Origin of the sequence: Sphaerospermopsis torques-reginae ITEP-024, from assembly GCF_019598945.1 — a bacterium.
GTDB lineage: Bacteria > Cyanobacteriota > Cyanobacteriia > Cyanobacteriales > Nostocaceae > Sphaerospermopsis.
In genome coordinates this window covers 1-57671 of record NZ_CP080598.1, presented here as the reverse complement: position 1 = coordinate 57671, position 57671 = coordinate 1, and the positions used below count along the sequence as shown (strand labels likewise).

General features: G+C 37.5%; 43 protein-coding genes and 2 pseudogenes (1 of these 45 running past the window's edge). 27 read left to right on the top strand and 18 right to left on the bottom strand.

The features are described 5' to 3' along the window. The 7 genes from K2F26_RS00215 to K2F26_RS00185 all read left to right on the top strand — a co-directional run. Window positions 1-7778, top strand: partial view of a non-ribosomal peptide synthetase gene (locus K2F26_RS00215; RefSeq protein WP_220609893.1) — the 3' portion only. It extends 4708 nt beyond the left edge of the window; 7778 of the gene's 12486 nt are visible here — the last part of the coding sequence; its start codon lies off the left edge, out of view; it ends in the stop codon at window positions 7776-7778. 74 nt (window positions 7779-7852) lie between these two features. Further along, window positions 7853-8647, top strand: a complete 795-nt coding sequence (locus tag K2F26_RS00210) for a 2OG-Fe(II)-dependent halogenase WelO5 family protein (protein WP_220609892.1) — start codon at window positions 7853-7855, stop codon at window positions 8645-8647. Window positions 8648-8785: 138 nt separating this feature from the next. Then, window positions 8786-9889: a zinc-binding dehydrogenase gene (locus K2F26_RS00205; RefSeq protein WP_220609891.1), complete on the top strand. Its 1104-nt coding sequence runs from the start codon at window positions 8786-8788 to the stop codon at window positions 9887-9889. Between the two features lie 132 nt (window positions 9890-10021). After that, window positions 10022-10636 carry an acyltransferase gene (locus K2F26_RS00200; RefSeq protein WP_246605480.1) on the top strand — a complete coding sequence of 205 codons (615 nt, stop codon included), beginning with the start codon at window positions 10022-10024 and terminating at the stop codon, window positions 10634-10636. Between the two features lie 76 nt (window positions 10637-10712). Continuing rightward, the gene (locus K2F26_RS25090; protein ID WP_302850035.1) at window positions 10713-10856 is read left to right on the top strand and encodes a type II toxin-antitoxin system PemK/MazF family toxin; all 144 of its coding nucleotides are present in this window, start codon (window positions 10713-10715) and stop codon (window positions 10854-10856) included. Window positions 10857-10903: 47 nt separating this feature from the next. Continuing rightward, window positions 10904-11725, top strand: coding sequence for a pyrroline-5-carboxylate reductase (gene proC / locus K2F26_RS00190; RefSeq protein ID WP_220609890.1), 822 nt, complete (start codon window positions 10904-10906; stop codon window positions 11723-11725). 212 nt (window positions 11726-11937) lie between these two features. Then, entirely contained in the window at window positions 11938-13989 is a 2052-nt protein-coding gene (locus K2F26_RS00185; RefSeq protein WP_220611714.1) for an ABC transporter ATP-binding protein/permease, read from the top strand. Between the two features lie 146 nt (window positions 13990-14135). Here K2F26_RS00185 and K2F26_RS00180 read toward each other — a convergent pair whose 3' ends face one another. Beyond that, on the bottom strand, window positions 14136-14546 hold the full coding sequence (locus tag K2F26_RS00180; protein ID WP_194058051.1) for a hypothetical protein: 411 nt from the start codon (window positions 14544-14546) through the stop codon (window positions 14136-14138). A gap of 642 nt (window positions 14547-15188) precedes the next feature. Here K2F26_RS00180 and K2F26_RS00175 point away from each other — a divergent pair. Continuing rightward, entirely contained in the window at window positions 15189-16016 is an 828-nt protein-coding gene (locus K2F26_RS00175) for a sulfite exporter TauE/SafE family protein (RefSeq protein ID WP_220609889.1), read from the top strand. Between the two features lie 237 nt (window positions 16017-16253). After that, on the top strand, window positions 16254-17465 hold the full coding sequence (locus tag K2F26_RS00170) for a bifunctional sterol desaturase/short chain dehydrogenase (protein WP_220611713.1): 1212 nt from the start codon (window positions 16254-16256) through the stop codon (window positions 17463-17465). A 272-nt stretch (window positions 17466-17737) separates the two neighbouring features. Here the strand turns inward: K2F26_RS00170 and K2F26_RS00165 are convergent, their stop codons facing one another. Both K2F26_RS00165 and dapF read right to left on the bottom strand, forming a co-directional pair. Next, the gene (locus K2F26_RS00165) at window positions 17738-18379 is read right to left on the bottom strand and encodes a Uma2 family endonuclease (protein ID WP_220609888.1); all 642 of its coding nucleotides are present in this window, start codon (window positions 18377-18379) and stop codon (window positions 17738-17740) included. A 153-nt stretch (window positions 18380-18532) separates the two neighbouring features. Then, window positions 18533-19372 (bottom strand): diaminopimelate epimerase, encoded by an 840-nt coding sequence (gene dapF / locus K2F26_RS00160; RefSeq protein WP_220609887.1) that lies wholly within the window; start codon window positions 19370-19372, stop codon window positions 18533-18535. 161 nt (window positions 19373-19533) lie between these two features. Between dapF and K2F26_RS00155 the strand changes: the two genes are divergently transcribed. Next, complete coding sequence (locus K2F26_RS00155; RefSeq protein WP_220609886.1) at window positions 19534-19818, top strand: Hfq-related RNA-binding protein; 285 nt, start codon at window positions 19534-19536, stop codon at window positions 19816-19818. Window positions 19819-19937: 119 nt separating this feature from the next. Here K2F26_RS00155 and K2F26_RS00150 read toward each other — a convergent pair whose 3' ends face one another. The 3 genes from K2F26_RS00150 to K2F26_RS00140 form a co-directional block, all read right to left on the bottom strand. Beyond that, window positions 19938-22244: a cation:proton antiporter domain-containing protein gene (locus K2F26_RS00150; protein WP_220609885.1), complete on the bottom strand. Its 2307-nt coding sequence runs from the start codon at window positions 22242-22244 to the stop codon at window positions 19938-19940. A 349-nt stretch (window positions 22245-22593) separates the two neighbouring features. Beyond that, window positions 22594-23052: a tRNA (adenosine(37)-N6)-threonylcarbamoyltransferase complex ATPase subunit type 1 TsaE gene (gene tsaE / locus K2F26_RS00145; RefSeq protein WP_220611712.1), complete on the bottom strand. Its 459-nt coding sequence runs from the start codon at window positions 23050-23052 to the stop codon at window positions 22594-22596. Between the two features lie 137 nt (window positions 23053-23189). Beyond that, the gene (locus K2F26_RS00140; RefSeq protein ID WP_220609884.1) at window positions 23190-24563 is read right to left on the bottom strand and encodes a gluconeogenesis factor YvcK family protein; all 1374 of its coding nucleotides are present in this window, start codon (window positions 24561-24563) and stop codon (window positions 23190-23192) included. A 303-nt stretch (window positions 24564-24866) separates the two neighbouring features. Here K2F26_RS00140 and ruvC point away from each other — a divergent pair, with 303 nt between their 5' ends. The 3 genes from ruvC to K2F26_RS00125 all read left to right on the top strand — a co-directional run bounded on the left by ruvC (window position 24867) and on the right by K2F26_RS00125 (window position 26813). After that, window positions 24867-25358 (top strand): crossover junction endodeoxyribonuclease RuvC, encoded by a 492-nt coding sequence (gene ruvC / locus K2F26_RS00135; protein ID WP_220609883.1) that lies wholly within the window; start codon window positions 24867-24869, stop codon window positions 25356-25358. A 43-nt stretch (window positions 25359-25401) separates the two neighbouring features. Further along, a complete protein-coding gene (locus tag K2F26_RS00130; RefSeq protein WP_220609882.1) occupies window positions 25402-25995 on the top strand; it encodes a cytochrome b/b6 domain-containing protein in 594 nt (197 codons plus the stop codon). 77 nt (window positions 25996-26072) lie between these two features. After that, window positions 26073-26813 carry a molybdopterin-dependent oxidoreductase gene (locus K2F26_RS00125; protein WP_220609881.1) on the top strand — a complete coding sequence of 247 codons (741 nt, stop codon included), beginning with the start codon at window positions 26073-26075 and terminating at the stop codon, window positions 26811-26813. A gap of 117 nt (window positions 26814-26930) precedes the next feature. Here K2F26_RS00125 and K2F26_RS00120 read toward each other — a convergent pair whose 3' ends face one another. Continuing rightward, the gene (locus K2F26_RS00120) at window positions 26931-27755 is read right to left on the bottom strand and encodes an Rpn family recombination-promoting nuclease/putative transposase (RefSeq protein WP_220609880.1); all 825 of its coding nucleotides are present in this window, start codon (window positions 27753-27755) and stop codon (window positions 26931-26933) included. Window positions 27756-27957: 202 nt separating this feature from the next. Between K2F26_RS00120 and K2F26_RS00115 the strand changes: the two genes are divergently transcribed. From K2F26_RS00115 to K2F26_RS00105, 3 genes are all read left to right on the top strand, one after another. After that, a complete protein-coding gene (locus K2F26_RS00115; protein ID WP_194058138.1) occupies window positions 27958-28119 on the top strand; it encodes a hypothetical protein in 162 nt (53 codons plus the stop codon). Between the two features lie 118 nt (window positions 28120-28237). Beyond that, window positions 28238-29668 (top strand): bifunctional orotidine-5'-phosphate decarboxylase/orotate phosphoribosyltransferase, encoded by a 1431-nt coding sequence (locus tag K2F26_RS00110; RefSeq protein WP_220609879.1) that lies wholly within the window; start codon window positions 28238-28240, stop codon window positions 29666-29668. Between the two features lie 454 nt (window positions 29669-30122). Continuing rightward, on the top strand, window positions 30123-30380 hold the full coding sequence (locus tag K2F26_RS00105; protein WP_220609878.1) for a hypothetical protein: 258 nt from the start codon (window positions 30123-30125) through the stop codon (window positions 30378-30380). 151 nt (window positions 30381-30531) lie between these two features. Here the strand turns inward: K2F26_RS00105 and ggt are convergent, their stop codons facing one another. Then, window positions 30532-32250, bottom strand: coding sequence for a gamma-glutamyltransferase (ggt, locus tag K2F26_RS00100; RefSeq protein ID WP_220609877.1), 1719 nt, complete (start codon window positions 32248-32250; stop codon window positions 30532-30534). Window positions 32251-32418: 168 nt separating this feature from the next. On the opposite strand from ggt, the gene K2F26_RS00095 reads away from it, so the two are divergent. From K2F26_RS00095 to modB, 5 genes and pseudogenes are all read left to right on the top strand, one after another. Next, complete coding sequence (locus K2F26_RS00095; protein ID WP_194058088.1) at window positions 32419-32730, top strand: type II toxin-antitoxin system TacA family antitoxin; 312 nt, start codon at window positions 32419-32421, stop codon at window positions 32728-32730. After that, window positions 32731-33261: a GNAT family N-acetyltransferase gene (locus K2F26_RS00090; protein ID WP_220609876.1), complete on the top strand. Its 531-nt coding sequence runs from the start codon at window positions 32731-32733 to the stop codon at window positions 33259-33261. A gap of 206 nt (window positions 33262-33467) precedes the next feature. After that, on the top strand, window positions 33468-34619 hold the full coding sequence (locus K2F26_RS00085) for an AAA family ATPase (RefSeq protein WP_220609875.1): 1152 nt from the start codon (window positions 33468-33470) through the stop codon (window positions 34617-34619). Beyond that, window positions 34616-35218: pseudogene (locus K2F26_RS00080) on the top strand (DUF4276 family protein). Before K2F26_RS00085 ends, K2F26_RS00080 begins: the two are co-directional and overlap by 4 nt. 186 nt (window positions 35219-35404) lie before the next feature. Continuing rightward, window positions 35405-37213, top strand: a complete 1809-nt coding sequence (gene modB, locus K2F26_RS00075) for a molybdate ABC transporter permease subunit (RefSeq protein WP_220609874.1) — start codon at window positions 35405-35407, stop codon at window positions 37211-37213. 220 nt (window positions 37214-37433) lie between these two features. On the opposite strand, the gene mltA is transcribed toward modB, so the two are convergent. Together mltA and K2F26_RS00065 are read right to left on the bottom strand one after the other, a co-directional pair. After that, window positions 37434-38690 carry a murein transglycosylase A gene (gene mltA, locus K2F26_RS00070; protein ID WP_220609873.1) on the bottom strand — a complete coding sequence of 419 codons (1257 nt, stop codon included), beginning with the start codon at window positions 38688-38690 and terminating at the stop codon, window positions 37434-37436. A 146-nt stretch (window positions 38691-38836) separates the two neighbouring features. Further along, the gene (locus K2F26_RS00065; protein ID WP_194058098.1) at window positions 38837-40162 is read right to left on the bottom strand and encodes a proton extrusion protein PcxA; all 1326 of its coding nucleotides are present in this window, start codon (window positions 40160-40162) and stop codon (window positions 38837-38839) included. 76 nt (window positions 40163-40238) lie between these two features. Here K2F26_RS00065 and K2F26_RS00060 point away from each other — a divergent pair, with 76 nt between their 5' ends. Continuing rightward, complete coding sequence (locus K2F26_RS00060; protein ID WP_220609872.1) at window positions 40239-42407, top strand: recombinase family protein; 2169 nt, start codon at window positions 40239-40241, stop codon at window positions 42405-42407. Window positions 42408-42715: 308 nt separating this feature from the next. Next, a complete protein-coding gene (msrA, locus tag K2F26_RS00055) occupies window positions 42716-43381 on the top strand; it encodes a peptide-methionine (S)-S-oxide reductase MsrA (protein WP_194058101.1) in 666 nt (221 codons plus the stop codon). 554 nt (window positions 43382-43935) lie between these two features. Here the strand turns inward: msrA and K2F26_RS00050 are convergent. The 5 genes from K2F26_RS00050 to K2F26_RS25085 all read right to left on the bottom strand — a co-directional run bounded on the left by K2F26_RS00050 (window position 43936) and on the right by K2F26_RS25085 (window position 48921). Continuing rightward, window positions 43936-45168: a serine/threonine protein kinase gene (locus K2F26_RS00050; RefSeq protein ID WP_220609871.1), complete on the bottom strand. Its 1233-nt coding sequence runs from the start codon at window positions 45166-45168 to the stop codon at window positions 43936-43938. Between the two features lie 216 nt (window positions 45169-45384). Beyond that, entirely contained in the window at window positions 45385-48069 is a 2685-nt protein-coding gene (locus K2F26_RS00045; RefSeq protein WP_220609870.1) for a hybrid sensor histidine kinase/response regulator, read from the bottom strand. Between the two features lie 223 nt (window positions 48070-48292). Beyond that, window positions 48293-48469 (bottom strand): adenylate/guanylate cyclase domain-containing protein, encoded by a 177-nt coding sequence (locus K2F26_RS24490; RefSeq protein ID WP_246605629.1) that lies wholly within the window; start codon window positions 48467-48469, stop codon window positions 48293-48295. A gap of 23 nt (window positions 48470-48492) precedes the next feature. Next, complete coding sequence (locus tag K2F26_RS24485) at window positions 48493-48681, bottom strand: hypothetical protein (protein WP_246605479.1); 189 nt, start codon at window positions 48679-48681, stop codon at window positions 48493-48495. A gap of 108 nt (window positions 48682-48789) precedes the next feature. Next, window positions 48790-48921 carry a hypothetical protein gene (locus K2F26_RS25085; protein WP_302850034.1) on the bottom strand — a complete coding sequence of 44 codons (132 nt, stop codon included), beginning with the start codon at window positions 48919-48921 and terminating at the stop codon, window positions 48790-48792. A 180-nt stretch (window positions 48922-49101) separates the two neighbouring features. Between K2F26_RS25085 and K2F26_RS00035 the strand changes: the two genes are divergently transcribed. Both K2F26_RS00035 and K2F26_RS00030 read left to right on the top strand, forming a co-directional pair. Beyond that, complete coding sequence (locus K2F26_RS00035; protein WP_220609869.1) at window positions 49102-50742, top strand: DEAD/DEAH box helicase family protein; 1641 nt, start codon at window positions 49102-49104, stop codon at window positions 50740-50742. Beyond that, on the top strand, window positions 50672-51892 hold the full coding sequence (locus K2F26_RS00030; RefSeq protein WP_220609868.1) for a DUF790 family protein: 1221 nt from the start codon (window positions 50672-50674) through the stop codon (window positions 51890-51892). Before K2F26_RS00035 ends, K2F26_RS00030 begins: the two co-directional genes overlap by 71 nt. Before the next feature lie 102 nt (window positions 51893-51994). Here the strand turns inward: K2F26_RS00030 and K2F26_RS00025 are convergent, their stop codons facing one another. Next, a complete protein-coding gene (locus tag K2F26_RS00025) occupies window positions 51995-53005 on the bottom strand; it encodes an RpnC/YadD family protein (RefSeq protein WP_220609867.1) in 1011 nt (336 codons plus the stop codon). Window positions 53006-53045: 40 nt separating this feature from the next. Then, window positions 53046-53783: a Uma2 family endonuclease gene (locus K2F26_RS00020; RefSeq protein ID WP_220609866.1), complete on the bottom strand. Its 738-nt coding sequence runs from the start codon at window positions 53781-53783 to the stop codon at window positions 53046-53048. A gap of 227 nt (window positions 53784-54010) precedes the next feature. Here K2F26_RS00020 and K2F26_RS00015 point away from each other — a divergent pair, with 227 nt between their 5' ends. Beyond that, window positions 54011-54355 (top strand): hypothetical protein, encoded by a 345-nt coding sequence (locus tag K2F26_RS00015; protein ID WP_220609865.1) that lies wholly within the window; start codon window positions 54011-54013, stop codon window positions 54353-54355. A gap of 49 nt (window positions 54356-54404) precedes the next feature. Here K2F26_RS00015 and K2F26_RS00010 read toward each other — a convergent pair whose 3' ends face one another. Then, a complete protein-coding gene (locus K2F26_RS00010; protein WP_220609864.1) occupies window positions 54405-57317 on the bottom strand; it encodes a leucine-rich repeat domain-containing protein in 2913 nt (970 codons plus the stop codon). Between the two features lie 232 nt (window positions 57318-57549). Between K2F26_RS00010 and K2F26_RS25080 the strand changes: the two are divergent. Next, a pseudogene (locus K2F26_RS25080) lies at window positions 57550-57654 on the top strand (helix-turn-helix domain-containing protein); the annotation flags it as partial. Between the last annotated feature and the right edge of the window lie 17 nt (window positions 57655-57671).

Genomic DNA, 57671 nt, shown 5'->3' with positions numbered 1-57671 from the left:
CATCTGGTGAAAATGGAGGTCATACACCTTCAGATTTCCCATTAGTGAACCTCAACCAGTTAGAAATAGACCAACTATTGGCAAGTTTAGGGAAAAATAACTGGCGTAATATTGAAGATATTTATTCACTCTCCCCCATGCAAGAGGGGATACTGTTTGAAAGTTTGTATACTCCTGATTCTCAAGCATATTTTGAGCAGTTAATTTACACTTTAAATGGCAATTTGAACCTGTCAGCCTTTGAGCAAGCTTGGCAGCAAGTGGTAGCCAGACATTCGGTTTTGCGGACTGCTTTTGTGTGGGAAGAATTAGACAAACCACTGCAATTAGTGTATCGAAAAGTAGATGTTAAAGTACAAACTTATGATTGGCGTTTGCTATCTCCACAACAGCAACAACAAAAACTAGAATCTTTATTGCAGTCACAGAGACAAAAGGGTTTCCAACTTTCTGTTGCATCATTGATGAACTTGAGCCTTATTCAATTAAGTGCAGATAGATATCAATTGGTTTGGAATTTCCATCATTTGTTACTTGATGGTTGGTCAGGTCCATTAATTTTCCAAGATTTATTGTATTTTTATCAAGCAATTTCTCAAGGTGAAACTAAGACACTACCACCAGCTATAGGCTACCGTAACTATATTAGTTGGTTACAACAACAAGACTTTAACCAAGCTCAAGAATTTTGGCGACAAAAACTCCAAGGTTTTAGCGCACCCACGCCTTTAACAGTTGATAAATTATCCTCAAACCGCAAACAGTTAGATTCTAGTTACAAAGAACAAAAAATCCAACTTACAGCGCAGCAAACAGAGGCTTTACAGACTTTTGCCCGACAGCATCAACTAACGATGAATAATTTGGTGCAGGGAACTTGGGCTTTATTGCTATCTCGCTACAGTCAAGAAACAGATATAGTTTTTGGTGCTACTGTATCCGGTCGGCCACCATCTTTGATGGGTGTAGAATCAATGGTAGGACTATTTATCAACACCTTACCAGTACGAGTTCAAACTTTGCCTGAAACTGAAGTTTTGGCTTTGTTGAAAGATTTACAAACACAGCAAGTAGAGTCTGAGCAATATTCCTATAGCTCATTGGTAGATATTCAAGGATTGAGTGATGTTCCTAGAGGAATGTCTTTATTTGAAAGTCTTGTTGTTTTTGATAATTATCCAATTGATGAAGCAGCGCAACAAAATAATTATGGGTTCTCAATAGATAATCTTCAGGCTATCGAGCAAACTAATTATCCTTTAACAGTGATGGTGATTCCTGATCAGGAATTACTGGTAAGAATTAGCTATGATATTAGCCGATTTGATGATTTGTCGATCGCTCGTTTGTTAGGACATTTCCAAACATTACTATCTGGAATTGCTGTTAACCCCAAAGCGCAAATTTCCCACTTACCATTACTTACAGAAGTTGAAAAATACCAGCTATTAATTGAATGGAATAATAATCAAACTGAATATTCCCTTGATAAGTGTATCCACCAGTTATTTGAGGAACAAGCAGAGCGTACACCTCATGCTATAGCTGTGGAGTGTGGTAATCAACAACTGACCTACAATGAATTAAATAGCCGTGCTAACCAGTTAGCGCATTACCTCAAATCTTTGGGTGTGAAACCTGATGTTTTAGTAGGTATTTGTGTTGAGCGTTCTTTAGAAATGGTTGTAGGAATATTGGGTATTCTCAAATCCGGTGGTGCTTATGTGCCACTTGATCCAGAATATCCTACTGAGCGTTTGGCTTTCATGTTAGAAGATGCCCAAGTTTCAGTGTTGTTAACCCAGCAGTCACTTCTCAACCGACTACCGCAGCATCAAGCAAATCTTGTCTGTTTAGATACTGACACTCAAGTAATTTCCCAATTAAATCAAGAAAATCCTGTCTCTGCGGTAAAAACCCATAACTTAGCCTATGTAATTTATACCTCTGGTTCTACAGGAAAACCCAAGGGTGTAGCCATGAATCATTTACCATTGTGTAATCTGATTCTCTGGCAATTGCAAAATACCACAGTCGCACAGGACGCAAAAACCCTGCAATTTGCTCCTATTAGCTTTGATGTTTCCTTCCAAGAAATCTTCTCTACTTGGTGTTCTGGGGGTACATTAGTGTTAATTACAGAGGAATTGCGCCGGGATGCCTTGGCTTTATTAGGTTTTCTGGAAGAAAAAGCTGTTGCTAGATTGTTTGTTCCCTTTGTTGCCTTACAACAACTCGCGGAAGTAGCCGTTGATAGTGAAAAATTTGCAACTCACCTGAAAGAAATTATTACTGCTGGTGAACAATTGCAGATTACTCCGGCAATTTCTCAATGGTTCAGTAAGCTGGGTAATTGTACTCTGCACAATCATTATGGACCATCGGAAAGTCATGCAGTTACAGCCTTTACACTTTCTCCTCCAGTAGAAACTTGGCCACTATTGCCTCCCATTGGTAAGGCGATCGCTAATACGGAGATTTATCTTTTAGATCAAAATTTACAGCCTGTACCTATTGGTATTCCCGGAGAGTTGTACATTGGTGGTATCACTTTAGCTAGAGGCTACCTCAACCGTCCAGATTTAACCAATGAGAAATTTATCCCTAATCCATTTAATAATCCAAAATCCAAAATCCAAAATCCAAAATTGTATAAAACTGGGGATTTAGCACGTTATTTACCAGATGGCAATATTGAATACTTAGGACGCATTGACACTCAAGTAAAAATACGTGGTTTCCGCATTGAGTTGGGTGAAGTGGAAGCAGCACTCAGCCAGTTTGAGGATGTGGAAGGATGTTGTGTTATCGCCCGTGAAGATACCCCTGGTAATAAACGTTTAGTTGCTTATGTAGTCGCACATCAGAACTGTACACCCACAGTTAGCGCATTGCGGCAATTGATGAAAGCAAAACTGCCAGATTACATGATACCCAGTGCTTTTGTAATCTTGCAGTCCTTCCCCTTAACTCCCAGTGGTAAGGTAGACAGACGTGCATTACCCGCACCAGACTTAGAAAGCACACTGCTGGAAAAATATGTTGCCCCCCGTACTCCCATTGAAGAACTGTTAACCCAAATTTGGGCGCAAGTGCTAAAAGTTGAGCAAGTAGGTATTGATGATAACTTCTTTGAACTGGGTGGACACTCCCTACTAGCAACACAATTAGTTTCACGTATCCGCAACATTTTTAAAGTGGAACTACCTTTGTATGAGTTGTTTGCTACCCCTACAGTTGGTGAGTTAGCGCATATTATTGGGCAGTTACAGCAAGAAAAGTTAGAAATATCAGCACCACCGCTTTTACCCAGAGCAAAAAATTCCGACTTACCAATGTCTTTTGCTCAACAGCGTTTGTGGTTCTTAGAGCAATTTGATCAAAAGAGTGTTTTATACAACATACCCACTGCTTTACGTTTGCTGGGAAATCTGCAAATTGCAGTCTTAGAACAAAGTTTACAAACAATTATTCATCGTCACGAAGCTTTACGTACTAATTTCATTACCGTTGATGGACAACCAACTCAAGTTATTAGGGAACAGGAAACAGGAAGCAGCGAACAGGGAATAATATCAGTAATTGATGTTAAACATTTACCGATCACAGAACAGGAAATAGCGGTACAACAATTAGCGCAACAACAAATTCTTGAACCATTTGATTTGAAAACAGAAGCGTTAATTAGAGTGCAGTTAATATTGTTGAACGAGACAGAGCAAGTATTGTTAGTGTGTATGCACCACATTGTTTCTGATGGTTGGTCAATGGGTGTTTTTGTGCAAGAACTCACACAACTATATAATGCTTATTCTCAAGGTCAACCGTCAGCTTTAACACCTCTGTCAATTCAGTATGCAGATTTTGCGATTTGGCAAAGACAATGGTTGCAAGGAGATGTCCTGCAAAGTCAACTTTCTTACTGGGAACGGCAACTAAAAGACGCACCAGTTGTATTATCATTACCGACTGATCGCCCCAGACCGGCTGTACAAACTGTAGTTGGTGCAACTCATGAATTTGCCTTGTCAGTTGAGTTAACTGATAAATTGATCAAACTCAGTCAAAATCAAGGTTGTACCCTATTTATGACCTTGTTGGCTGCTTATGACACCTTGCTTTATCGCTACACAGGACAATCAGATATTTTAGTAGGTTCACCTATTGCTAACCGCGATCGCTCGGAAATAGAAGGGTTAATTGGCTTTTTTGTCAATACTTTGGTGATGCGTACCAACTTGGCAGGTAATCCCAGTTTTAGTGAGTTGTTAACTCGTGTGCGGGAAATGTCCTTGGGTGCTTATGCTCATCAGCATTTTCCCTTTGAAATGCTAGTGGAAGCATTGCAACCAGAACGGGATTTATCCCATACACCACTATTCCAAGTCATGTTTAACCTGCAAAATGCTCCTGTGTCTGAGTTGGAGTTAAACGGGTTAACCGTTAGTTCAGTACCATTTAAAGGTGTGACTGCTGCATTTGATATGACCTTATTCATGCAGAACACTGATAACGGACTGGTGGGAGTGTGGGAATACAACACTGATATGTTTGACCATAGCACCATCGAGCGCATGATTGGTCATTTTGTGACTTTGTTGGAAGCAGTGGTAAATAATCCCCAAGAACGCATTGACCAGTTGCCAATATTAACAGCAGTTGAACGACAAAAGTTACTGGTTGAGTGGAATGATACTCAAGCTGATTATCCTGTAGGTAAATGTCTCCATCAATTATTTGAGGAACAGGTAGAATTAACACCGGATGCTGTAGCAGTGGTGTTTGATGATCAACAGTTGACTTATCAACAGTTAAACACCCAAGCGAATCAATTAGCACACTATTTACAATCTCTGGGTGTGGGTGCAGAGGTTTTGGTGGGAATTTATTTAGAGCGATCGCTTTCGATGACTGTAGCATTGTTAGCAGTCCTCAAAGCTGGTGGTGGTTATGTTCCCCTAGATGTTGATTATCCCCAACAGCGATTAACTTACATCTCCCAAGATTCACAAATTTCTGTACTGATCACACAAGAAAGTTTACTCAATTCCTTGCCAGTGGAAGGGGTGAAAGTCATTGTCTTAGATCAAGAATGTGCGGTTTTCAATTCTCACAGTCCAGAAAATCCGGTCAGTGAAGTAGTAGCGGAAAACTTGGCTTGTGTATTGTATACTTCTGGTTCTACTGGCAATCCCAAAGGTGTGATGTTAACTCATGGAGCTTTGGTAAATCATAGCAGTGCCATTAGTGAAGCATTTGGTTTGACAAATAGCGACCGTGTTTTACAATTTGCAGCTTTTGGTTTTGATGTAGCACTGGAAGAAATGTTCCCCACTTGGTTTAAAGGCGGAACAGTAGTATTAAGACCAACACAATTGTTTTCTTCCTTTGCTAATTTTGCCCAGTTTATAGAACAACAACAACTGAGCGTTTTAACTTTGACTTCCGCTTATTGGCATGAATGGATGGTAGCAGTATCTCAATCCTATGCCACTGTACCCCAAAGTTTACGTTTATTGACCGTAGGTGGAGATACAGTTTTACCGGAAACAGTGGCAATGTGGCAGCAATTCGTAGGGGATAGAATCACTTGTTTAAATGCCTACGGTCCCACAGAAGCCTCAGTGACAGCGATCGTCTATGACGTGCAAAATTACCAACCAGAAAAAACCAATACAGTCCTTATTGGTCGTCCTGTTGCTAATACAGAAATTTACATTCTTGACTCTAATCTGCAACCAGTCCCAATTGGAGTAAAAGGTGAATTGTACATTGGTGGTGAGCGTTTAGCACGGGGTTATCTCAACCGTCCAGAATTAACACAAGAGAAATTTATTGCTCATCCCTTTAATCATCCAAAATCTCAAATCCAAAATCCAAAATTATATAAAACAGGGGATTTAGCACGTTATTTACCCGACGGTAACATTGAGTTTATCGGACGTATTGATGATGTAGTGAAAATCAGAGGTTTTCGTGTTGCACTGGGAGAAATCGAAAGTCTATTAGTTCAACATCCTGATGTGATTTGCCAGGTGGTAATGCTCAGAGAAGATCAACCAGGACATAAACAATTGGTTGCTTATGTTGTCTCTGATAATCCATCCTTAACCCAAAATGAATTACAAAGCTTCTTGAAACAAAAGCTGCCAAATTATATGATTCCTACGGCTTTTGTCATGATGGAAGCACTGCCAGTCACAACTAATGGGAAAGTGGACCGTCGCGCCCTACCTGCACCCAGTCAGGAGATTGACTTAAATAACTTTGTTTTACCCACTACTTCCATACAAAAACTGATAGCAGATATTTGGAGCAGTGTATTAGGTACAACACATTTAGGCATTCATAACAACTTTTTTGACATGGGGGGCAATTCTTTACGCGCTATGCAAGTGATGTCTCTGTTAAGAGAGACTTTGCACATAGATTTACCCCTACGTTATTTGTTTGAAAACCCCACAGTCGCAGAACTCGCAGCCGGGTTAGTAGAGACGTTGTATACAACGTCTCTAGCAACAAGCCAGACGAATACCATTACCACCTCTAACCTAGATTTAAAAGCAGAAGCAGTTTTAGATCCCAGCATTCAAATCCGTAAAGACCTTATATATAACGTCTCTACAGAGTACAACAACAAACCTCAAGGAATCTTTTTAACAGGAGTGACGGGTTTTCTGGGTAGTCATTTACTTTATGAACTCCTGCAACAAACTGAGTCTGATATTTATTGTTTGATTCGTGCTACTGATATTGAACAGGCACGACAAAAGCTACAAAATCAACTCAAATTCTACAAACTCTGGTCAGGAGTTGACAAAGAACGCATTATTCCTGTAGTTGGAGATTTAGGGAAAAAATATTTAGGTCTTTCCACATCAGAGTTTCAAAAGTTAGCTGGTCAGATAGATATTATCTATCATTGTGGTGCTTGGATTAATGTTATTTATCCCTACTCTGTTTTAAAACCTGCTAATGTTTTGGGAACTCAAGAAATCATTCGGTTAGCCTGTGAGATCAAAGTTAAACCTTTACACTTTATTTCCACCACATCTGTTTTATCTGCATCTTCTCCCAATGAGGCGGGATTAATTTTAGAATCCGATCCTCTTGAGCAATATCAAACTCTTGATAATGGCTATATCCAAAGTAAGTGGGTAGCAGAGAAATTAGTGATGCAAGCCCGTGATCTAGGACTTCCTGTGGCTATTTATCGCGCATCAAGAATTACAGGAAACACCCAAACAGGAATTAGTAATACAGATGATTTATTTTGCAGATTAGTCAAAGGTTGTTTAGAAATGAGAATAGTTCCTGATATAAATATGGAAGATAATTTGACTCCTGTAGACTATGTGAGCAAGATGATTGTTCATCTATCAGGACAAAAGGAATCTTTAGGAAAAGCATTTCACCTAGTTAATCCTGAATCTACTAAAATCAAGGATCTATTTCACTTAATTCGCTCTTTAGGATACCCTGTACAGATTATTCCTGTAGAACAATGGCATTCAGAAATTTTACTTCAGAGTCAAATTTCTGATGCAGATAATTTAAGATTTTTGTCTCATATTATTCCCAAAAATGAGGTAGACAAAAGCCACGAATCACAGATTGATTATGAAAACACTATCAATGGACTAGGAAATACTAATCTTATGTATCCCGTACTAGACCAAAAATTGCTCAAAACTTATATTTCTTACTTCATCGGTAGCGGTTTTATTGATGAACAATTGGTAACAGAGCCAATGGTATTTGGTAATAGGACTAACTAACTATCTCAATATCATTCATCTGCAATGAAATCACATTAATAAAATCACATTTTTTTTAACCCAGGCACAAAACCATGATTACTGAAAACCAGATTAAAAGCAAAGTTTGGGAAAGTAAACAAGAATATTCCCTAACGAAAGAATCATTAAAGATGCTATGGGAAAACCGCATTCCTTTAATTCGCATCAAAGATTTTGCGACAGAGCAAGAGTGTGATAGTTTAGTGGCTCAGGCTCAATTGTTTAACTTTGATTCTTATCAAAATGTGTATCCTAAAATTGAGCGAATTGGCATCACCGTATTTGAATATAATCGCATTAGTAAAGCAGCTTATTTTCAAGCAGTAGAACGCACAACAAAATTAAGAGACTCCATCATGGCAGCCTCTTTTAATCCCTTAGAACGATTAATGGATAAAATCCGTGATTGTACAGGAGCAAATGTGCGGATTGCTTCAGAACCATTATATGGTAGTTATTATGCAGGATTGATTAGAAAAATAGAGCAAGGTACTCAACTGCATATTGATTATGCTCCCTCAGAACAATCTGAATGGGAAGTTGGTACAGTAATTTATCAACTTTCTTGGAATTTATACTTGAAATTCTCCGCTAATAATTACGGTAAAACCCGTATTTACGATCGCCAGTGGCAACCAGGCAATGACGAATATAAACTCGATTCCTACGGCTACCGTGATACAGTGATTGCAGATGCAGATATGATTACCTTCCAGCCTTATGTGGGGGATGTGTTTATTTTCAATACCCGCAATTTTCACGCTGTTGAGCCAATGGATGGACAGCGTATAACTTTCACCTCAGCAATTGGTTTACTTCCTAACGGTGAAATTATTTTGTGGTCTTGATAGAAGGCAGAAGGCAGAAGGTAGAAGAAATGAAAATTGTAACTTTTGCTTTTTCCTTTTCCCTGTTCCCTGTTCCCTATTCCCTCTCCCAACTATAAAATTTATTTTGCACGACTACTTACAGTGAGGAAATAATTCATGCCTTTAGCAGCTGTGATGAGCGCACCTAAGCAACCAGTAGAGGTGCAACAACTACCAGACCCGATTTTGGAAACAGGTGGAATCATTATTGAAACCCTATATTCTGAAGTCTGTGGTACTGATGTACATTTACTGCATGGGCGGTTAGAAGGAGTACCTTATCCCATTATTCCTGGACACTTTTCTGTAGGTCGTGTGGTGGAAACAGGGGGACAGGTTCGTGATGTTAATGGTAAATTAATTCGTCCTGGAGCGATCGCCACTTTTCTTGATGTCCATGAAACCTGTTACAACTGCTGGTATTGTTTAGTCGCTAAATCTTCCACTCGCTGTCCACAACGCAAGGTTTATGGTGTCACCTACTCAGCTAAAGATGGGTTACTAGGTGGTTGGTCACAATTGATTTACCTCAAACCAGGAGTTAAGGTAATCACTTTACCCGCAGAAGTTTCACCAAAACAATTCATTGCTGGAGGGTGTGCTTTACCCACTGCAATACACGCTATAGACAGAGCGCAAATTCAAATTGGTGATAATGTCGTAGTTCAAGGTTCTGGTCCTGTGGGGTTGAGTGCAGCAATTCTCGCTATGTTATCCGGTGCTGGTAAAGTGATTGTCATTGATAAATTTGAGAGTCGCTTAAAAGTTGCTCAATCCTTTGGGGTAGATGCAAGCCTAACAATTGAAACTGATAATCCCCGACAACATATTGAGCAGGTTTTGGAATTAACCAACGGACACGGTGCTGATGTGACTATTGAAGCTACAGGTGTGCCGATTGCTGTTAAAGAGGGTTTGGCGATGACGAGAAATGGAGGTCGTTATGTGATTGTTGGACATTACACCAATACAGGCGAAATTCTCATCAATCCACACCTAGAAATTAATTTAAAACATATTGATATTCGCGGGACTTGGGGAATTGATTTTAGCCATTTTTACCGCATGATTGAATTACTAAAACGGCACAGTAATTCTAGAGAAAATATTGCTTGGGAAAATCTAATTAGTCGTTCCTATACACTAGAAGAAATTAATCAAGCACTGGCGGATGTAGAACATGGTTCTGTATTAAAAGCTGTGATTCAGCCTAATTCTTGATGAGACGGTAATTGAAAGGCCGAGTTCGATTATTGTGTAGTTATTGCGAAGGTCAGGTAAAATCACTGAGATGGGGGATATTAATTGAATGGAAACATCAATGTTAATTGTTCAGCTAACTGGGAGGTCTGAATGTTAAATCTAACCCACCAATTATATTTACTAATTTCAAATTTTTTGGAGAAGCATCAACAACTAGAAAAATTCAAACAATTATCCAATAGTGCAACTTTTGATAGTTCTGTGAAATTTCTAGGAACTTGTGATAATTGGATGAATGATAAAAGCTTAATTACGATAGGTAAAAATGGACTAATTTTGGGTGAATTGGCTGTATTTTCTTATGGTGGCAAAATAGAAATAGGTGAAGATTGCTATATTGGTGAGGGAACGCGAATTAGATCAGCTAACTCTATCAAAATTGGTAATCAAGTGGCAATCTCAGATAATGTTACCATTTATGATACAGATGCCCATTCATTAAACCATATTTTAAGACACAAAGAATTTGTTGAAGTTGTCATTATAAATAATCTGATTAAAGATGCTAAAGAGCTAGACGTAAAATCAGCACCAGTGATCATAGAAGATCATGTTTGGATTGGATTTAATGCAGCTATTCTCAAGGGAGTAACTATCGGAAAAGGAGCTATTATTGGTGCTAGTTCTGTTGTCACTAAAGATGTGGAAGCCTTCACCATAGTTGCGGGTAATCCGGCTAAAGTTATTAAGAAATTACCCAATTAAAAATGATTCAGAATAGCGATCTTCTATTGAATTTAGATGATAGTAACACCACAGAATGGAATGCTAAAGAATAGCAATGCTAGTGAATATATTTGATATTTTTCTAGTCAATCTTAATCCTACCATCGGTAGTGAAATTCAAAAAACATACCCTTGTCTAATCATCTCACCAAAAGAGATGCAATACTCTTCGGTTAAGGAAAAGGAAGGCTCAGGGTAGGGGCTTTCTTACTTTTCAGATATCCTCTAAGATAATAAAGAAAATATATGCTTACAGATTTACAAATTGCCTTTATCGGCGGTGGCACGATGGGCGAAATTATCATTAGTAGATTATTAGCAACAAAAACTGTTGACAAACCAGAGCTAATTATAGTTGGTGAACCAGTTGCTGCACGATGCCTGGATTTAGAAAAGAAATATGGAATACGTACTACAAGCTCCAATTTAGAAGCAGTACAAGGCGCAGCCATTGTCATATTAGCGGTGAAACCCCAAGTTTTAGCTTCTGTGATGACTACGCTCAAGGATAAAATTGCACCAGAAGCTTTAGTCATTAGTATAGTAGCTGGAGCAAGCATTCCATCTTTGTGCCAAGGGTTAAATCATGCTGCTATTGTGCGTACAATGCCTAATCTTCCAGTAGAGATTGGTCATGGAACTACCGTATGGAGCGCATCAGAGAATGTAACAGAAATACAGCGATCGCTTACTCAAGTTATTTTACAAGCACTAGGTCAGGAATTTGCTACTCAAAGTGAAAATTACCTGGATATGGCAACGGCGTTAAGTAGTGCCGGCACTGGATTTGTGTTTCTGTACATCGAAGCAATGATTGATGCTGGTGTGCAAATAGGTTTAACTCGCACACAAGCCCAAGAACTGGTATTGTATACAATTGCTGGCAGTGTGGAAATGATGTTGCAAACCCATGAACATCCAGCAGTATTACGTAACAAAGTTACCAGTCCTGGAGGAATAACTGCTGCTGGCCTTTACGAGTTAGAGAAAGGGGGTTTACGAACTGTTGTTTCTAATGCAGTGCTGACTGCTTTAACCCGCACTCAAAAATTAAGTAATATGAGTTAAACAAGCAGTTCGCTCAGTGTTATTTTGATAAGTATTACAGCTATTTTCAGGTAAATAAACCACATTTTGATTTATGTAGGGGCGAAGCATTCGGACAATTAATTATCGGTTTTACGCCAGACTATCATCCGAATGCTTCGCCCTTACTGTGGTCTAAAAACATGAAAACTGCTGTAAATTTAATTCTCAGAAACTTAATTTATTGCTCAAATATGCCAACTCAAGTTATTCAATCTCAACCTTCGACAAATCCTTTTTCAGCTTTGAGTCAATTTTGGGAAAATGTCAAAGCGATCACTGAACCTTACTGGTATCCAAGTAAGTCAGGGGGAAGAGCATTTTCAGATGTGATGCGTTCCTGGGGAATGCTCATTCTCTTATTATTATTAATAATTGCGCTGGTGAGTCTCAATGTATTTACTAACTTCCTCAATCGCTACTTAGTAGATGTTATCATTGTTGAAAGGAATGTTGATAGTTTTTTTAAAGCTATATTTGTTTATAGTGTAGCTCTTGTATTCGTAACATTTTTGGTAGGTTTTTCTAAATTAGTCAGAAAACAAATTGCTCTTGATTGGTATCAATGGCTAAATAATCATACATTATCAAAATATTTTAGCAATCAAGCTTATTATAAACTTAATTTCAAAGCTGATCTTGATAATCCAGATCAGCGCATAGCTCAAGAAATTGAACCAATTACCAGGAATGCTTTAACTTTTTCAGCTACTTTTCTGGAAAAAATACTGGAGCTTATAGCTTTTTTAATCATCCTGTGGACTATCTCTCAGAAAGTGGCGATTATTTTGTTTGTTTACACAATTGTCGGGAATGTAATCAGCACGTACTTGACAGGAGAGTTAAATAAAATTAATCAGGAAGAAATACAATCAAAGGGTGATTATAGTTATGCTCTAACTCATGTTCGTAATCATTCTGAATCAATAGCTTTTTTTAGAGGAGAGAAACAAGAATCAAATATTATTGGGAAAAGATTTAATAATTTTATCCAAATTTTTCAACGGAAAATTAATTGGGAAAGAAACATAGATATTTTTAATAGAGGATATCAGGCTGTAATTGAAGTTTTTCCCTTTTTAATTCTTGGACCTTTATATCTAAGAGGTGAACTAGGGTTTGGAGAAATTAGCCAAGCTTCTTTAACAGCTTATCTGTTTTCTCTTTCTCTATCAGAATTAATCAATGAGTTTGGCATTTCAGGACAGTTTTCTAGTTATGTGGAACGGTTGTCTGAGTTTTCCTCTGCTTTGGAAAAAGTCGCTAAACAACCAGAAAATGCCAGTACCATCAAAACAGTAGAAGATAATCATATCACTTTTGAGAGTGTGACTTTACAAACTCCCAATTATGAAAGGGTAATTGTGGAAGATTTATCACTTTCTGTACAACCAGGAGAAGGTTTATTAATTGTTGGTCCGAGTGGTAGGGGTAAAAGTTCTTTGTTGAGGGCGATCGCAGGTTTGTGGAACTCAGGAACAGGTCGTTTAGTCCGTCCTTCTTTAGAAGAAGTGTTGTTTTTACCTCAACGTCCTTACATTATTTTAGGAACTTTGCGGGAACAGTTACTTTATCCACACACAGAACGAATAGTCAGCGATCGCGCACTCAAAGAAGTTTTAAAACAAGTTAATCTGGATAGTTTATTGAGTCGAGTAGATGGTTTTGACACTGAAGTTCCTTGGGAAAATATATTATCTTTAGGAGAACAACAACGTTTAGCATTTGCCAGATTGTTAGTTACTCAACCGGGTTTCACTATCTTAGATGAAGCTACCAGTGCTTTAGATTTAAAGAATGAAGGTAATTTATATCAACAATTACGACAAGCAAAAACAACATTTATCAGTGTCGGACATCGAGAAAGCTTATTTGATTATCATCAATGGGTTTTAGAACTTTCTCAAGATTCTAGTTGGCAACTTTTAACTGTGCAGGATTATCAACGTCAGAAATTACAATCTGCTGTTATCAATGTGGCTGAAAAAGCTGAAATTACAATAGATAATTTTGCCTATAATCAATCTCCTAATCAGTCAGAAATAGCAACACCAAAAATAGCCAACCTAGCAAACCAAGTAATTGTTATTACCGGACTTTCTCATCAAGAAATGCAGAAATTAACAGATTATTCACTGGGGACTGTGAGAACTAAAGCCAGTAAAGGTCAAACTATTACAACTCAAGATGGTTCTACCTACAGCTATAATAAAGACCCCAATGTTTTGAAATGGGTGAAAGTTTAGGGTGAGACAAGTTATATCAAGTCCGGGTAATCACTGATGAATAAGTTGTTGGTTTTTGGTTAATAATTGCCTTTTCCCAATTACCAATTACCCATTACCAATTACCAGCCCCAACAGATATGATAAGTATTCAACAGGACATGATATTACAATGTTTTTGTTTTTGGGTTGTAGATTTTGTGAGGATACTTATTTTCAAAATAGGTAATAGCAACTTCACCCAATGCTTTAACTGCGGCCGCTCCTATTGCGGGTTGAATCACTGAGCCAATACCAGGAATCAACCCTGCTATAATACTGCCCATATTAAACAAAAATTGTCCCCCACCCACGCCTATAATTGCTGCGGCCATTGCTCCAGCACCACTAGCAGGTATCAAATTCACATCATAAATTTGAGCAATTCTAGTAACTACAGCATACTGTACACCAGCTAAACTGGTTTGAAAGGCGATCGCACCAAGAGGAGAAATTCCTCCAGTGAGTCCTGCTGTTGCACCTGCTCCCATCATTAACCAAAGTTCATCTCTAGCTTGATCACGACAATATTTCTTCATAGGATCGGCAATTTCATCAAAAATATTTCTTGGATCATTAGGTTTTCAAACCTTTTATTGATGATATTCAGAATTTTTTAAACAAAATCTATCCCAGGGTATTGATGGAAAGCTATTAAATTCCACGTAAGTATTCAGTAATCAGTAATCAGCTATTTTCTAGACAAAGACTGAATTACAGCGATTTTAAGGTAAATGAACCACATTTTTTAATCTCACGCAAAGACGCAAAGGCGCAAAGGAAGAAAGGAAGATAACAAGAAAGATGTGGTACAAATACATGAAAACTGCTGTAATAAGGATGCTCCCGTTTTGTCAAATTACACATTATTTTTTCCTCTTGTGAGAAATCCGGGTTTAGCTGTATAATGTTTAAAAATGGTGATTAGTGATTAGTGATTGGGTAAAAATAACTAATAACTACTAACTAATGGGTAGCATTCCAATTTTGCAAAAATAACCGCAGCAACACCAAAAACTCTCTTCTTCCTTCTTACCTTCGTGTCCTTCGCTCCTACCCTTCGGGAACACCTTCGGTGAACGTGGTTCGTTCATTTCACGTCTTGAACTCCAACAAAAAATAAACTTACACATTTGGGATGCTCCTAACTAATATCTAATATCTAATATCTAATATCTAAAATGACACCGATTGAATTATTAATTTTAGCATTTGCAGGAATTATAGCTGGGATTTTGGCAGGTTTTTTAGGAATTGGTGGAGGTACAGTTTTAGTACCTTTATTAATTAGCTTAGGAAACGAATCTATCCAAGCAGTAGCTACCAGTAGTTTATCAATTGTCATTACCGCATCTGCTGGAAGTATTCAGAATTGGCGCATGGGTTATCTGGATATCAACAATGTTTTAAGTATGGCTTTACCAGCCTTAATAACTGCTCAAATCGGTGTTTTCTTCGCTAATTTATTTCCTGAATATTTGTTATTATTTACCTTTGGATTACTCTTAATTTCCAACATTTATTTAGTTGAGCTTAGAAAAAAAATAGTTGCTATAAAAAATCAAGAAGAGGAAGCGAATCAAAATCAGGAATTTGTAGAAGAAAATAACGAAACTAACGAAACTAATGTTTATAAAATTCAAGATTTATGGCATAGAATCTTAACAGGAGGTGCAGGTGGTTTATTAGCAGGTTTATTTGGAGTTGGTGGGGGGATAATTATGGTCCCTTTGCAAATTGTCTTATTAAATGAAAATATTAAAAAAGCTATTCAAACGAGTTTAGGAGTCATAGTCATTACCGCTATTTCTGCAACTGCTGGCCATGCTTATTCAGGTAATGTTTTGTGGTTAACTGGCGCAATTTTAGGATTTGGTGGTTTATTAGGAGTACAATTTAGTACCCGGTTTTTACCAAAATTACCCGATAAAGTAGTGAGTTTAGCTTTTAGAAGTTTGTTGGCTATTTTATCTATTTATATATTTTGGAAAGCTTGGCAAAGTTACTAACTTTGATGTAAGCATTTAGCCGTCAGCTATCAGCTTTCAAGACTAAAATACACACAATGATCACAAATGCACAGAGTGTAAACCTGAAAAGCTTTTAGCACTGTCACCTGTTACCTGTCACCTAATATACTTAAAAATGCCAAAATTTCAGCTTCAGGACAAATGTTACCGATTGCTACTACACTAATTATGGAATATGAAGAATAATTAAGAGAAAATAGTGTTAGCAAAAATATGATGATTTTGGCTCAAAGTTTAACAATTGATTGGATTTTAGTAAATAACTGCGTCAAGTTCCTTCTTTGGGGTGTTTTCTCCATCTTACTTGCGGAAATAATTAGAGATAGTTATCATGCTTTGTGTCATCAAGTCACCTGGTTGGCAAAATGGCATAATAAACATCATGCCGCTTACCGTCGAGATTTAACATTAGTTTCTCAACAAGCTTACTTAGATTCCCAGTTGTATCACGACATAGTTGAGTCAACTATACTGCTAGTTTTATTAATCACAGTTGCTTTAGTTTTCAGACAATGGGGTTTATGGTTGGGTGTTGCTTATGGTGGAACTTTTTTATATGGTGCATCTTTGCGATATTTCCAAGGTACAATAGACACAGATTACAATCATTTACCAGGACCATTAGCAGCAACTCCTTCTGTGTGGTTTGTGAATAGAACATATCATTGGCGACATCATTTTGATGATGTAAATGCTTATTATAGTGGTGTATTTTCTCTTGTGGATAAAATATTAGGAACAGGACTTTCTTTAAAAGGTAAAACCGTTGCTGTAACTGGTGCTTCTGGTGCTTTAGGAAAAGCATTAACCGCAGAATTAATCAAGCATAAAGCCAAAGTTATTGCTTTAACAACTAACCCAGATAAAATAGAGGAACAAACTGGTTTAAAAGTGATGTTTTGGGAATTGGGAAATGAAGAAGAATTAAAAGCCAACTTGCAAAAAGTTGATATTTTAATTATCAATCATGGAGTGAATGTTTATGGCGATCGCACATCCACAGCAATTCACAATTCCTATCAAGTTAACACTTTTTCCGCTTTGCGGTTAATAGATATATTTTCTGCAACTGTCACTGGACCAGATGCTAAAGCGACTAAAGAAATTTGGGTAAACACATCAGAAGCAGAAGTTTCACCAGCTTTAAGTCCATTATATGAAATCAGCAAAAGGGCGTTAGGTGATATCATTACCCTCAAACGTTTGGATGGAATTTGTGTAATTAGAAAATTAATTTTAGGACCATTCAAAAGTCAACTTAATCCCTTCGGTGTGATGTCAGCAAATCAAGTTGCACGGGGAATTTTGTTTTTAGCAAAACGGGATTTTAGAAATATTATTGTCACAGTCAACCCACTAACTTATTTACTATTCCCCATCAAAGAATTTACTACATGGTTGTACTATCGTGTTTTTAGTCAGAAGTAATAAGTAGGGTTTGCTGAAAAAGTCTTTTCGTGGAGACAGGGAACAAGGAACAGGGAACAGTTTTTCTCGTTCCCAGTCTCTGACTGGGAATGCAATTATAGAGTCTCCGAATCTAAATTTTACTACAAAAGGGACAGTCTTTAATCATTCATTCCCATCAAAATATTTCAATACAAGATCCCCTAATTCTTTTTTCATTTTGGTTATAAACGATGAATTAGTTTAATAAGTCGAGTATCTGAGTTTTATTAATTCCGATTCAATTACAATTCTTATAGTTGAAATTGGCTAAGTAACCAAGCACAAACTTCAGATTGACTGCTTTCACGACTACGACGTAAAGCAGTTTCTAAAACTGCAATTTCTAACCCAGGTAAAACCCGTGATTCTTGAATGCGTTTACTACCTTGGTTGATCATACTATAGGCGATAATTTGGGTGTTTTGTACATCTATCACCCAGTATTCAGCAACACCTAATTCTTCGTAAAGACTACGCTTTGTTCCTAAGTCATCTAATAAAGATGTTTTAGCAATTTCAATGACTAAATCTGGTGCTGGGTAGTGATCTAAATTAACAATTCCTGTACCTGTGGGGATAGTTTGGGCGCGTTCTTGGAGATAATAAGCTACATCAGGTTGACAGTCTTGAATACCTTGTTTACGAAAAGTTGTGGTATCTAAACCTGTAGCTAAAATTCCTTTAATAGTGGCAAATAAAGTGACAGCAAAAATAATTATTACATGATCTTTTCCATGATCAAAACTAACTGGTGGCATTTCTAGCCTCATGTATCCTTTATAATAGTAACTTTTTCCCGGTTTATTAAGTAAGTTGGTGGTTATTTGTTCATACTCATTCCAAGAAGTATAAATCCATGTATCTGTAGGTATTTGAGTTTGTAAATTACTCATTTTCTCAGTCTCCTGAGTAGATAAATATTTGAATATTTGAATGGTAAGATCCCCAACTTCTGACATTAATTGATGATTTCTGGAAACGATGAAAATAGAAGTCGGGGATCTGAATAAAATGTTGGGTTTCCTTGCGTCAACCCAACCTACTATTTAAAATTTACCTGCAAATACTCTTTCTGCTGGTCCTGTCATATAGATTTTATTGTCAATTTCTGACCATTCAATTTCTAACTCTCCTCCTGGTAATTCTATCGTTGCAGCGCGATCGCATTTATCATTCAATACCCCAGCAACTAAAGACGCACAAGCACCAGTACCGCAAGCTAAGGTAATACCCGCGCCTCTTTCCCATACCCGCATTTTTAAATAATTACGGTTGACAATTTGGATAAATTCTGTATTAGTTCTTTGCGGGAAAACGGGATGATGTTCAAATTTCGGTCCGATGGTTTCCAGAGGAATAGCTGCTACATCGTCCACGAATGTTATACAGTGGGGATTTCCCATACTCACACAGGTAACATTCCAAGTATGATCCGCAACTTCCAAAGGTACATTAATTACCTTACTGTCAGCAGGTGCAAGGGTGGTAGGAATTTCCTGCGCTAATAAGCGGGGTGAACCCATATCTACTTTTACTTGACCATCATCAGTGAGTTGAGGAGTAATCACACCTGCTAAAGTATGAATGGTGTAAAAATCTTTAGTGCGGGATATACCTTCCAACTCAGTGAGGAAAACAGCTAAACAGCGAATACCGTTACCACACATTTCCGGTTCAGAACCATCAGAGTTAAAAATTCTCATGGTATAATCAGTACCATTTTGCCCAGGAAGTGCGAAAATAACACCATCAGCACCAATACCAAAATGGCGATCGCACAATTTGATAGCTTTTTCCGGTGTGATTATGGGAGTAAGAGAGGAACGGTTATCAATGAGAATAAAATCATTACCCACACCGTGATACTTAGTAAATTCTATTGCCATTTTTCCCTAGATGAATTATCAAAGATAAGTTACTACTGATTTAAACATTGTCCAATAAGATTGGTAATGGGTAATTGGTAAATTGATTACTGTCACCTGTCACCTGTAACCTATCACCTGTAGCCTATTCCCTATTCCCTATTCCCTATTCCCTAACAAAAATGCCAGCAACAGAATTTGACACTACCCTACCTAGCATTAGACAATTACAAAATTGGATCAAGCAAAAAGCCACCGTTGAATTTAAACTGATGACTGGTGATGTCATCGTCGGTAAGGTTTTTTGGCAAGATATCAATTGTGTATCTATTGTAGATGCTAACAACGAACAAATAAGCGTTTGGAAAATGGCGATCGCTTATATGAAAGTTCGCAGTGATGCAGTTGTAGAGAGAGGTTTAGTTCCCGGAGATGCTCAAGTCGCTGTAGCAAATATAGATTCATAGCTAATTGAAAATTACCTCTACCTTCAAGTCAGAAGCTTGAAAAAGCGGAATTTTTGGCTTTTTTCCCTGGAAAGGGGAGGTTGGAAACCTTGGATGAAACAATTATCAATTGTCAATTATCAATTGATCAAATCTGGTGTTTTGTGTTGGTTCTGGTGAATTGCTAGAGGTACACCACAGGAAGCAGTAAATAATTGTTGTAGTTGGTAGAGTTGAGCAAAATTACCGCACAACAACACCTGATCACCTGTTTTTAACTCCATATTGCCATGAGGAAGACGGCTAAACTTGCCATCTCGCCGAATCGCTTGGACTTTCACACCATAATATTGATCATTGGTGATATCCGTGAGAGTTTTACCCAAAATGGGACAGTTTGCTGGAACTGTCACCCACTGACAAGCGTTAGTTTCTCCAGGAACAGCTGCATTACCCTTAGCAAATTCTGCCAAAGCTGCTAATTCTTTACTTGCACCCACAACTAAGAGGCGATCGCCAGTTTCTAACCTCACCTGACTATTAGGATAATCAATTTCTGTGCCATCAGCACGACGAATGGCCATTAAACTCACCCCGATCAGATAGCGCATATCCGCTTCCTCCAACGTCATCCCAATCAAAGGCGAGTCATCAGGTAAATCATACCACCGACGGTTTAAATCACGGGTAACTTGTTGTAAATGTTGGGAAACTTCCGCAGCAGAACGTTCAGGACGCAAATCTAAATAATGATCCTTACGAATATCCTGCATTTTCCGTTGTACCACCTCTGGCAATAATCCCGCATCGGTAAGTAAATAGGTGGCCATTTCCAGACTCGCTTCAAATTCTGGTTGTACAACTTCCTTAGCACCCAGTTGATAAAGCACCTCAATATTTTTATCTTGAGTAGCACGGACCACTAAATCTAATTCTGGGGATATTTCCAAAGCGCGTTTTAAACACAAACGAATACTAGCAGGATCAGGAAGGGCGATCGCCATCCCTTTAGCATGATTCACCCCAGCAGTTTCCAACACATGAAAACTCACCGCATTACCATAAACATACGGTATACCCGCTTCCCGTAACTGTTGAATCCTACTTTCAGACTGATCAATAACGACTACAGGCAAATCATGTAACTGCAATAACCGTACCAAATTTTTACCTATGCGACCATAACCACAAACTACAAAATGATCTTTCCGGGGTAAGTCTTCCGCAAAATCTCGCGCTTGTTCTTCCACCAAATAAGGTTTTAACCAAGGCATGGACTCCGCAAAATTAAATAACAATGGTACTAAACGCAACACAAAGGGAGTCAACATTAAAGTAACCGCAGTCGTTCCCAAAGTTAATAAATATATTCTCCGGGAAACCAACCCCAAAGCTTGACCTTCACTAGCTAAAACAAAGGAAAATTCTCCGATTTGCGCTAAACCCAAACCCGCAATCAAAGCAGTTTTCAACGGATAGCGGAATAATTTAACCAAAGGTGTGATGATCAGGAACTTACCCAAGAACACCAAAACCACCAAACCCAAGATCACATCTAGGTTTTGCCACAAAAACACCGGATCAATCAACATTCCGATCGCAGCAAAAAACAAACTCGCAAAAATATCCCGCAACGGTTCAACAATGGTTAAAGTTTCATCAGCATATTCCACCTCAGAAATCATCAACCCTGCAACAAACGCCCCCATCTCAATAGAAAGACCCAAATATTCAGTTAGCAGGGCAATACATAAACATAAAGTGACAACACCCAACAAAAACAACTCTCTGCTTTCTGTGCGGGCTAATAATCGCAACAACGGCGGAATTAACCAAATACCCGCAACTACCGCACCCGCAGCAAATAAACCAATGCGTACCAAAGCGGTGAAGACTGCTAAACCAATCGCTTCTCCTGGTTCATGCAGTGCGGGTAACACGGCCAGCATTAAACCCAGTGCTAAGTCCTGAACAACGAGAATACCCAGCATGACCTGGCCGTGGGGTGTTTCTGTCTCGTTGCGTTCCATCAAACATTTGAGAACAACCGCAGTGGAAGACAAAGACAAAATACAACCTAAAAATACCCCTTTAGCCGGTAAAGCACCCCAAGCACCTGTAACACCACAAACTAGGACTGTGATAATAATAGTGAGGATAATTTGTAATCCTCCACCACCCAAAGCTATAGCCCTTACCTTTTTCAGTTCTGCTAGGGAAAATTCAACACCCAAAGCAAAGAGTAAAAAAGCTACACCAAACTGCGCCAAGGTTTCCACTTGGACAACTTCTTTAATTAATCCCAGTCCTGCTGGTCCAACTATCATCCCCCCGATGAGATATCCCAGCAAAACGGGTTGTTTCAACAATGCGGCCAGTAGTCCACCACAAGCAGCGACAGCGAACACCGAAACCAAATCAACAATTAAGCGAAAGTCCTCTTGCACCAGCTTTAATAAGAAATATAAAGTTTATTAATTTCAGGATACAAAGTTTTCTCTATTTGAGGGGAGGGTAGAGGGGGAGGAATTTTTGGAATTTTTATTTATTCTCACGCAGAGGCGCAGAGACGCAGAGAGCTAAGGAGTATTTAAGTCTGTTTATAAGGCAGTCCAAAAAAGTTTTCCTGCTTATTTATTGAGAATGGAGGGGGGTTATTCGCAATAATATTGAGAATGCTGTCAATAAGTGAACGATTTTTCAAGGTTCTTGACATCTTGACTTTTTGTGGTATTATAGGGGTGTATAATCTAAAGGATATTTATATCTAACTCAACACTTTTAAAGTGATATTTTTTATATATAAATACTTAAAATACTTAATTCACAATTAACATCAGTAATATCCGCCTGACGAGTACCATTTTCAGCATGAGTTAAACATACCTTTAAATAACTATCTGGTAGATATGGCATTCGTTCCGCCCATTCAATAGCAACAATACCAGGTGTTACTTCTATACCTTCCCAATAGCTTTCTAAATTTAAGCCTGTCACCTCTTGAGGTTCTAAACGATACAAATCTAAGTGATAAAGAGGGATGCGTCCTTCTGTGTATTCATTAATCAGGGTAAAAGTAGGACTCACAATAGATTCAGTGATACCTAAACCCTGACCAATACCTTGAACTAAGGTAGTTTTACCCGCACCCAAGTCACCTTCTAATAAAATTACATTACCAGCATTCAGGTTTTCCCCTAGAATAATACCTAACTGCTGTGTTGCTTTTATATCTGGAAGAAAGATTGTAGTCATTGGTAATTGGTAATTGGTAATTGGTAATTGGTAATTGGTGATTGGTGATTGGTAATTGGTAATTGGTGATTGGTAATTGGTGATTGGGAAAAATAAAATTGATTACCCAGTCACCAGTCCCAAGTCACCAGTCCCCATTACTTCCCATGTTGCGCTCCACTGTACCATTTTAATAACACCTTAGCTAGTTTTTGGGGATCGTGACGGACAAAACCAGTTTCATCTTCGTGTAAAACGTTAGCAGGAACTATGCGCCGTCCTAACTGAGTAACTGCTTCTCTGTCTAGGAAAACGGGATGGGAATTTTGTTGGGCGTAGCGGATCAATGCTTGGGCTGATGGGGTTTTGCGATGTACGAGTACAGCATCAAAAAGTGTTCTGTCACCAGCAGCTTGATCAATGGCTTGGATATGTTCAGCAACGGTATAGCCCTCTGTTTCTCCCGGTTGGGTCATAATATTGCAAATATAAATGCGGGGAATTTTTGTAGCAGCGATCGCATCGGCTATTTCTGGAACTAATAAATTGGGAATTAAGCTAGTATACAAACTTCCAGGACCAATAATAATGTAATCAGCTTCTTTAATTGCTTTAATTGCAGCGGGTAAGGCGGGGGGATTTTCGGGAATACAGCCAATTTTGACAATTTTGCCCCCGGCTTTGGGAATGCTAGATTCACCTTCAATGCGTCGGCCATCTGCCATTTCTGCCCATAGACGCACATCACTCAAGGTTGCTGGTAAAACCTGTCCCCTCACAGCCAGGACTTTGGAACTGGCCGCAACTGCCCTTTCTAAGTCGCCAGTAATATCAGTCATGGCAGTTAAAAACAAGTTACCAAAACTGTGGCCTGTTAAGCCATCCCCAGCGCGAAAACGATATTGGAATAATTCAGTTAATAACTTTTCTTCATCTGCTAATGCAGCTAAACAGTTGCGAATATCTCCAGGAGGTAAAACGCCAAATTCCTGCCGCAACCTACCAGAAGAACCTCCATCATCAGCTACTGTGACAATAGCAGTCATATTAGCACTATAGGTTTTTAAGCCCCGGAGTAAAGTAGAAAGTCCAGTACCGCCACCAATAACTACAATTTTTGGACCCCGGTATAAACGACGATGTGCCAAGAGAACATCTATCAGTTCTTCTTCATCCCCTTGAGGTCTTAAAACCTCTGTAATTGAACCAACAGTGCGAGATTGTCCCCACAATAGCAACAGCACACCCAGCAGCAACACCAAAGGTCCGCTGACATAGTTAGGTAAGATGTTGGTAAGGAAACCCAACAAACCTTTAAGAAATTCCAATGTCCAAAAAATTGGGGTTAGCTTAATCCAAATAGCTAACCCCAAACTTGCCAATAAGAAACCCCCTACACTGACTAGAAACCAGCGTTTTACCGATATTCCAGGAGATAACCATTTAAACCACTGGTTAACCCGGTGGGAAGTGCGACTGTGTGACTGAAGTTGTATGGCGTTGAGGGCTTGTCGAAGAAAACCGATTGACATACTTAATAGGGAACTGTGGTACAAACAATGTTTAGCAGAAAATGTACACTAACAGGGACTGGTGATTGGTGATTGGTGACTGGGGAGGAAAATTTTAGATTTTAGATTTTAGATTTTAGATTGGAGATCACAAAAACAATCCAAAATCCAAAATCCAAAATCCAAAATCCAAAAAGTGTTTATTTCTTCATGATTGGCGATCGCTAACCGGAAAGTGCAGATTAAGTATAGTAGGAGTCGGGTGTTAGAAGTTGAGAATCAAAGTTAATTTTATGGAAATTTAGGGAAAATCAGACAAAACTTATGGAAAAAAGAATTTTAGGATTAGATCCGGGTTTAGCTATTGTGGGATTTGGGGCAATTACGTTACAGCAAAGTCAAGGTAAAATAGCAGATTTTTCCGTGAAGATGCTTGATTTTGGCGTAATTCGCACGTCGTCAGATATGGAAATGAGTCAGCGACTAGCTACTTTATTTGATGATTTAAACACCCTAATGGACGATTTGCAACCGGATTTAGTGGCCATTGAAAAATTATTCTTCTATCGTATGGCCAACACTATTTTAGTTGCACAGGCTAGGGGTGTATTAATGTTGGTTTTGGGGCAACGTAAACTTCCTTATGTAGAGTTTGCACCCCCTCAAATTAAGCAAGCTTTAACAAATTATGGTAAGGCAGATAAGGAAGAAGTGCAAGAAGCGGTAATGAGGGAGTTAGATTTAGAGGAAATGCCTAAGCCTGATGATGCGGCAGATGCTTTAGCGGTGGCTTTGACTGCTGCGTTTCAATTGTAATTTTAGTTACAAATAATTTTTCTCAAAACCAAATATTACTGTTATGAATTCTCCCACAAAACCCCCAAAATTACCCACCCAAGCACTAGCCGCTAAAATCTTCCACTCTATTAATATCATGAGCCTGTTTTTAATGATTACCAGTGGATTGCAAATTTATAACGCTAATCCCGTCTTTGGTGGCCGTGCAGGTTTACATATTCCCCCTATTTTCACATTAGGCGCTTGGTTAGCAGGAGGTAGACACTGGCATTTTGCATCTATGTGGCTATTTTCTCTCAATCTTTTATTTTATGGAATTTACATTTTCATTACCCGACGTTGGCGACATAGATTTGTCGGTAGTAATGACATTCAGGCATTACAAAAAACGCAAAATCCTAAGCGTTTAACCTATGCTTGGCATCGGATTATTTACACATCTATTATTCCTGTATTGTTGTTGGCAATATTAACAGGAATCGGAATGTACAAACCTGCTCAATTTCCCTGGATAGTGGATATGTTGGGCGATTGGCAAGCATTAAGAATTGTGCATTTTGCTTCTGTGCCATTGGTGATAATATTTGTAATTATTCATTGGCGTTTAGGACAAAAAGCCGGAGGTGATAAATTAATTGAGTCTATGTTTTGGTAGTTTTTTGAATTAATGATTTAACGCAGATGAACGCAGATAAACGCAGATTTTTTTTAATTAGGGGAAGTTATTAAATCATGAATAATGCTAATAAAAAAGACCTCATTCATATAGTGAAACCTCGATTTAACCGCCGTAAGTTTTTACAAATATCAGGAATTTCTAGTATAGGTGGCTTACTTAGTGGTTGTGGTACACCAGCATTAGAAGATTTGGTAGGTAAGCTTTCAGAACCTTTAAATCAAAAGGTTGAAGAATTGATATTTCAACCTCAAAAACTTGTACCAGAATTTGCTGCTAGTGAAATTCAACCAGCAGCTTTAATCATTAATAGTTTTCGTGGTACACCACTTATTGATGTTGATAATTTTCGGTTAATTATTGATGGTGAAGTCAATAATCCTGTGAGTTTAAGTATGGCAGAAATTCAAAATTTACCTTTAACTTCTATGATTATTCGTCATGTTTGCGTTGAAGGTTGGGCAGCAATTGTACAATGGGGAGGTATTCGTTTACGTGATTTAATCGCTTTAGCTCAACCCCAGGAAAATGTTAAGTATGCTTATTTTAAATCAGCAGATGGTTATTACGAAAGTTGGGATTTAGCTTCTGCTACCCATCCCCAAACTTTGTTAGCTTATCAAAAAAATGGTGAAGAATTGCCCATTGAAAATGGCGCACCTTTACGTTTAGCTTCTCCTATTAAGTTGGGTTATAAACAAAGTAAATGGGTAACAAGAGTTACTTTAACTAGCCAGTTATCAGTTTTTAAAGGTTATTGGGAAGATCAAGGTTATGAATGGTTTGCAGGGTTGTAAACAAAAGTGCTGTACAATATGTAGCATAGAGAAAATTATTTTTTCAAAATTGGGATGCTCCCGGTAATGGTTAGATGATTTAGGTGTAAAAGATAATCCTTTACACCCTGTAAAAATTTAAGATTTTTGAATTTCTTGTTGTAAAGTTTGCACTTCCTCAACAGATAATTCTGTGACTTCAGCAATTTGTTCTAAACTCATTATTCCCATTCTTAACAAGTTTAAAGCTAACTTTCTGGTTGTTTCCGCTTTACCTTCGGCTTTACCTTCGGCTTTACCTTCGGCTTTACCTTCGGCTCTACCTTTAGCTTCACCTTCTTCTAGGATTTCTTGATAAATGACTGATTCGCGCATAATCTCACTCCTGAATATTTTCTTAATTACATCTTTGTTTAACACTAGACCGGCTAAAACGCTACTAGCAGCAGCTATATTTCTTTGTAACCTTTGTTCTGTGATTCTTTCTACTGCTTGTGCTACTTTGGTTAATACTATTGTAGGATCATTTGTCTGACTCAGCACCGCGAAGGGTAATAAACCGGGAACTGTCAAAAATTGCTCTGTTGGTTGTTCCCATAAGCGGATAACCTCAAATTGATGGTAAGTGTTTTCTAATTTGAAGTTGTTTTCATAGACTAATTCTGACCCTGTTTTTCGCAAATAGATGACTATTTGACGCATTTTTTTATGAGGAAACCGACGATATCCCCTAACTCGATAATCTAATGTCCGAAAAGGCATATCTTTATCTGTGTCGGTTTGAAATTCGATATGTAGAACTAATTCATCTGATTGTAATAAGATTAATGAATCAGCGCGAATTGGTTCGTTTGATAATTCTGTAGGGCTAAGTTCTGTTAATTTAATTGGTGAACCTAGCAACCATGTTGCTAAGTCGTCTTTGAAGTTTTCGGCTAAGAATTTGCAGATGTTGTCATACATGAGAATTTAAAACCAATTTGATTAGCGATATTTTTCCTATTTACTTTCCCAACCTCATTCTATGTCATTTTGAATAGGTAATGTTGGGTTTCTTTGTGTCAATATAACCTACTCAATTTTTTAGGAATTATCAGTTATATTTAACTATTTTTGTGTATACTTATAATAAGTAGTATAATCCCTGAATACAGACAGCAAAAATATGTCTATTAAATTTTCCATAGGTCTTATCAGTATTAAAACAGACAAAGGACTGGTAGAAATAGAAAGTCGATCAGATGTTCAATTTACAGGTAAACTTTCAGAGTTTGATGATTTTTTACAAATGTTGTTAGACGTTGTTAGAGATGTTGAAGTTCTTTAGTAAGTAGGTTGAGTTGAGGGAACGAAACCCAACATTGATTATTTTCCGCTTATGTAGGTGTGTCAAACTTGATGAATAATCAGATAAAATAAAGAAATAAATCCCTAAAAACCTTAACATGAACTTTTTCGACAAGTTAAATACAGCAATCTCCCAAAATCAAAGTTTACTATTTGTGGGACTTGATCCAAATCCTGAGATGATTCCAGCCCGTTATCAATCATCTGATTTGATGACTGGTTTGGAAAGTTGGTTGCAATTTATGATTGCAGAAACGGCTGATTTTGTTTGTGCTTATAAACCTACTTTGGGATTTTATCAAGCTTTGGGCGTACCAGGTTTAGAGTTATTAATCAGAACGTTAAACTCTATCCCTGCCCATATTCCAATTATTTTAGATGCTAAACACAGTGATTTAAATACTAGCAGTATTTTCGCCCATTCAATATTTACAGAATGGCAGGTAGACGCGGTTACTCTTAGTCCCTATACTGGTCAGGATCATGTTGCACCTTTTGTAGTTTATCCTGATAAAGCTGTGTTTATTTTGTGTTGTACTTCTAATCCTGGTGCTGCTACTGTACAACAATATCCTCATAATTCACCGCTTTATTTACAGGTTGTTCAAGAATCAAAAACTTGGGGAACTCCTGAACAATTATGTTTAGAAGTGGGAACTACAAATGCAGAAGTTTTAAAATCTATTCGTTCTCTTGCTCCGGAAAGAATTATTATGGCACGGAGTATTTGGGCTGGGGAAGGTAATATTAAACAAATTTTGGCAGCAGGTTTAAATTGCAGTGGTGATGGTTTATTAATTCCTGTTCCTCAAGATATATTAGGAAGTGGAAATCTATCTGAGGAAATTCAATCTTTACGCAGAGAAATTAATGAATTTAGAGGTGAATTTGTCCATGATGCTTCTAGTTGTGAAGTTTGGTTTTCTGATGTTGATGTGCAAGATAAACATCCTCATCAAGATTTGATTTTACAACTTTTTGATATTGGTTGTATTATGTTTGGGGAATTTGTTCAAGCTTCAGGGGCGACTTTTCCTTATTATATTGATTTACGGAAAATCATTTCTAATCCTCAAGTTTTTAATCAGGTTCTTAGTGCTTATGAGAAAATTTTAACAGGTCTGACTTTTGATAGGTTGGCTGGTATTCCCTATGGTTCTTTACCTACTGCAACTGGTTTATCTTTACGTTTACATTGTCCAATGATTTTTCCTCGTAAAGAAGTTAAAGCACATGGTACACGGCGAGTAATTGAAGGTAATTTTCATCCTGGTGAAACAATTGCGGTGGTTGATGATATTTTAATTAGTGGTAAAAGTGTGATGGAAGGAGCAGAAAAAATCAAATCTGTGGGATTAAAGGTTAATGATATTGTGGTTTTTATTGACCATGAAAAGGGTGTCAAAGATAGATTAAAAGCAAATGGTTATTGTGGTCATTCGGTTTTAACTATTTCGGAAATTGTGACTACTCTACACGAAGTAGGCAGAATAAATGATGAACAATTGTTAGCTTTTAGGGAAAGTTAGTTTTTTGGTAAATTACAACACCCAGATCCCCGACTTCTGACATGAATTTATAGTATATTGACAATTTTTAAAAAGAAGTCGGGGATCTTATTCTCTATTCCCTAGCTATATCCTTATATATGTGAACAGAAAAACTTATGGGTGATTTTTGGAGATTTTTGGAAAAATCGTAGTGTTTGTTACATACAGTCACAAAAACGATAGTTAACATTAAAAAAATATTGTACTAGAAGAAAACATTTGGAGAACAACCTTTTTTGTTCTGTGTTTTTCTTCTACTCTCGCGGAAAACCGCACATAGGAGTCAATTTTATTCAGAAATTTACCTGAGTTTAATAATATCAAATTCCTCTAGTCTAATCTTTTAGACTCATAATTTCTCTCACAAAAATGAGGCAGGTATTAACATAATCCTGTCTTAATCCAACATAAGCTAAACGCAAAGGAGTTTACCATGCAACGACAAATGTGCTGGTTATCTAAGTCTAGTGATGATGGTGAAAAAATCTTACATTTGCAGACTTCTCCTGGTCAACCTTGGCGGCCTTATACGGCGTTTCCTCAATTTTCTGTTCCTGATTATCAAATACCCGGTGGTTCTAAGGGTTGGGCAACTTATCAAAAACTGCTGAAAGCTGGCTGGAGTTTAGTTCCTAGCGCACGGGCAAATGAGTTTAGTAATGATTTGGCAAAGTCAATAGTAAATAATTAACATAATTAGTAATTACTAATTCATAATTAATAATTAAAAGATGAGTGGAAATTCCATCAAAAATGCGGCGTTTTTATAGCCAAATTTAGTTATGCCAAAAACTAAAATATAAAAACGCAATTATGAATTATCAATTATGAATTATGAATTGTTAATAACCTTTAGCTGCACCTTCTCCACGGGGATCTGCGGCTGCTTCTAAGGTATCATTTTCTGTAACTGCGATCGCATTTGCATTACCCCAAGGTGCAGTTTCTTTGATTTTGTGTCCCCGACGACGTAAGTCTTGCAAGGTTAACGCATCTAAACCCCAAGACTGGACAAGTAACACATCGGGTAGCCACTGGTGATGTATGCGTGGGACGGAAACGGCTGCACCCACATCCATTTTGTATTCCAAAACGTTCAGTATTATTTGCAATACTTGAGTAATGATTGTACTGCCTCCGGGCGCACCTACAGCCATTTTGAAGCGGTTGTTTTCGGTGACGATGGTGGGTGTCATACTGGAAAGGGGTGTTTTCCGGGGGGCGATGCTGTTAGCTTCGTTACCAACTAAACCAAAGGCGTTAGGTACTCCTGGTGCTGCTGCAAAATCATCCATTTCATTATTTAACACTATTCCTGTTCCTGGTGTGACTATTCCTGCACCAAAACCTAAGTTAATGGTGAAGGTTAAACTGACGGCGTTTCTATCTGCGTCAACTACGTTTAAATGGCTGGTTTCTGTTTTTTCAGGAATTTTTGTTGTTTTCAGTCCTGGTTTTATTTCTGTTGATGGTGTCGTTTTATTCATGTTAATTTGTTGGCGACGTTTTTGGGCGTAATTTTTGCTAATAAGTTCAGAAACAGGGACTTTCACAAAATCAGGATCACCTAAATATTTGGCGCGATCGCTATAGGCAATTTTCATACTTTCTACCATTAAATGGATCGCGTCTGGGTGATTCCATCCTAATGATTTTAAGTCTGTGTCACCAATAATATTTAACATTTGGATTAAATGAACACCTCCTGATGATGGAGGTGGCATAGAACAAACTTTAACTTTTCGGAAGTTACCACAAACAGGAGTTCGCCAAATTGGTTTATATGATTTTAAATCTTCCAGAGTAATTAAACCGGCATTTTTAGCCATATCATCAGCTAGAAGTTTGGCAATTTTTCCGGTGTAAAAACTTTGAGGATTTTCAGAAATAGCTGTTAAAGTTTTAGCTAAATCAGTTTGAATTAATCTTTCTCCTGGTTGATAATATTCACCATTGCGAGTAAAGATTTTACTAGCTGCGGGGTTGTCGATAATTCTCGGTTTACGGTCTTGAAAACGAGACAAAGAAAGCCAAGAAACTCTATTACTGATAATAAAACCATTTTTAGCCAGTGCAATTGATGGTTTAACAACTTCTTGCCAAGGTAACTTTCCATAACGACGATGTACTTCATACATACCCGCTACAGTTCCCGGTGTTGCTACTGCTAAATAACCGTTGGTACTTGCACCGGGAATAACTTTCCCATTAGCATCTAAATACATATTTTTTGTTGCTTTAATAGGAGCGCGTTCCCGAAAATCTAAAGCTTTAATTTCCCCTGTTTTTTGAGAATGAAATAATAAGAAACCACCCCCACCAATACCTGCGGAAAAAGGTTCAACTACGGAAATTGCAAATGTGGTTGCTACTGCTGCATCTACGGCATTTCCGCCTTGTTTTAATATGGAAATTCCCGCTTCACTGGCTAAGGGGTTGGCGGATGTCACCATTCCGTTTTTGCTTTTTAAAGGTACGCTGATGGTGGCTGATACTGCTTGGGTGGTGAGGATAGCAGTGAAGGAGATGATGAGGTTTTGGGTTTTGGTGATGGTGGGCATTTTTATGGTTGGGGATATTAATTAGACCACAGGTTAAAATCATTAATTTTAGTAGAGCGATAAAATATTTGACATTTTTCGAGCTAAATGGTTAAACTATTAGTATAGTGTTAGGACATTTGCCGTACATATAATTTATCACACTATGTTATTTGTGTAGAAGCTATCATGACTCATACATCAGCTAAAAGCAGCCGAGAAAAATCCTTGCGATCTAAATCAGAAAGATTAGAAGCCCGTATCAGTCCAGAAAATAAGGAATTGTTCCAACGTGCGGCGGATATTCAGGGGAGGACACTCACAGATTTTGTAGTTAGCAGTCTTGTCAGTGCGGCAAACCAAGTTATTCAAGAAAATGAAATCATGATATTAAGCAGAAAAGACCAAGAGGTTTTTGTAGAAGCACTGCTTAATCCACCTGAACCCAGCGAAAAGTTACGGGCTGCTGCTCAACGTTATAAAAAGAATATGGGTGTATAAGTGGAAAATTTAATAGATAGTTCTGATGCTTTCAAGCATTATTTAATAGAGCCGCTAGGAAAAAAACATAACCGGGCGGCCTTCTGTTGTGGTGTTGATAAACTAGATAATTATTTTCAAAAACACGCTGGGCAAGATGCACGTAAACGAATGGCTGCCCCATTTGTTTTAGTAGAAAAAAGTTCTGGAAATATAGCAGGTTTTTATACACTATCATCAACAAGTATTAAATTAGAAGAATTGCCTATAGAGATAACTAAAAAACTGCCAAAATATCCTCTACTTCCTGCTACTTTGTTAGGTAGATTAGCTGTAGATCAAAACCATCGCCAAAAAGGGTTGGGCGAAATGTTGTTAATTGATGCTCTATATCGTAGTCTGCAAAGTGAAATTGCCACACTTGCTGTTGTGGTTGAAGCTAAAGATGATCAAGCACGTTCTTTTTATGAGCATTATCAATTTTCTCACTTTCCTGATTATTATCACAGGCTCTTTTTGATGATGGATACAATAGAGAAAATGCTTGCATAGAGGTTTTTTGGTTTTGGTGATGGTGGGCATTTTTATGATGGGTTAAGTAGTTACAAAAAAATAAATTTGCAAAGATTTATTAAAAATTTAGCATGATTTTGAACAGAGATATTTTAAATATGATGTAATTATTACATTGAAAAACTACAAAAATCAGTCAAATGCTAAAATAGTATTGATTTATGGCTATTGGCAAGAGTTAGATTATGAACTCATTTGAACGTATAACTATTGAAGGATACCGTCGCTTATTTAATGTACAAATAGATATGCGAGATCGTCCTCTGACAGTCATGATTGGTGCTAATGGTGCAGGTAAAACTTCTTTGTTAGAAATTTTTTCACTTTTAGCAGCATCAGCAAATGCTCAATTAGCAAATAAAATTTCTGAATTAGGTGGACTGCCTGATATTATTACCCGCGATAGAGCCAATAGTATAGCAATTTCTTTGTCCATGAGTGTACCAGGGTATGCACCACTTAATTACCAACTGGAAGTTGCTCTAAAAGGTTTCACTTATGAAATTGTGCGGGAAACACTAACTGAAAATAATCCCTTGGTTTTAGAACCATTCAAGCACATTGATTCATTTGGATTGGATGTGAAGTATTTCAATTTTGAGGATGAAAAATTATTACGTCCAAATTGGGATCATAATCCTTTGGAAACTTCTCTGGCTCAAGTTCCCAAAATGTATAAAGCACCGGAAACGCTGCGTAAAGAATTAGCATCATGCACATTTTATGGTGCATTGAATGTTGCTCCTAAAAGTCCTGTGCGTTTACCACAGTCAATGCGTCCTGCAACTTTGCCGGGTGCTAATGGTGAAGATTTAGTTTCCTGTCTGTACTATTTACGAGAAACTGACCCAGAGCGATTTGAAATTATTGAAGATACCCTTGCTGTCGCATTTCCAGATTTTGAAAGATTGAGTTTTCCTCCAGTAGCAGCAGGAACTATTACAATGACTTGGAAAGATAAAAATTTTTCTAAGCCTCTTTATATGCACCAACTTTCTGAAGGAACTTTGCGGTTTATTTGGTTAGTAACATTGTTACAAAGTCCAGATTTAACTGCTGTCACTCTTATTGATGAACCAGAAGTTAGTTTACACCCAGAATTATTGGAACTACTGGCTCATTTAATGCGAGAAGCAGCCCAAAGAACTCAGTTAATTGTCGCCACTCATTCAGATAGATTAATAAGATTTTTAGAGCCTAAAGAAGTTCTAGTTTGTGATGTAGAAGATGGTTTAACTACTATGAATTGGGGTGATAGTTTTAATTTAAAACATTGGTTAGAAGATTATAGTTTAGATCAAGTTTGGGCAATGAATTTAATGGGTGGTCGTCCATGAAGATAGCTATTTTAGTTGAAGGTGAAACAGAGAAAGCTTTTAAGCAAATTCTATCGGATTTTCTCAAATTGCGTTTACCACAAATGCCCAAACTTAGGTTTATTCCTCAGAAAGGTCGTATTCCTAAAGGAGAAAAACTTAAAAGAGTCGTTGAAAATTTACTAAATCAAGATGATTATGATGCTGTTATTGCTTTAACTGATGTTTATACAGGAACTAATGATTTTTAAGATGGGGCAGATGCTAAAGCAAAAATGCGAGAATGGGTAGGGAATAATCCTAATTTCTATCCCCATGTAGCACAGCATGATTTTGAAGCTTGGTTATTACCTTATTGGTCAACAATTCAGAAATTAGCAAAATCTAACAAGTCAGCACCAGGAGGTTTACCAGAAAAGGTAAATCATGGAAATCCACCATCTTATAGAATTAAAGAAGTATTTGAAACAGGTAAATGTCAACTTAGTTATAATAAAATTCGTGATGGTGCGAGAATTTTGAAAGATCAAGATTTGATGGTTTCTATTAATCAATGTCCTGAATTAAAGGCATTTATTAATACTATTATTGAATTAAGTAAGGGTGATTTAATTCCATGAATTATGAAATTATAGGATGAGCAAATAGCTTTTGTTGAGATTTTTACCTCATCCTGTAAATCCTTTAATCCTGGAAATCCTGATATGGCTTACGCCACGCTATGCTATCAGACAAATGTAAAAAATATTTAACTATTTCCCCTATTTCCTGGTATACTACCAACTAAGTTGGAATTTGTAAAAATTATGCCACAGGACTTATCACCCCTCTGGATATCGCTGAAAACCTCATTTTTAGCGACTTTTATCACCTTCTTTTTGGGTATTGCTGCTGCTTACTGGATGCTGGGATATCGGGGTAAAGGAAAATCTATTATTGAGGGGATATTTGTTGCACCGCTAATTTTACCGCCTACAGTTGTGGGTTTTTTGCTGTTGCTATTTTTTGGTAAAAATGGTCCAGTTGGTAAATTACTAGAACCTTTTAATGTGACTATTGTATTTACTTGGTATGGTGCGGCGATCGCTGCAATGGTGGTTTCTTTTCCTTTAATGTATAAAACTGCTTTGGGAGCTTTTGCACAAATTGATGCTAATTTATTAAGAGTAGCGAGAACTTTAGGCGCTAAGGAATTTACTATATTTTGGCGGGTGAGTTTACCTTTAGCATTTCCTGGTATTTTAGCAGGTGCAACTTTAGCTTTTGCTCGTGCTTTGGGTGAGTTTGGTGCAACTTTGATGTTAGCTGGTAACATTCCTGGACAAACGCAGAATATACCAATGGCGATATATTTTGCTGTGGAAGCTGGGGATATGAATGAAGCTTGGTTTTGGGCAATTATTATTGTATCAATTTCTTTAACAGGAATTATTTTAACTAACTTCTGGCAAGAAAGCAAGCATAAATTTAGACGCAAAAATCAACCAGAACTTCAACCAATAAAACCAGAAAATCAATCTTTTTCTTCACCTACCAATTCTTCTACATCTGGCTTATTTATAGATATTGAAAAAAAACTATCAAGCTTTCATCTGAAAATTGCCTTTACTACTGATCATCAACCTTTAGGATTATTGGGAAGTTCTGGCGCGGGTAAAAGTATGATTCTCCGTTGTTTGGCAGGTATAGAAACACCAACCAAAGGCAGAATAGTATTAAATAATAGAGTTTTATTTGACTCAGAAAAAGGAATTAATGTTCCTGTACGTGAGCGAAAAATAGGGTTTTTATTTCAAAATTATGCCTTATTTCCTCATCTCACGGTAGCACAAAATATCGCTTTTGGTTTACCTAAAGAATTATCAAATGGGAATATTAAATTAGAGGTAGAAAAGCAATTAATAGCCATGCACTTAGAGGGTTTAGGTAATCGTTATCCTCACCAACTTTCAGGAGGACAACAACAACGGGTAGCTTTAGCGAGAGCGTTAGCAAGTCAACCAGAAGCTTTACTTTTAGATGAGCCATTTTCTGCCCTGGATACACATTTACGCAGTCAGTTAGAACAACAAATGACAGAGACTTTAGCTGATTATTCTGGTGTGACTTTATTTGTTACTCATAATATGGAAGAAGCCTATAGATTGTGTCCTAATTTGTTAGTTTTAGAAGACGGAAAAGAAGCACATCATGGTTCTAAATATGAAATTTTCCAACATCCTGCTACTATGAATGTTGCAAAAATTACAGGATGTAAAAATTTTTCTCGCGCTGTTGTTTTGTCATCCCAAAAAGTAGAAGCTGTTGATTGGGGTTGTACTTTAGAAGTTGTAGAATCTATTCCTGAAAATTTATCTCATGTTGGGATTCGCGCCCATCAAATTGTGTTTAAAAATGATGCAAATCTGGAAAATACTTTTCCTTGTTGGTTGGCGAGAACTAGCGAAACACCTCACCGCATGACTTTATTTTTAAAGTTACATTCTCCTGCCAATAATTCTCATGATTATCACTTGCAAGCGGAAGTTTATAAAGAAAAATGGGTGACAATTAAAGACCTACCTTTTCCTTGGTATGTACATTTAGATCCTGTAAGGTTAATGTTGATGGAATAATCCGATTTTGGATTTTAGATTTTGGATTTTGGATTGGTATTATGGATATTACAGGAGATTGCAGATCAATGAGGTACAGAATCTAAATTGAAACCTAGACACAAAGCCAGTTTTACTCCTGACTCCTGTACGGGCGAAGCATTCGGGCGACCAATTATCAATTTTATGAAAAGGCTATTTTCCGAATGCTTCGCCCCTACGACTCCTGACTCCTGCTGTATCATTTCAACAACAAATAAAATAATTGTCCATCGCTGACTGTTACCCCAGCGCGATCGCCAGCTATATCTCCCGTTCCTAAATAATAATCTACCCTACCTGCACCTTTAATTGCACCACCTGTATCTTGATCTAATACAAAACGGCTAACTGTCCGATTTTCCAATTCACCGTTATTATTAACAAAAGGAAAAGGTGCGCGAATTAAAGCTAAAGCACCAGGAGGCATTAAAGATTTATCGGTAGCTATAGAACGTTCTGGAGTCAGCGGTACACCAACAGAACCATGTGCGGATCTCCCATAGGTTTCTCTAAAAAAGACAAAGCTATTATTGCGGGGAAGATAAACATTTAAATCTTGGGGATTTTTTTGGAAATACTCAAAAATTGTGGGCATGGTTACGCCATTTTCAGGTAATTTTCCAGCCTCTACTAATGTCCGCCCCAAACTTTTATAATTATGGGCTGTATTTCCAGCATATCCTATACTGGTGACTGTTCCATCTGTTAATTTTAACCGCGCAGAACCTTGAATTTGAATAATATAAGGTTCAAATCTGTCTTTAAACCAAAATAATTCTAAACCTTTTAATTTACTTTGAGAACCTTGTAAACCATCTGCACCTTCTAATTCTAATCGAGTGGGATGAGGTCTAGTCCAAGATTTTAAATCAGGTGGTAAGCGGTAAACAGGATATTTAAATTCTTTGGTTGGTTTGCGACTAGCTAAATATAATGGTTCATAATAGGCAGTAAATAATACAGTACCTTGACTATCTCTGCCTATAGATTGATAATAAACAAACTCTTTTTCAATAGCTGTTTGTAATTCTTGAGGCGAATTAGTTGATAATACTAATTGTCTGAATCTTTGCAAACTACGATAAACCCGATCTCTGGTAATTCCAGAAATTTTATATCTTTGATAAGCAGCCGCAGCCCGCCGAGTTCTTAAATATTTTAAACTCTGATCAATAGATTTTATTAATGCTTTTTTATCCCCTATTTCTTCTTGTTCACTACCATAAATCCTTGCATCTAAACAAGAAGCATCTTTTTCACAACAACCAACCGGTAATCTTTGTACAAGTACAGGTACATTTTTGCTATTTTCAGTTTTTAAAGCTGTTGGTAAATCCCACTTAGTTACTTGACATTCGGGAGGAATTGTGTCTTGATTTTTAATCGCTGGCATTTCCAGGAAAAAAATCGTGAAGAAAAAAGGTAAGCTAAAAGTTGTGTTAAATATCTTTTTCATTTTTAAGGGAACAGGGAACAGGGAACAGGGAACAGGGAACAGGGAACAGGGAACAGGGAACAGGTGACAGTTAAGAGGTAATAGGGAATAATTATGGCATTACTAATCACCAATTATGAATTATGAATTATGAATTATGAATTTATTTACTCATTCATATTATGGTAAGTAGCAACAGCAGAAGGAGAAATGCGATTCAAATAACGGAAAATCCAATATTTGAAAATTGTATCTAAAATCACGGGAAATGTAGCAATAAATAAGAAAATAAAATCCCTATTTGCTGGTAAACCCCAGTGTCGTGATAAACCTTCCAGAATTACTTCCCAACCGTGGGGAGAGTGGAAGCCGACAAAGACATCAGTAAACAAGATAATAATAAATGCTTTGGCGCTATCACTCAAGCCATATACTACATGATCAAAGAAATCTTTGAGAACTGAAATAGAAGATTGGCTGATCAGCAACAACCAGATAAAAGCAACTATAGAAAAAACATCTGCAAACACATTTTTAATCGCATTAGCACTTTCACGCCGAAATTCCTTTGCTACCTCCTGTGCTTTTTCTTGCATTTTAATTTCTAGCACTTCCGATGATAGCGGTGGTGCATTACTAATCAAATTTTCAAACTTGATTCTTTCTTCAAATCTTTGCAGTTCTATTAGTGCTTCTTCTTCCATTTCTTCATTGAGAAAAATCTGTTCTGTTTCTGAACCTCTAAAACGATCAACTACAGGACCTACTACTACAGCTTTGGCTATTTGATGGGTGAGAAGTGGCACTATAATTAATAGTAAAATAAATCTCACAGAGATAATTGTGATTTTTTGCGTCTGCCGAAAATTCTGCACTACTTCTTGTTCAGAACTAGGGTCTAATTCCGCTTGCAGACGAGTAATAGTTGTTAAAATCGAACGCGGTAAAACTCCTGTAGAATCAGCTTTTCTTTTGGGTTTATTATTGTTGTTTTTAATTACAGTTTTTGGTGTAATTGGTTGATTACTTAATTTATTTTCTGCTACAATTGTAGATGAATTTACTAAATTTACAGAATTGTTTTCTAGAACATCATTTACAGCGTCATTTGTATATTTACCAATGACTTGATCAATGAATTCTAGCTTTTTTAAAACTAAAGCCGCATTGGAATATTCTATACCTGCTTTGGCTGCTGCTTTTTGCTTAGATTCATTGGAAAACCAACGACTGGCTTTAAACTCTGTCAGCCGCATCCGTACATTTTTTAATAATTTTTGTAAATCTGCTTGAAAATAATCCATGACACTACTACTGTACATAGCATCATCACGGCTAATTTTATTACCATTAAAATGGTTATCTTCTATTTCTTTAATTTTTAAAGCTGATTTATAAGCTTCCTCTAAAGAGCGTTCTGGTGTCAGTAAATACCATCTGTAAGCAGCCAGGAAAAAAGAGTATATTTTTTCACTAAACACAGGGTTTTTCATCCTCAATGCTCATTTAAAACTGTTTGGTGATTCCTAAATTTAAGTTAACGCAGAAGTTATCATCAGGAGTAGATTAGTGGTTTCAAATTCTTTTTGGATTGTTGGTACTAGCCGCAGCGGAAAAACTACTCGTTTAGCCCAACAGTTTTGTGATTGGGTGCAACAAAATGACAATCAAGATATAGAGTCATTTTATCCGAAAAATCAAAATCGGAAACAAGCTAAAAGTGCAATTAAAACCGCAAATCTTTTGCAAACAGAACCTGGTGCTTTAGTTTTAGCATCTAATGATGATAATCGCAGATTATTAACTGATAAAATTGTCACTTTAACTTCAGGAAAATACCCAATTCGGGCGAAAACAACCTTGGGTTTTATTCAAGATGAAGTGATTTTATTTTGGCCGTTATTGGTGGAATCTTTACAAATAAAAGCACAATTTCCGGTAAGATTGCGCCCAGAAACAGAGCAAGAATTAGCAACAAAGCTTTGGAATTATCAGTTAGATGCAGAAACTTTGAGACGTGCAGGAGTGAATGAATATCGCTTAGTGAGGCGGATATTAGACTTATGGCAATTAGCAGCTTATAGTGGTACAGATTGTGAAGATATTGCGGGGATTTTGCAGACAGGTTTACCAGAAAATACTAATAATCTAGAACCAGAATTTTTCACATCTTTGCTGTTAGATTGGCGGAATTGGTGTTTAGAAAGGGGATTATTAACTTATGGTTTAATTACCGAACTTTATCACCAACATTTATTAACTAATAGCGATTATCAGCAACATTTAAAAAAACGTTATCAGATGATCATAGCTGATGATGTAGATGATTATCCAGCCATAGCTTATCACTTATTTGAGTTTTTATTAAATGCGGGTGCGGTGGGAGCATTTAGTTATAATCTTGATGGGGGAGTGCGTTGGGGTTTGGGTGCTGATCCTGAATATTTAAACAGGTTAGCAAAGCGTTGTCAGGTAGAAAAGTTGGTGAGTTTTCCTGAAGCTAATTTAGCTGAAACCTTGGTTCAACCGATGATAGAATTAGTCACTGAACCGATGACAATTTTAAGTTTACCAAAGTCTGTAAAATGTATTCAAACTGCTTCTCGCGCTCAACTTTTGCGACAAATAACAGATGTGATAATTAATGGAATTAAAACGGGAAAAATAGAACCGGAAGAAATAGCAATTATCGCTCCTGGGTTAGATGCGATCGCTCGTTATAGTCTCATAGAAATATTAACAAAGCAAAATATTCAGGTAGAAGCTCTCAATGAACAACGTCCTTTAATTAGTTCACCCGCTGTCAGAGCATTACTCACCTTAATTACTTTAGTTTATCCCAATTTAGGAAGATTAGTAGAGCGGGATGAAGTGGCAGAAATGTTAGTTGTTTTAAGTCACAGTCACACCAATGATGGAGAAGATGGAGAAAAAAAAGAATTTCCACAACCAAAAATTGATCCAGTGCGTGCTGGTTTAATAGCAGATCATTGTTTTGTACCCCATCCAGAAAATCCCCATTTATTAAATATTAAAACCTTTGAACGTTGGGATAGAATCGGCTATACTGCAACCACAGCTTATAATGAAATATTGGGATGGATTGAAAAACAGAAAACAGAAGTTCAAGAAAATGTAATTTACACACCAGTTAATCTTTTATATCAAGCAATGCAAAAATTTTTGTGTAAAGATCATCATCCTCCATTTCCCACATTAGCAGCATTACGAGAATTATTAGAAACTGCTCAACATTATTGGGAAATAGACACCAGATTAAAACAAACAATTACCAATTCAACAATACAAAATAATACCATTGCCGAATTTATTCAACTGTTGCGATGTGGTACAATTACTGCTAATCCCTACCCCATTCGTCCCATCGGAAAAGCCAAAAAAGCCATTACATTAGCTACCATTTTCCAATATCGTGCTAGTCATAGAGATCACAAATGGCATTTTTGGTTAGATGCGGGTTCACCTCTTTGGGCTAAAGGTGGTGCAGCAACTTTATTTGGTGCTACTTTATTTCTACAAGATAGGTTAGGAAAACCTTGGACAGCAGCAGATGAACAAGCAGCAGAAACGCAAAGATTACGTCGCATTATTGCAGATTTACTAGCGCGTGTTTCCCAAAGAGTTTATTTATGTCACAGTGATTTAGCTGTTAATGGACAAGAACAAATGGGTCCATTATTACCTTTAGTTCATGCTTGTGATGTAATAGAAAATTAACGCAGATGGACGCAGATAAACGCAGATGAAATTAGATGAAATTAGATGAATGAATTGATTTGATGATTTTATTTATAGCTGTAGACAAAGTAGTTAGGACATCAATCATACCTGAATATTGTAGGTTGGGTTGACGTTAGGAAACCCAACATTGATAGGCTTTTTTTGGGTTGCGCTATCGCTTAACCCAACCTACGAAAACTCTTAACCGAACAGTATTGCCTCACTACCAGCCTAAATTTCCACCAATCACCAAAATCTTTACAATATAAAGGTAAAGCCATCATACATACAATACATCAAAAACAATGGGATTATTCGGATTTGGAAAAAAAGTGGCAATGCCCACACCTGAACAAGCACTGCCAGGACGCACAGCAAAAATGCCCGTACCTGCAACACACTTTGTCAACAACAACCCCCTCAAACCTCCGTTTCCTGAAGGTATGGAAACTGCGATGTTTGGTTTAGGGTGTTTTTGGGGTGCAGAACGCAAGTTTTGGCAACAAAACGGAGTTTACAGCACTGGGGTAGGTTATGCTGCTGGTTACACACCCAACCCCACCTATAGGGAAGTTTGCACTGGTATGACCGGTCACAATGAAGTGGTGTTTGTGGTATTTGATCCTAAAGTTATTACTTATTCCCAACTGTTAAAAGTCTTTTGGGAAAGTCATGATCCCACCCAAGGGATGCGTCAAGGTAATGATGTGGGTACTCAATACCGTTCTGGAATTTATGTTTATTCCCCAGAACAAAAACAACTAGCGGAAGCTTCACGGGATGCTTATGAACAAGCGTTAGTAAAAGCAGGGTATGGCAAAATTACCACAGAAATTTTAGATGCACCTGAGTTTTATTATGCTGAAGATTACCATCAACAGTATTTAGCTAAAAATCCCGGTGGTTATTGCGGTTTAGGTGGTACTAATGTTGCTTGTCCTGTGGGTGTGTTTGAAACTTCAGTGAGTTAGAAGCTTAGGTGACAGGTGACAGTAAGAAGGCAAGAGCTTGTCCTAAGTTGACCATTTTATAGACAAAAATATACTTATGTTGACAAAAATTGACATAAGTTAGCTCAGAAAAATGCCAACTTGATATATAATCCTCAGATATCAAGTATTGAATCAGACTATTACCGACGCGAAAACCAAGCATTGATAGTGATAGTCTGTTTCCAAATCTTAACCTGAGAAAGTCGCGTTGGGCTACAGCGTGCAAGTCTACTGAGGGATAACCGCTCCCATGCTCCCGTTGAAGTAGAAAGTAAAGTCTAGCTTTGTCTAGGTTTTATATAGCAGAAAGAAGAATGAAAGAATCAAGAACTAATTTTTCTTCTCCTGCTTCTCCTGCTTCCCCTGCTCCCTGCTCCCTCTCGTTCCCATACTCTGTATGGGAATGAATTTTTAAAGGCTCTGCCTTTAATGATACCAGAGTCAGAGACTCTGCGATCGCATTCCCAGTCTGAGACTGGGAACGAGATGAACGAGATGAACGAGATCAAAGTTTATTTTTTCAAATTGTTGATTTAATTTGCTAGATCAAATATTTGATTGAACAGACTAATAAATGCCAATACCCAAATTGTAATACTCACAGGTGCGCCAATCATAATTCCGGCGATCGCCCAACCTCTCTGATGTTGTTTAAAATGTTCAATACTCCGCCAGCGTCTACTTTTCCAAGCCCACTCATTACCTTTTGCTCCCAAAGCAATAGTCATCATCCAACCAATGTGAGGGATAAAACACAGCAACCCATACCAAACATAATTAGGCCACATCCACAACCAAGGCATCAAAAATGCCCCCCAATTCCAACCTAAAATTTCTTCGGGAACTACTGCATATTTATTATATAAACCACAGCCAGAATTGTTAATTACCTCTTTTATATCTAAGTGTCGAACTTCAATTTTGTCAGGGCGAATTGTCTCTGTTTGAGGGTGAACTGTATCACCAGATTTTAGGGCATTTAAGGCTTTACGTGCATTAGCAAAACGGTTTTCTGGTGCTGGTTCTATTAGTTGGCTTATCCAATTTTCAAAAGATGAACTTAAATTAACACGGTCTACAAATTGAATTTTTAAATCTTTTTGGGGTAAATCTGCGGGAGGATGACCAGTTAACAAATGAATTAAAGTCGCGCCTAAAGCATACAAATCTGATGCAGGAACAGCCCGACCACCAAATTGTTCCATAGGTGCATAACCATAAGTACCAACAACGGTAAAAGTCACACCTTCTTTAGCAGCTTTATCTTGAACCGCCCCAAAATCTACTAAATAAATTTGATTATCTGCACCCCAAATCAAATTACTGGGTTTAATATCTCGATGTAAAACCCCTGGATTTAATTCATGTAAATAGGTGAGAATCCTTAAAATTTTAACAGCAATTTTTCTAACTTTATTTTCTGTAAATCTTTCCCCAGCAACGAGTTTTTCTTTCAGAGATACACCAGGAATATATTGTTGAACTAAGCCAAACCAGAGGTTACGGTCATCAATGCAAAAATAATCAATATATTTGGGGATACAAGGATGATTTAGCTGTTTCAGAATCTGTCCTTCCCTTTCAAAAAGTTTCAGGTCATCCCACTGCACAGCACCACCAAAAGCCAAGAGTTTGACCACAACTAACGAGTTTTCTAGTTCTGTGGCTTGTAAATCTTTAGCTAACCAAGTTTGACGAATACCATTATTACCTAGTTGGCGTTGAATTTGGTAACGGTCATGTAATATTTCTTCTGCTTGCAGCATCTAGCACCTGCTGGCAATTTACAATCAGTTTATTCCCCGACTCTTCTAGGATAATCAATTAAATCAGGAAGTGTAAAGGGGACTGGAGACTGGGGACTGGAAAGAAGCAGGGGAGCAGGGGGAAATTATTTGCATTTTCCCAATTACCAATTACCAATTACCAATTACCAATTACCAATTATCAATTGTCAATTGTCAATTATCAATTATCAATTATCATGTTCTTCCCGATAAATTAGCAACCACCGCTGCTAATTCTCCAGCATTCACTGGTTTAGGAATATGTAATTGAAAACCTGCTAATAAAGCTTGGGTGCGGTCTTCTGATCTAGCATAAGCTGTTAGTGCTACTGCGGGAATTTTCCCTCCTTCATTACTAGGAAGACTTCTGACTTTACGAATTAATGTATAGCCATCTTCTTCTGGCATTCCAATGTCACTAATTAATATATCTGGATGGAATTTTGATAAAGCTGTCATTGCTTCTTCACAAGAGGCAACAGCAGTCACTTGAGCGCCATATTGTCCTAAAATTTTAGTTAGTAAATTTCTTGTATCTGCTTCATCATCCACTACCAACACTCGCACATTTTCCAAGATTGATAATTGGTAATTCACAGAATTGCTATTTGTGAGAAATGGTTGTGATTTGGGTGTATCATCTTCATTAATCACGGCTTTCATTGGTAAATTGACGATGAAAGTTGCACCTTTTTCTAGTCCTGGACTGGTAGCGGAAACTGTACCTCCGTGCAGTTCTACTAAATGCCGAACTATAGCTAATCCTAATCCTAATCCACCATGCGATCGCGTGGTTGAACTATCAGCTTGATAAAAACGCTCAAATACATAAGGTAAAAATTCGGGAGCAATTCCCGCACCAGTATCACTGACTTGAATCTGCACACGGGACTTAATGCGCTGTATTTTTACCTGGACTATTCCCCCCTTAGGTGTAAATTTTACAGCATTGGAAAGCAAATTCCAAACTATTTGTTGCAAGCGGTTAGCATCACCTATCACTACTCCCACTGCTGGATCAAATTCCGACTCAATGCAAATATGTTTAGCATCCGCAGCAGGACGCAATGTGTCTATTGCTGCTTCTACTACTGGCACAAGTTCCACTGGGTACATATTTAAACGCAGTTTACCACGAATAATCCGAGAAACATCTAATACATCTTCAATTAACTGAGCTAAAGACCGACTATTGCGATCAATTGTTTCCAATGCTTTAGCAGTGGTAGCTTCATCAAATTTACGGCTTCTGAGCAACTGTGTCCATCCTAACATGGCGTTGAGGGGGGTGCGGAGTTCGTGGGAAAGTGTGGCTAAAAATTCATCTTTGATGCGGTTAGCTGCTTCTGCTTCAGTTCTTGCTGCTTTTTCTCGCGCTAATATTTGTTCTCTTTCTTGTTCTGCTTGTTTGCGTTCTGTAATATCAATCATGAACCCATGTAGCTGCTTTGGTCTATCTTTACCCCGCACCACATTCACTATATCATATAACCAAACCACTCTGCCATCTGCGGCTAACATTCTATATTCAAATTCGTAATTTTCCTCAGTTTGTGAACTCATTAGGCAATACTTAACTGCCCACTCTTTGTCATCAGGATAGATGTGTTCTTCCCAGAAATTATCATTGTAACAATCAGTTAATGAATAACCGAGTATTTCTTCTGTTTGCGGACCAATGTATGTAAAATTCCCAGTTTTAGGATCTGCTTCCCAAGGAATGACGCGCACTTTTTCTGTTAATTTGCGGAATTTTTCTTCGCTTTGTTTGAGAGCATTTTCAGCTTGCTTTTGTTCTGTAATATCTCTAATTAAAGCAACAAATCCTTCCACTTTTCCTTGATTATTGAATTGGGGAACGTAAGTCACGCTTGTATTATGTTCTGTACCATCTGGATGCAAGAGTTGATTTTCGTAGGTGATTTCCTTTCCAGATAATACTGTTTCTACATAGGAATAAATTTTTTCATAAACCGAATCTCCTAAAATTTCTTTTAGGTGTTTGCCATCCATTTGAGATGTAGGTATACCAAACCATTCTTCATATCTTTTATTATTAAAACGATAACGCTGTTGAGCATCTACATAGGAAATCTGTACTGGTAAAGAATCAGTGATCAAGCGCAGTTGTTCTTCCTGTTTTATCAGGGAATCTTCTGCTTTTTTGCGTTCACTCACATCAACAACAAAACCAATTACTTGATCTGAATTATCTTCTAATAAAGCTAAACCCAGTAAAACACTCACCCGACTGCCATCTTTGCGGATGTATTGTTTCTCAAAAGGTTGACAAACTCTTTGGTTTCTCAGTTCCAGTATTGAGCGATCGCTTTTTTCCAGATATTCTGGAGGTGTCATTTTTCGGCAGTTTATTCTTCCTGCTAGTAGTTCTTCTCGTGTATAACCCACCATGTTTAAAAAGGCATCATTCGCTTCTAAAATGCCGCCTTGTATATCGGTTATAATCACTCCAATGATGTTGGCATCTTTTAATCTCCGAAATCTCGCTTCACTCGCTGCTAGGTGTTTAAAACTTATTTCTAATTTCTGTTTAGAAGTACGTAATTCTGAGTTTAGCCAACTGATAAACATTGTCACCAGCGTAAACAATCCTAACTTAATTATACTGTCTGGATTCTCAACAGAAAATGAAAATTGGGGATCGATAAAAAAGTACCTCACAGTTATGACAGACAAAACAGTAGCTAATAATCCAGGCTTAATGCCACCATACCAGGTACTAACTGCTATAGCCGCAAAAAATATCAGAAAGATAGAGCGATCTAAAAATGGCTGCAACAGGAATGTTAGTACCAAGGCGATACCAACACATAAAATGGACACAGAATAGTTTGATAGAAGAGAAATTTTTCCTTTCAATTTAGCATCTCCTCTGGTGCTGCAAGCTACTTGCAGTCATGAAATTTGTGAGTGACAGGAATATAGCTCCAGACCTATTATGCAACAGGGCAATACAAAGCTTACATTTCTGGAATAGGAATCTACCTAAAGTAGTAAAAATCAATGCAAACAAACCTTTTCTAGTATAGTATACTTTCTCTGATTGAAATTATATTGTTAGCGGTGCTGATAGCAACAGAAATTATTGATTATTAAATTTTGCTCCCAGACGGATACGAAATGATTGATTTTGTTCTTCATTAAACTTAGCTACAGCCTGTTGCATATCTAAAGCCATATTTGCTAGGGACATAGCATGATCACTGTGATGATTAGGTAATCTAGCAACTGTCATGTAAGCATCACCAATAGTTTTGATTTTCTCGACTCCATGCAGTTCGGCTAATTCATCAAATAAGCAGAATATTTCGTTAATAAATAAATGCTATTTTCTACATAAAAATATAAAGGATGCTTAAATTCAGGATGATAAATGATGTATAATCCTAAATAGCAAACAATTGTGCCAAACTGAGAGATTAAATGAGTTTTCCATAATACAGGAATGAGTGTTGCTTGAGTAATAAACATCAAATTCCAAATATTAGTAAAAGGTTCTACAAAATCAAAAAAATAAAAATGAAAGATTCAATATTCCTACTTCAAGAAAAAATCGTTCCTATCCAACTCTTGAAACTGTCACCGTGGCGTAGCACCTGTCACTGGTCCTTCACAGATAACTTTTTCAGCAAACCCTATTTGCAAGTCCGATATTTCGGCAGTTAACAGCGCCTCTAGTTGGTTTATACCAAAATTTCTTTTGGGAATCATATTATGTCTGTTTTAATAGTTATCATATCTGTTAGGGCAGGGAATAGGGAATAGGGAATAGGGAATAGGGAATAGGGAATAGGCAAGAGGAAACGAGTTATTAGTGAGACATGATAATGGTATTATGCACTTTTTAGGTTATGAGTAATTAAAGATGAATGAGTTGGGAGACAACCTAACATGGGTCGCAACCCCACTTTAACTTTTGATCGTGGTACGTTAATTTTACATCCTCCTCCACGCTGCAAAGCTTGGATAGATTTTGCTACCTGGGATGATAGAATTGAAAAATTCCGCATTCCGGCGATTAGATACCGTTGTTTAGTCGAATCACTGCAAGCAGAAGATACTTTTTTTATTGATGAGGCCAAGGAATTTTCTCCTTTGGAGTTGGTCCCTAGTTTAGAAATGACTCCTTATCCCCACCAAAATGAGGCTTTAGCAGCTTGGAAGTTGGCGGGAAGACAGGGTGTGGTGGTGCTACCCACTGCGGCGGGTAAGACTTATTTGGCACAAATGGCCATGCAAGCAACACCCCGCACCACTTTAATTGTTGTCCCAACTTTGGATTTAATGCACCAGTGGTATGCACACCTAAAAGCGGCTTTTCCTGATGCGGAGTTGGGTTTGTTGGGGGGTGGTTCACGGGATAGAACACCTATTTTAGTGGCAACTTATGATAGTGCGGCTATTCATGCGGAAAGTTTGGGTAATAAATATGCGCTGATTATTTTTGATGAATGTCATCATTTACCCACAGATTTTAATCGAGTGATTGCGGAATATGCGATCGCACCTTATCGTTTAGGACTTTCTGCTACACCAGAACGCACCGATGGCAAACACGCTGATTTAAATATTCTCATCGGTAGAGAAGTTTACCGGCAACGTGCTGAAGATTTAGCAGGTAAGGCTTTAGCAGAACATCAAGTCATACAGATAAAAGTCAAATTATCTCAACTTGAAAGAGAAAGATATAATCAGTTAATTCAAACTCGCAATGATTTTTTAAAGCAATCTCGCATTTCTTTGGGCAGTTTACAAGGTTGGCAAACTTTTGTCCAAATGAGTGCGCGATCGCAAAATGGACGCAGAGCAATGTTAGCACATCGGCAAGCTAAAGAAATCGCTCTGGGGACTGATGGTAAGTTAAGAATTCTTGCTGATTTATTAGCTGAACATTATCCCTCAAGGGTGTTGATTTTTACGGCTGATAATGCTACGGTTTACCGCATTTCTCAAGAATTTTTAATCCCTGCTATTACTCATCAAACTCCTGTGAAAGAACGGCATGAAATTTTAACTAAGTTTAAGGAAGGTATTTATAATACTTTGGTTGCTTCTCATGTCTTAAATGAAGGGGTTGATGTTCCTGCTGCTTCTGTTGCTATTATTCTTTCTGGTACTGGTTCAGCGAGAGAATATACTCAGCGTTTAGGCAGGGTTTTACGTAAAGGTAATATGGAAAATAAACAGGCGATTTTATATGAAGTTGTGGCGGAAGATACGAGTGAGGAGGGTACTTCGGCGAGAAGGAGAGGTTTAAAAAGTATTGAACCACGAAGACACGAAGGACACGAAGAGAAGAGGGCAGAGAAGAGGGAAGAGAAGAATGAGAAGAAAGAAGATAATAAGAAGGATAGAAGGGGTAATTTAAGGGTTGTTTATGGGGGTGGTAAGGAAAGAGAAAATCAAAGGGATTTGCGGGCGGCTGAACAGTTGGAAATTAATTATTCTCTTAATAAGAAAGATGTTGACAACGGAGTTATTGATTCATCGTCAAAACGGGGAGGAAATTATCCCGAAGAGACTGAAACTTGATAATAAACATTTAGGTTTAGCTAGTGATTTAATTCAGTTTTTTCAGAATGCTGTGGAGAAGTCTCAAGGGGTTCTGGAACGTCAATTGGCTGATTTTGAGGGTGATACTACTGATTATCGAATGAAGCGGGGTTTGGCTTATATTCTGAAAAGTAGTTTTTGCACTTTTGAAGTAATTAGTCCCCTAGAACCTGCTATGTTAAGAGAACGGGTGTTTTCTCTGGCTGCAAAATCTGTCTCTAGTCGGGAAAACACAGATACAATTTTACAAAAAATCGCTGATCAATTAAGTCGGGAATTACAACGGGAAGTTTTACCTCTTCATGTTCATGAAGGTCTTTATGCTGATTTATCGGAAAATAAAATTTTAACTGCTTTTGATGCTCCTAAACCTGAAGATTTATTACATCGTTATAATTTGTCTCAGGTGCAAGGTGTGTTTTATAAAGCTACTCATTTGGTGTTAAATGCTCATCGCAATGTACCAGGAGAATATAAGTTATTGTTCCGTTATTTGAAGTTGTTTCAATTAATGGCTTATATTGAAGGTGATGCGGATCATGGTTTTACTATTAGTATTGATGGTCCGACAAGTTTATTTAGTCCTAGTACCCGTTATGGGTTGGCGATCGCTAAATTAATTCCTGCTTTACTTCATGTGACAAAATGGAGTTTATCAGCAACTTTACAAACACGAGATTTTTATACTAATGAATGGAAAACAGGTAGATTTACTTTAAATTCTGAATGTGGTTTAGTCTCTCACTATCCTCAAGGTAAGCCTTATGATAGTATGTTAGAACAATCTTTTGCTGATAAATGGGATAATTTAAAAAGTGGTTGGATTTTAGAACGAGAAGTTGATTTAATTCCTATTCCTGGTAGTGTGATGATTCCCGATTTTCGGCTGGTGCATCCTGATGGGAGAACTTTTTTATTAGAAATTGTCGGTTATTGGCGACCAGAATATTTACAAAAGAAATTTTCTCAGGTAAGGCGTGCAAATTGTGATAATTTAATATTAGCAATTTCTGAAAGATTGAATTTAGAAAAAGCAGGTGTGAAATTAGATAATGTTCCTGCTAGAATTGTTTGGTTTAAGGAAAAATTATTACCGAAAGCAGTTTTAGAGGTAATGGGTGATGAATAGGTGATGAATAGGTAATATCCCTGTCACCCAGATCCCCGAATTTTGCTTTCAAGTCACAATTTATTGACAGGATAATCAAATAAGTCGGGGATCTCATCACTCTTAATTATTACTGCTCAAATTCTCATTAATTATCTGTTGAAATTCCTCTAGAGAATTGACGCTAACACTAGGTAAAAGTAAATTTTCTAGCACAGACATATCATCAATTTGATTGATAGATTTTACGAGATCACCTGGTAAATTATCAAAGCGATTTTGCAGGATTTTGATAATATCTTGTTTGCGAGTTTCTTTTGCTCCTATTTGCTGACCTATTTGCTGACCTATTTGCTGACCTATTTGTTGACCAATTTGTTGACCTTTCTCTAAAGCCATTTCTTCTATCGGACTTAAAAAAGGCATATTGCGCTCCTTTTCGTATTGATTGAGTTTATTCTTAAATTCCAGTTCTAGTTGTGGTGGTAAGGCCATCATTTTATCCAGGAACTTACCTAAATTAATGATATCGAATTTAGTTAAGCCCCTTTCATATAAACCTCTGACTAAATTCCATTTCCATTGTTCTCTTTGGGTTAAATTGCTAGTAGTAGCTTTGGTTTTCAAATGTGCCATTACTACTGTAGCAAAGACATTATCACTCGCTGCTAATTCCTCCCACTGATAATCTAAGAGTTTCACGTTACTGAAAGTCATTTTAACTTGGCTTTCTCCAATACCGTATTCATAAGAATTTGGTCGCCAAGTTTTACTCTCATCTCCTAGTATAGCTAAACTGATGACGGGTTTATGATATAAATCAAAGGCGCGATAGTTATAGATAAACATTCGCTGAGAAAATGCTTTATCATATTGGCTTTGTACTTCAATATGAATCAAAATCCAAATTTCTTGGTTATCTAGTAACCAAACCTTATATAATTTATCCGCATAGCGTTTTTCTGTTGCGGAAGATGCTGTAATCTGTTCTAATTCTTTATCGAGGGAGATGGGGGTTTTTTGCCAGTTAATTTGTTGATGAAGATAGGGGTAAAAGAAAGATACAAAAGATTCAAAGTATTGTGATATTGCTTCTTTCCATGTTTCGTCATAATTGGCGGTAGTTTCATTCATTCAAGCACCAGGGAAAAAACTATTAAAAAACTATTATGTACTAAATATTAGGATCTATACCATGAGAACGTAATATTTCTTCTAAACGTTGCGATCGCAATCTTTCAGATTCAGCTTTTTTCCTTTCAAATTCAGCCCTTTGTCTTTCAAATTCTGCCCTCTCTCTTTCCTGTTGCAGTAGTTCTTCTGCTGTTAAATATCTCTTTCCTTGTTCATCATACCAATATAACCATTCTCTGGTAATTCCTTGATATTTTCCTTCTTCTCTACCTATTCCTAAATTGATTTCTGATAACCATACTGCTTCACCTGGCAATAATTGATATTTGCCATTTTCTAATTTATAAACCTCTAACCTTTGTTTCCTTTTTCTTAATGGGTTATAAATCACATAATATAAAATTCCTAATTCTGCATATTCTTGTTTCTTTTGGGTATATTCTCCCCTTCTAGTTTGAGATACTACTTCTAACACCATGATTGGTAGTTTTTGTTCTTCCCATAACACATAGGATAAACGTAAATCTGAGTCAATAATTCTCGGTACACCAATACTCAGAAATCCATCTGGTACTATTGCTGGTTTATCTGGATCATAATATATTCCCATATCTACGCCAAAAAACCAATCCATTCTTTCTGACCAAATTAAGGCGAGTATGGTTTTTAGTAACCCTGGTATTAAGTCTTGTAATTCGTTATCCACTGGTGTATCGTCTGAATCTGGTAAATCTTCAGCAGAGGGTAAACATTGCCGAAGATCATATTTTAATAACATAACTTCTCAAACCAATCAATGTTTATTTTTTACAATATAACATATATAATACATCAAGAATCATTGAATGCAGATAAACACAGATAAAGATGAATAATTAATTCAATGTCCAAAATATAAAATTTTCCTTAATTTTTAATTATATGTAACTTAGCAATACAAATCTATCTAGGGCATGATTTATAATTATCCCCAGTTAGAATATTTTTATGGAAAAAAGCAAACCCATGAAAACTAAAATTTCTGTCACTTTAACAATTATAGCGGCTGTTTTTGGTGTGAATAGCACCGTTTACGCACAATCAACTGAGCAAGTTAATCAAGAGAATTTTACTTTAAAAGGTGATTCTTTAGTTGATATTAATGATCGTCGTGCAGAAAATGATTTTAGCAGATTTTTTAATCAACAAAATAATCAAGGTGCAGAAAATAATACTTCTGAAGAATTGCCCTTGAGTGAATCAATCACAATTCCTGATGCTCCTATTTTTCTGCAACCAGCAAATCAAAATCTGAATGAAAATGATGGTTTACAGTTGCAGTTTGACTTGAGAGATAGTAATAGTAATTGATACTCCCTGACAAAAAACTAAAACTTCATAGAACCCCGCATATTCAGGACTAATTCTTAATTAGTTCTATGCCTAATTTGCTTCCTATTTCCATCACATTATTTGCAAAGTCTGCCATACCAGCTATCCCCGCAAAAGTTACAGTAGCAGCAGTTCCTAAAGCTGCTAGACGCTTTGTTAGTCTGGGTAAATTGCGTTTTGGTTCTGGCTTTTTAATTTCTTCTTCTACATCATCAATATCAATAATAATATCGTCGTGGATTTCTGGGGGAAATTGGGCGGCAGTTTGGCGCATATTGCCGATTAGTTGTAGAATTTCGTTGATGTTTGCGCCGTTTGTTTGATTTAAGTCACCGACTTTTTGACTAGCGTTACCTGTGATTTCGCTGTCAATGTTAACGATGCCTAATTGTGCGCCTGTAAAGTTGTTTGTGTTATTTGTCATGGGTTTATTGTTATTATCAATACTGTTATTGTTATTAATTATAACGTTAACTCCCTGTGGATTAACTATTTGTGATTGTGATTGGCGACGGGATTCTAGTGACTCGTAACCATCAAGCAGTTGTCGCAAATTGAGTTTGAGTTTGAGTTCACCAATAACTTTATCGGTTTCTCCCATTTCTTCAAGTCCGAGTAGTTCTGAGTATTTGAGTGGATCGTGTTTAGGGTAGCCAGGAACAGGGACCCATTCGGTAATTTCCAGGTTGGGGAGGGTATTATGGATTTTTTGAAATTCATTGCGAAGAATACCAAGAAATAAACGCCTTGTTTCTTTACGTCCGCTAATAGTGATAAAGATTTTTTTGTCTTCTGGATCGGCTTTGATGCGAGCAATGTTGTAGATTTCGTTGTATTGTTGATATTGCAACATTACCCCACTGCGCCAATAGATTGAGTTATAAATTTTGTCGTGGGTATTAACAATAAAGCGAGAGATGATACTTTCCGGGAGAACTTTGTAATGGTATTGAAATTCCAGGGTTTCCCCTTCTAGTTCTGTTTTCTCTGGTTGATCTTTGGGCAAAAGTCCCGCAATTAAGAATTTTTCTGGTTTACATTCTAGTTGAAAACAAAGTTCAAATTCCTTCATCAGATTGATCAAATATTTATGACGCTGGGTAGGATAGCGTTCTGGGTCAAGAATACGACTGATATCGTCGTGGGTGAAAATGCCTTTGCTTTTAGTTTTCAGAGTTTCATCACTCAGGAGTGCATAAATACCTTCTGTCACCCAGTTGGGTTTGAGGACGTTGGTATCTTTAAGGATGGAATGATCACGGAAGTTGAGAACTAAGCCGAGACGATGCAGCAGGTCTATCAGTTGTTCTTGGTTTTGTTCTTCGGGAATTTTGTTTTCGTGACAGATACCGATGTAGCGGTTGTAGGTGATGAAGTCTTGGGGCATGGTTTCCAGTTGTTGTTTCACTTCAAACCATGAGATGGGTAGAAGATCGTAGACTTCTTTGAGGTTGGCGATTTCCTGGAAAATAGCGGCACGAAGTTCATCAATACCAATATTGTCTTGGCAGGAAGTTTCGATAATGGCTTGGATGTTAGGATATTTTTCGCGTAATGCCTTGCGGTTAATGTCTAGGCGTTGTTCGTCTTTTTTGTTGCCAACTATAATTACGGGGGACTGGCCGCCAAAACTTTCAATGAGTTTCAACCAATATTCAATGCGGTTTTCTTCTTCGCTGGTGCGACAGTTGCAAACTAGGAGATAGAGACTACGCTTAGTCAGAAAAAACTGATGGGTGGCGTGATAAATTTCCTGTCCGCCAAAGTCCCAAACATTGAGACGGATGTCTTTGCTATCTATTTGTACATTCCAAGTTTCTACATTCAGTCCGTGGGTTTGGGATTGATTTTTGTCATATTGATTGCGGATTAACCGCTCGATCAGAGATGTTTTACCGACGCTACCTTGTCCCACAAGCAAGAGTTTAGCTTCATGTAATGGTCGAGTTTCACTTGTGCGAATTTGCCTCAAGTAATTAAAAATCTCTTTTGCATTTTTTGTATTCAGAACTTCTAAAGGTATCTCGGTGATTTGGTTGTTTCTAAGGTTAAGTTGGGTGAGATTGGTTAATTTGGCGATCGCCTCTGGTATCTCGGTGATTTGGTTGTGATAGAGGTAAAGCTCGGTGAGATTGGTTAATTTGGCGATCGCCTCTGGTATCTCGGTGATTTGGTTGTTATAGAGGTAAAGCTGGGTGAGATTGGTTAATTTGGCGATCGCCTCTGGTATCTCGGTGATTTGGTTTTCACTGAGGTCAAGCTTGGTGAGATTGGTTAATTTGGCGATCGCCTCTGGTATCTCGGTGATTTGGTTTTCACTGAGGTCAAGCTCGGTGAGATTGGTTAATTTGGCGATCGCCTCTGGTATCTCGGTGATTTGGTTGTTATAGAGGTAAAGCAGGGTGAGATTGGTTAATTTGGCGATCGCCTCTGGTATCTCGGTGATTTGGTTGTTATAGAGGTAAAGCAGGGTGAGATTGGTTAATTTGGCGATCGCCTCTGGTATCTCGGTGATTTGGTTTCCACTGAGGTAAAGCTGGGTGAGATTGGTTAATTTGGCGATCGCCTCTGGTATCTCGGTGATTTGGTTTTCACTGAGGTCAAGCTTGGTGAGATTGGTTAATTTGGCGATCGCCTCTGGTATCTCGGTGATTTGGTTTTCACTGAGGTCAAGCTTGGTGAGATTGGTTAATTTGGCGATCGCCTCTGGTATCTCGGTGATTTGGTTTTCACTGAGGTCAAGCTTGGTGAGATTGGTTAATTTGGCGATCGCCTCTGGTATCTCGGTGATTTGGTTTCCACTGAGGTAAAGCTGGGTGAGATTGGTTAATTTGGCGATCGCCTCTGGTATCTCCGTCAAATTTTTCCCCGACAAGTATAACTCTTGCCAACCCTCAGCCGCAGCGCGATCTATCAGTGCCAATAACTCATCCTGCGTCATAATTCCACGGTCAAGGGTAAGAGAAAAGAAGATTAATGAAGATTATTTTATACTGATCAGAGCTTGTCCTAAGTTGACAATTTACTAGACAAACCTATACAAGTACATACAAAACTACAAGTATTTGAAGTATACATGGAATAAGTTGACTAAAAAATTAAGCAAAATGTGTCAGAATTAAATAATAAAGTATAGTGTTGAAAATGGCTATCGCCACGCAAGCTATCAGCAAATGCTTTTATCCATCAAAACAAAACTCAAGTTAAATAAAACCCAGGAAATATTAATGGCTAAACACGCTGGTATAGCAAGGTTTACCTATAATTGGGGTTTAGCTACTTGGCAGGATTTGTA

Bases quoted from the DNA above. Each gene is read 5' to 3' on its own strand.
- K2F26_RS00065 (WP_194058098.1), bottom strand. From the start codon at position 40,162: ATGAAAAACCCTGTGTTTAGTGAAAAAATATACTCTTTTTTCCTGGCT.
- K2F26_RS00180 (WP_194058051.1), bottom strand. From the start codon at position 14,546: ATGAAGAAATATTGTCGTGATCAAGCTAGAGATGAACTTTGGTTAATG.
- K2F26_RS00165 (WP_220609888.1), bottom strand. From the start codon at position 18,379: ATGAGTAATTTACAAACTCAAATACCTACAGATACATGGATTTATACT.
- K2F26_RS00105 (WP_220609878.1), top strand. From the start codon at position 30,123: ATGCAACGACAAATGTGCTGGTTATCTAAGTCTAGTGATGATGGTGAA.
- K2F26_RS00010 (WP_220609864.1), bottom strand. From the start codon at position 57,317: ATGACGCAGGATGAGTTATTGGCACTGATAGATCGCGCTGCGGCTGAG.
- K2F26_RS00205 (WP_220609891.1), top strand. From the start codon at position 8,786: ATGCCTTTAGCAGCTGTGATGAGCGCACCTAAGCAACCAGTAGAGGTG.
- K2F26_RS25085 (WP_302850034.1), bottom strand. From the start codon at position 48,921: ATGATTCCCAAAAGAAATTTTGGTATAAACCAACTAGAGGCGCTGTTA.
- K2F26_RS25090 (WP_302850035.1), top strand. From the start codon at position 10,713: ATGCTAGTGAATATATTTGATATTTTTCTAGTCAATCTTAATCCTACC.
- ruvC (WP_220609883.1), top strand. From the start codon at position 24,867: ATGGAAAAAAGAATTTTAGGATTAGATCCGGGTTTAGCTATTGTGGGA.
- proC (WP_220609890.1), top strand. From the start codon at position 10,904: ATGCTTACAGATTTACAAATTGCCTTTATCGGCGGTGGCACGATGGGC.
- K2F26_RS00050 (WP_220609871.1), bottom strand. From the start codon at position 45,168: ATGCTGCAAGCAGAAGAAATATTACATGACCGTTACCAAATTCAACGC.
- msrA (WP_194058101.1), top strand. From the start codon at position 42,716: ATGGGATTATTCGGATTTGGAAAAAAAGTGGCAATGCCCACACCTGAA.
- K2F26_RS00085 (WP_220609875.1), top strand. From the start codon at position 33,468: ATGAACTCATTTGAACGTATAACTATTGAAGGATACCGTCGCTTATTT.
- K2F26_RS00035 (WP_220609869.1), top strand. From the start codon at position 49,102: ATGGGTCGCAACCCCACTTTAACTTTTGATCGTGGTACGTTAATTTTA.
- K2F26_RS00185 (WP_220611714.1), top strand. From the start codon at position 11,938: ATGCCAACTCAAGTTATTCAATCTCAACCTTCGACAAATCCTTTTTCA.
- K2F26_RS00115 (WP_194058138.1), top strand. From the start codon at position 27,958: ATGTCTATTAAATTTTCCATAGGTCTTATCAGTATTAAAACAGACAAA.
- K2F26_RS00140 (WP_220609884.1), bottom strand. From the start codon at position 24,563: ATGTCAATCGGTTTTCTTCGACAAGCCCTCAACGCCATACAACTTCAG.
- ggt (WP_220609877.1), bottom strand. From the start codon at position 32,250: ATGCCCACCATCACCAAAACCCAAAACCTCATCATCTCCTTCACTGCT.
- dapF (WP_220609887.1), bottom strand. From the start codon at position 19,372: ATGGCAATAGAATTTACTAAGTATCACGGTGTGGGTAATGATTTTATT.
- K2F26_RS24485 (WP_246605479.1), bottom strand. From the start codon at position 48,681: ATGTTTATTACTCAAGCAACACTCATTCCTGTATTATGGAAAACTCAT.
- K2F26_RS00025 (WP_220609867.1), bottom strand. From the start codon at position 53,005: ATGAATGAAACTACCGCCAATTATGACGAAACATGGAAAGAAGCAATA.
- K2F26_RS00095 (WP_194058088.1), top strand. From the start codon at position 32,419: ATGACTCATACATCAGCTAAAAGCAGCCGAGAAAAATCCTTGCGATCT.
- mltA (WP_220609873.1), bottom strand. From the start codon at position 38,690: ATGAAAAAGATATTTAACACAACTTTTAGCTTACCTTTTTTCTTCACG.
- modB (WP_220609874.1), top strand. From the start codon at position 35,405: ATGCCACAGGACTTATCACCCCTCTGGATATCGCTGAAAACCTCATTT.
- K2F26_RS00015 (WP_220609865.1), top strand. From the start codon at position 54,011: ATGAAAACTAAAATTTCTGTCACTTTAACAATTATAGCGGCTGTTTTT.
- K2F26_RS00030 (WP_220609868.1), top strand. From the start codon at position 50,672: ATGTTGACAACGGAGTTATTGATTCATCGTCAAAACGGGGAGGAAATT.
- K2F26_RS00155 (WP_220609886.1), top strand. From the start codon at position 19,534: ATGCCAGCAACAGAATTTGACACTACCCTACCTAGCATTAGACAATTA.
- K2F26_RS00200 (WP_246605480.1), top strand. From the start codon at position 10,022: ATGTTAAATCTAACCCACCAATTATATTTACTAATTTCAAATTTTTTG.
- K2F26_RS00125 (WP_220609881.1), top strand. From the start codon at position 26,073: ATGAATAATGCTAATAAAAAAGACCTCATTCATATAGTGAAACCTCGA.
- K2F26_RS00170 (WP_220611713.1), top strand. From the start codon at position 16,254: ATGATTTTGGCTCAAAGTTTAACAATTGATTGGATTTTAGTAAATAAC.
- K2F26_RS00175 (WP_220609889.1), top strand. From the start codon at position 15,189: ATGACACCGATTGAATTATTAATTTTAGCATTTGCAGGAATTATAGCT.
- tsaE (WP_220611712.1), bottom strand. From the start codon at position 23,052: ATGACTACAATCTTTCTTCCAGATATAAAAGCAACACAGCAGTTAGGT.
- K2F26_RS00020 (WP_220609866.1), bottom strand. From the start codon at position 53,783: ATGTTATTAAAATATGATCTTCGGCAATGTTTACCCTCTGCTGAAGAT.
- K2F26_RS00120 (WP_220609880.1), bottom strand. From the start codon at position 27,755: ATGTATGACAACATCTGCAAATTCTTAGCCGAAAACTTCAAAGACGAC.
- K2F26_RS00210 (WP_220609892.1), top strand. From the start codon at position 7,853: ATGATTACTGAAAACCAGATTAAAAGCAAAGTTTGGGAAAGTAAACAA.
- K2F26_RS00110 (WP_220609879.1), top strand. From the start codon at position 28,238: ATGAACTTTTTCGACAAGTTAAATACAGCAATCTCCCAAAATCAAAGT.
- K2F26_RS00130 (WP_220609882.1), top strand. From the start codon at position 25,402: ATGAATTCTCCCACAAAACCCCCAAAATTACCCACCCAAGCACTAGCC.